Source organism: Kutzneria chonburiensis, assembly GCF_028622115.1.
GTDB classification, from domain to species: domain Bacteria; phylum Actinomycetota; class Actinomycetes; order Mycobacteriales; family Pseudonocardiaceae; genus Kutzneria; species Kutzneria chonburiensis.
On record NZ_CP097263.1, the window covers coordinates 5,020,332 to 5,075,049 of the forward strand.

58 protein-coding genes and 2 pseudogenes (2 of these 60 only partly in view) are annotated in these 54,718 nt (G+C 69.5%); 26 read left to right on the forward strand and 34 right to left on the reverse strand.

Annotated features, from left to right (window positions below; all coding sequences use genetic code 11):
- From M3Q35_RS22505 to M3Q35_RS22515, 3 genes are all read right to left on the reverse strand, one after another.
- Positions 1–488 carry the 5' portion of an NAD(P)-dependent oxidoreductase gene (locus M3Q35_RS22505; protein ID WP_273943960.1) on the reverse strand. The gene continues 178 nt to the left of window position 1, outside the view, so the window shows 488 of its 666 coding nt (coding positions 1–488); its start codon is at positions 486–488; the stop codon falls past the left edge of the window.
- A 65-nt stretch (positions 489–553) separates the two neighbouring features.
- Positions 554–1,024, reverse strand: coding sequence for an SRPBCC domain-containing protein (locus M3Q35_RS22510; RefSeq protein ID WP_273943962.1), 471 nt, complete (start codon positions 1,022–1,024; stop codon positions 554–556).
- Between the two features lie 3 nt (positions 1,025–1,027).
- Positions 1,028–1,351, reverse strand: a complete 324-nt coding sequence (locus tag M3Q35_RS22515; RefSeq protein WP_273943963.1) for an ArsR/SmtB family transcription factor — start codon at positions 1,349–1,351, stop codon at positions 1,028–1,030.
- A 202-nt stretch (positions 1,352–1,553) separates the two neighbouring features.
- Between M3Q35_RS22515 and M3Q35_RS22520 the strand changes: the two genes are divergently transcribed.
- A complete protein-coding gene (locus M3Q35_RS22520; RefSeq protein WP_273943964.1) occupies positions 1,554–1,913 on the forward strand; it encodes a YchJ family protein in 360 nt (119 codons plus the stop codon).
- On the opposite strand, the gene M3Q35_RS22525 is transcribed toward M3Q35_RS22520, so the two are convergent.
- Complete coding sequence (locus M3Q35_RS22525) at positions 1,910–3,637, reverse strand: lipoxygenase family protein (protein ID WP_273943965.1); 1,728 nt, start codon at positions 3,635–3,637, stop codon at positions 1,910–1,912. The genes M3Q35_RS22520 and M3Q35_RS22525 overlap by 4 nt on opposite strands.
- Positions 3,638–3,736: 99 nt before the next feature.
- Positions 3,737–5,356 carry a discoidin domain-containing protein gene (locus M3Q35_RS22530; RefSeq protein ID WP_273943966.1) on the reverse strand — a complete coding sequence of 540 codons (1,620 nt, stop codon included), beginning with the start codon at positions 5,354–5,356 and terminating at the stop codon, positions 3,737–3,739.
- A 301-nt stretch (positions 5,357–5,657) separates the two neighbouring features.
- Here M3Q35_RS22530 and M3Q35_RS22535 point away from each other — a divergent pair, with 301 nt between their 5' ends.
- The 4 genes from M3Q35_RS22535 (at position 5,658) to M3Q35_RS22550 (ending at position 12,409) form a co-directional block, all read left to right on the forward strand.
- On the forward strand, positions 5,658–5,993 hold the full coding sequence (locus M3Q35_RS22535) for an ArsR/SmtB family transcription factor (protein ID WP_273943968.1): 336 nt from the start codon (positions 5,658–5,660) through the stop codon (positions 5,991–5,993).
- Positions 5,994–6,037: 44 nt separating this feature from the next.
- Positions 6,038–6,883, forward strand: coding sequence for an SCO6745 family protein (locus tag M3Q35_RS22540; RefSeq protein WP_273943970.1), 846 nt, complete (start codon positions 6,038–6,040; stop codon positions 6,881–6,883).
- 94 nt (positions 6,884–6,977) lie between these two features.
- Positions 6,978–11,210: a GH92 family glycosyl hydrolase gene (locus tag M3Q35_RS22545; protein ID WP_273943971.1), complete on the forward strand. Its 4,233-nt coding sequence runs from the start codon at positions 6,978–6,980 to the stop codon at positions 11,208–11,210.
- An 86-nt stretch (positions 11,211–11,296) separates the two neighbouring features.
- Positions 11,297–12,409, forward strand: coding sequence for an acyl-CoA dehydrogenase family protein (locus M3Q35_RS22550; protein ID WP_273943972.1), 1,113 nt, complete (start codon positions 11,297–11,299; stop codon positions 12,407–12,409).
- Here the strand turns inward: M3Q35_RS22550 and M3Q35_RS22555 are convergent.
- Entirely contained in the window at positions 12,406–13,269 is an 864-nt protein-coding gene (locus tag M3Q35_RS22555) for a LysR family transcriptional regulator (protein WP_273943974.1), read from the reverse strand. The genes M3Q35_RS22550 and M3Q35_RS22555 overlap by 4 nt on opposite strands.
- Positions 13,270–13,493: 224 nt before the next feature.
- Here M3Q35_RS22555 and M3Q35_RS22560 point away from each other — a divergent pair.
- From M3Q35_RS22560 to M3Q35_RS22570, 3 genes and pseudogenes are all read left to right on the forward strand, one after another.
- Positions 13,494–13,580, forward strand: a pseudogene (locus M3Q35_RS22560) (tRNA(His) guanylyltransferase Thg1 family protein); the annotation flags it as partial.
- Between the two features lie 71 nt (positions 13,581–13,651).
- Positions 13,652–14,080 carry a hypothetical protein gene (locus M3Q35_RS22565; RefSeq protein ID WP_273943975.1) on the forward strand — a complete coding sequence of 143 codons (429 nt, stop codon included), beginning with the start codon at positions 13,652–13,654 and terminating at the stop codon, positions 14,078–14,080.
- A gap of 55 nt (positions 14,081–14,135) precedes the next feature.
- Positions 14,136–14,825: an SDR family oxidoreductase gene (locus M3Q35_RS22570; protein WP_273943978.1), complete on the forward strand. Its 690-nt coding sequence runs from the start codon at positions 14,136–14,138 to the stop codon at positions 14,823–14,825.
- Between the two features lie 66 nt (positions 14,826–14,891).
- Here the strand turns inward: M3Q35_RS22570 and M3Q35_RS22575 are convergent, their stop codons facing one another.
- From M3Q35_RS22575 to M3Q35_RS22600, 6 genes are all read right to left on the reverse strand, one after another.
- Entirely contained in the window at positions 14,892–17,216 is a 2,325-nt protein-coding gene (locus M3Q35_RS22575) for a polysaccharide lyase 8 family protein (RefSeq protein ID WP_273943979.1), read from the reverse strand.
- Positions 17,217–17,297: 81 nt separating this feature from the next.
- Entirely contained in the window at positions 17,298–17,792 is a 495-nt protein-coding gene (locus M3Q35_RS22580; protein WP_273943980.1) for a hypothetical protein, read from the reverse strand.
- The gene (locus M3Q35_RS22585; protein ID WP_273943981.1) at positions 17,789–19,108 is read right to left on the reverse strand and encodes a DUF58 domain-containing protein; all 1,320 of its coding nucleotides are present in this window, start codon (positions 19,106–19,108) and stop codon (positions 17,789–17,791) included. Before M3Q35_RS22585 ends, M3Q35_RS22580 begins: the two co-directional genes overlap by 4 nt.
- A complete protein-coding gene (locus M3Q35_RS22590; RefSeq protein ID WP_273943982.1) occupies positions 19,105–20,052 on the reverse strand; it encodes an AAA family ATPase in 948 nt (315 codons plus the stop codon). Before M3Q35_RS22590 ends, M3Q35_RS22585 begins: the two co-directional genes overlap by 4 nt.
- Positions 20,049–20,510 (reverse strand): hypothetical protein, encoded by a 462-nt coding sequence (locus M3Q35_RS22595; protein WP_273943983.1) that lies wholly within the window; start codon positions 20,508–20,510, stop codon positions 20,049–20,051. The genes M3Q35_RS22590 and M3Q35_RS22595 overlap by 4 nt, the downstream gene beginning before the upstream one ends.
- Positions 20,507–21,175 carry a DUF4129 domain-containing protein gene (locus tag M3Q35_RS22600; protein ID WP_273943984.1) on the reverse strand — a complete coding sequence of 223 codons (669 nt, stop codon included), beginning with the start codon at positions 21,173–21,175 and terminating at the stop codon, positions 20,507–20,509. Before M3Q35_RS22600 ends, M3Q35_RS22595 begins: the two co-directional genes overlap by 4 nt.
- A gap of 34 nt (positions 21,176–21,209) precedes the next feature.
- On the opposite strand from M3Q35_RS22600, the gene M3Q35_RS22605 reads away from it, so the two are divergent.
- On the forward strand, positions 21,210–21,575 hold the full coding sequence (locus tag M3Q35_RS22605) for a DUF2203 domain-containing protein (RefSeq protein ID WP_273943985.1): 366 nt from the start codon (positions 21,210–21,212) through the stop codon (positions 21,573–21,575).
- A gap of 25 nt (positions 21,576–21,600) precedes the next feature.
- Entirely contained in the window at positions 21,601–22,152 is a 552-nt protein-coding gene (locus M3Q35_RS22610; protein ID WP_273943987.1) for a TetR/AcrR family transcriptional regulator, read from the forward strand.
- 323 nt (positions 22,153–22,475) lie between these two features.
- Here the strand turns inward: M3Q35_RS22610 and M3Q35_RS22615 are convergent.
- From M3Q35_RS22615 to M3Q35_RS22625, 3 genes and pseudogenes are all read right to left on the reverse strand, one after another.
- A pseudogene (locus tag M3Q35_RS22615) lies at positions 22,476–22,688 on the reverse strand (ArsR/SmtB family transcription factor); the annotation flags it as partial.
- Positions 22,678–23,073: an SRPBCC domain-containing protein gene (locus M3Q35_RS22620; RefSeq protein ID WP_273943988.1), complete on the reverse strand. Its 396-nt coding sequence runs from the start codon at positions 23,071–23,073 to the stop codon at positions 22,678–22,680. The gene M3Q35_RS22620 and the pseudogene M3Q35_RS22615, both read right to left, overlap by 11 nt.
- A 79-nt stretch (positions 23,074–23,152) precedes the next feature.
- Entirely contained in the window at positions 23,153–24,304 is a 1,152-nt protein-coding gene (locus M3Q35_RS22625) for an FAD-dependent oxidoreductase (protein ID WP_273943989.1), read from the reverse strand.
- 109 nt (positions 24,305–24,413) lie between these two features.
- Between M3Q35_RS22625 and M3Q35_RS22630 the strand changes: the two genes are divergently transcribed.
- Complete coding sequence (locus M3Q35_RS22630; protein ID WP_273943990.1) at positions 24,414–24,995, forward strand: TetR/AcrR family transcriptional regulator; 582 nt, start codon at positions 24,414–24,416, stop codon at positions 24,993–24,995.
- 184 nt (positions 24,996–25,179) lie between these two features.
- Here M3Q35_RS22630 and M3Q35_RS22635 read toward each other — a convergent pair whose 3' ends face one another.
- Positions 25,180–26,733 (reverse strand): esterase-like activity of phytase family protein, encoded by a 1,554-nt coding sequence (locus M3Q35_RS22635; protein WP_273943991.1) that lies wholly within the window; start codon positions 26,731–26,733, stop codon positions 25,180–25,182.
- A 101-nt stretch (positions 26,734–26,834) separates the two neighbouring features.
- Here M3Q35_RS22635 and M3Q35_RS22640 point away from each other — a divergent pair, with 101 nt between their 5' ends.
- Positions 26,835–27,251 (forward strand): nitroreductase family deazaflavin-dependent oxidoreductase, encoded by a 417-nt coding sequence (locus tag M3Q35_RS22640; protein ID WP_273943993.1) that lies wholly within the window; start codon positions 26,835–26,837, stop codon positions 27,249–27,251.
- The gene (locus M3Q35_RS22645; RefSeq protein ID WP_273943994.1) at positions 27,248–27,655 is read left to right on the forward strand and encodes a VOC family protein; all 408 of its coding nucleotides are present in this window, start codon (positions 27,248–27,250) and stop codon (positions 27,653–27,655) included. The genes M3Q35_RS22640 and M3Q35_RS22645 overlap by 4 nt, the downstream gene beginning before the upstream one ends.
- Here M3Q35_RS22645 and M3Q35_RS22650 read toward each other — a convergent pair.
- Both M3Q35_RS22650 and M3Q35_RS22655 read right to left on the reverse strand, forming a co-directional pair.
- Positions 27,621–28,406, reverse strand: a complete 786-nt coding sequence (locus M3Q35_RS22650) for a PIG-L family deacetylase (RefSeq protein WP_273943995.1) — start codon at positions 28,404–28,406, stop codon at positions 27,621–27,623. The two genes, M3Q35_RS22645 and M3Q35_RS22650, sit on opposite strands and share 35 nt — an antisense overlap.
- 9 nt (positions 28,407–28,415) lie before the next feature.
- Positions 28,416–29,327: a proteasome assembly chaperone family protein gene (locus M3Q35_RS22655; RefSeq protein WP_273943997.1), complete on the reverse strand. Its 912-nt coding sequence runs from the start codon at positions 29,325–29,327 to the stop codon at positions 28,416–28,418.
- Between the two features lie 91 nt (positions 29,328–29,418).
- Here M3Q35_RS22655 and M3Q35_RS22660 point away from each other — a divergent pair, with 91 nt between their 5' ends.
- Positions 29,419–30,033, forward strand: a complete 615-nt coding sequence (locus tag M3Q35_RS22660; protein ID WP_273943998.1) for a PadR family transcriptional regulator — start codon at positions 29,419–29,421, stop codon at positions 30,031–30,033.
- 32 nt (positions 30,034–30,065) lie between these two features.
- Positions 30,066–31,598: an MFS transporter gene (locus tag M3Q35_RS22665; RefSeq protein ID WP_273944425.1), complete on the forward strand. Its 1,533-nt coding sequence runs from the start codon at positions 30,066–30,068 to the stop codon at positions 31,596–31,598.
- On the opposite strand, the gene M3Q35_RS22670 is transcribed toward M3Q35_RS22665, so the two are convergent.
- From M3Q35_RS22670 to M3Q35_RS22700, 7 genes are all read right to left on the reverse strand, one after another.
- Positions 31,576–31,830, reverse strand: a complete 255-nt coding sequence (locus M3Q35_RS22670) for a hypothetical protein (protein ID WP_273944000.1) — start codon at positions 31,828–31,830, stop codon at positions 31,576–31,578. The two genes, M3Q35_RS22665 and M3Q35_RS22670, sit on opposite strands and share 23 nt — an antisense overlap.
- 2 nt (positions 31,831–31,832) lie before the next feature.
- Positions 31,833–32,081: a DUF6247 family protein gene (locus M3Q35_RS22675; protein ID WP_420704768.1), complete on the reverse strand. Its 249-nt coding sequence runs from the start codon at positions 32,079–32,081 to the stop codon at positions 31,833–31,835.
- Between the two features lie 211 nt (positions 32,082–32,292).
- Complete coding sequence (locus M3Q35_RS22680; RefSeq protein WP_273944001.1) at positions 32,293–33,279, reverse strand: zinc-dependent alcohol dehydrogenase family protein; 987 nt, start codon at positions 33,277–33,279, stop codon at positions 32,293–32,295.
- The gene (locus tag M3Q35_RS22685) at positions 33,276–34,103 is read right to left on the reverse strand and encodes a carbohydrate ABC transporter permease (RefSeq protein WP_273944003.1); all 828 of its coding nucleotides are present in this window, start codon (positions 34,101–34,103) and stop codon (positions 33,276–33,278) included. The genes M3Q35_RS22680 and M3Q35_RS22685 overlap by 4 nt, the downstream gene beginning before the upstream one ends.
- Positions 34,100–35,047, reverse strand: a complete 948-nt coding sequence (locus M3Q35_RS22690) for a carbohydrate ABC transporter permease (protein ID WP_273944006.1) — start codon at positions 35,045–35,047, stop codon at positions 34,100–34,102. Before M3Q35_RS22690 ends, M3Q35_RS22685 begins: the two co-directional genes overlap by 4 nt.
- 1 nt (position 35,048) lies before the next feature.
- Positions 35,049–36,410, reverse strand: a complete 1,362-nt coding sequence (locus M3Q35_RS22695; RefSeq protein ID WP_273944007.1) for an ABC transporter substrate-binding protein — start codon at positions 36,408–36,410, stop codon at positions 35,049–35,051.
- A gap of 82 nt (positions 36,411–36,492) precedes the next feature.
- Positions 36,493–37,254 (reverse strand): DeoR/GlpR family DNA-binding transcription regulator, encoded by a 762-nt coding sequence (locus M3Q35_RS22700; RefSeq protein WP_273944008.1) that lies wholly within the window; start codon positions 37,252–37,254, stop codon positions 36,493–36,495.
- A 246-nt stretch (positions 37,255–37,500) separates the two neighbouring features.
- On the opposite strand from M3Q35_RS22700, the gene M3Q35_RS22705 reads away from it, so the two are divergent.
- The 4 genes from M3Q35_RS22705 (at position 37,501) to M3Q35_RS22720 (ending at position 41,293) form a co-directional block, all read left to right on the forward strand.
- Positions 37,501–38,619 (forward strand): glycoside hydrolase family 3 N-terminal domain-containing protein, encoded by a 1,119-nt coding sequence (locus tag M3Q35_RS22705; RefSeq protein WP_273944009.1) that lies wholly within the window; start codon positions 37,501–37,503, stop codon positions 38,617–38,619.
- Positions 38,620–38,846: 227 nt separating this feature from the next.
- Positions 38,847–39,419 (forward strand): RNA polymerase sigma factor, encoded by a 573-nt coding sequence (locus M3Q35_RS22710; RefSeq protein WP_273944010.1) that lies wholly within the window; start codon positions 38,847–38,849, stop codon positions 39,417–39,419.
- The gene (locus tag M3Q35_RS22715) at positions 39,412–40,629 is read left to right on the forward strand and encodes a hypothetical protein (RefSeq protein WP_273944011.1); all 1,218 of its coding nucleotides are present in this window, start codon (positions 39,412–39,414) and stop codon (positions 40,627–40,629) included. The genes M3Q35_RS22710 and M3Q35_RS22715 overlap by 8 nt, the downstream gene beginning before the upstream one ends.
- Before the next feature lie 10 nt (positions 40,630–40,639).
- On the forward strand, positions 40,640–41,293 hold the full coding sequence (locus M3Q35_RS22720; protein WP_273944014.1) for a histidine phosphatase family protein: 654 nt from the start codon (positions 40,640–40,642) through the stop codon (positions 41,291–41,293).
- Here M3Q35_RS22720 and M3Q35_RS22725 read toward each other — a convergent pair.
- Positions 41,282–41,665, reverse strand: coding sequence for a Na-translocating system protein MpsC family protein (locus tag M3Q35_RS22725; RefSeq protein WP_273944015.1), 384 nt, complete (start codon positions 41,663–41,665; stop codon positions 41,282–41,284). The genes M3Q35_RS22720 and M3Q35_RS22725 overlap by 12 nt on opposite strands.
- 228 nt (positions 41,666–41,893) lie before the next feature.
- On the opposite strand from M3Q35_RS22725, the gene M3Q35_RS22730 reads away from it, so the two are divergent.
- Together M3Q35_RS22730 and M3Q35_RS22735 are read left to right on the forward strand one after the other, a co-directional pair.
- Positions 41,894–42,427 (forward strand): cysteine dioxygenase, encoded by a 534-nt coding sequence (locus M3Q35_RS22730; RefSeq protein ID WP_273944016.1) that lies wholly within the window; start codon positions 41,894–41,896, stop codon positions 42,425–42,427.
- Entirely contained in the window at positions 42,424–42,822 is a 399-nt protein-coding gene (locus M3Q35_RS22735) for a rhodanese-like domain-containing protein (RefSeq protein ID WP_273944018.1), read from the forward strand. The genes M3Q35_RS22730 and M3Q35_RS22735 overlap by 4 nt, the downstream gene beginning before the upstream one ends.
- On the opposite strand, the gene M3Q35_RS22740 is transcribed toward M3Q35_RS22735, so the two are convergent.
- Complete coding sequence (locus M3Q35_RS22740; RefSeq protein WP_273944019.1) at positions 42,819–43,568, reverse strand: DUF1684 domain-containing protein; 750 nt, start codon at positions 43,566–43,568, stop codon at positions 42,819–42,821. The two genes, M3Q35_RS22735 and M3Q35_RS22740, sit on opposite strands and share 4 nt — an antisense overlap.
- A gap of 199 nt (positions 43,569–43,767) precedes the next feature.
- On the opposite strand from M3Q35_RS22740, the gene M3Q35_RS22745 reads away from it, so the two are divergent.
- Both M3Q35_RS22745 and M3Q35_RS22750 read left to right on the forward strand, forming a co-directional pair.
- Positions 43,768–44,268, forward strand: a complete 501-nt coding sequence (locus tag M3Q35_RS22745) for a winged helix-turn-helix domain-containing protein (protein WP_273944020.1) — start codon at positions 43,768–43,770, stop codon at positions 44,266–44,268.
- A 170-nt stretch (positions 44,269–44,438) separates the two neighbouring features.
- Entirely contained in the window at positions 44,439–46,118 is a 1,680-nt protein-coding gene (locus M3Q35_RS22750) for an APC family permease (RefSeq protein WP_273944021.1), read from the forward strand.
- A gap of 50 nt (positions 46,119–46,168) precedes the next feature.
- Here M3Q35_RS22750 and M3Q35_RS22755 read toward each other — a convergent pair whose 3' ends face one another.
- Positions 46,169–46,816 (reverse strand): LuxR C-terminal-related transcriptional regulator, encoded by a 648-nt coding sequence (locus tag M3Q35_RS22755; RefSeq protein ID WP_273944022.1) that lies wholly within the window; start codon positions 46,814–46,816, stop codon positions 46,169–46,171.
- Between the two features lie 15 nt (positions 46,817–46,831).
- Positions 46,832–48,199: a type VII secretion protein EccB gene (eccB, locus tag M3Q35_RS22760; protein WP_273944023.1), complete on the reverse strand. Its 1,368-nt coding sequence runs from the start codon at positions 48,197–48,199 to the stop codon at positions 46,832–46,834.
- A 165-nt stretch (positions 48,200–48,364) separates the two neighbouring features.
- Here eccB and M3Q35_RS22765 point away from each other — a divergent pair, with 165 nt between their 5' ends.
- From M3Q35_RS22765 to pip, 3 genes are read left to right on the forward strand one after another with little or no spacing between them, the layout of a single operon-like run.
- Positions 48,365–49,225 carry a type VII secretion protein EccE gene (locus M3Q35_RS22765; protein ID WP_273944025.1) on the forward strand — a complete coding sequence of 287 codons (861 nt, stop codon included), beginning with the start codon at positions 48,365–48,367 and terminating at the stop codon, positions 49,223–49,225.
- Entirely contained in the window at positions 49,222–49,443 is a 222-nt protein-coding gene (locus M3Q35_RS22770; protein ID WP_273944026.1) for a hypothetical protein, read from the forward strand. Before M3Q35_RS22765 ends, M3Q35_RS22770 begins: the two co-directional genes overlap by 4 nt.
- 8 nt (positions 49,444–49,451) lie before the next feature.
- Complete coding sequence (gene pip, locus M3Q35_RS22775) at positions 49,452–50,378, forward strand: prolyl aminopeptidase (RefSeq protein WP_273944027.1); 927 nt, start codon at positions 49,452–49,454, stop codon at positions 50,376–50,378.
- Here the strand turns inward: pip and M3Q35_RS22780 are convergent.
- From M3Q35_RS22780 to M3Q35_RS22800, 5 genes are all read right to left on the reverse strand, one after another.
- Positions 50,375–51,367, reverse strand: coding sequence for an IS481 family transposase (locus M3Q35_RS22780; RefSeq protein ID WP_273944029.1), 993 nt, complete (start codon positions 51,365–51,367; stop codon positions 50,375–50,377). The two genes, pip and M3Q35_RS22780, sit on opposite strands and share 4 nt — an antisense overlap.
- Positions 51,368–51,486: 119 nt before the next feature.
- Positions 51,487–52,848, reverse strand: a complete 1,362-nt coding sequence (gene eccD / locus M3Q35_RS22785) for a type VII secretion integral membrane protein EccD (protein WP_273944030.1) — start codon at positions 52,846–52,848, stop codon at positions 51,487–51,489.
- Positions 52,845–53,177 (reverse strand): YbaB/EbfC family nucleoid-associated protein, encoded by a 333-nt coding sequence (locus M3Q35_RS22790; RefSeq protein ID WP_273944031.1) that lies wholly within the window; start codon positions 53,175–53,177, stop codon positions 52,845–52,847. The genes eccD and M3Q35_RS22790 overlap by 4 nt, the downstream gene beginning before the upstream one ends.
- Positions 53,178–53,187: 10 nt before the next feature.
- Positions 53,188–53,658: an LpqN/LpqT family lipoprotein gene (locus M3Q35_RS22795; RefSeq protein WP_273944032.1), complete on the reverse strand. Its 471-nt coding sequence runs from the start codon at positions 53,656–53,658 to the stop codon at positions 53,188–53,190.
- A protein-coding gene (locus M3Q35_RS22800) for a bactofilin family protein (protein ID WP_273944033.1) crosses the window boundary here: on the reverse strand, positions 53,652–54,718 show its 3' portion. 352 nt of this gene lie beyond the right edge of the window; only the last 1,067 of its 1,419 coding nucleotides appear in the window; its start codon lies off the right edge, out of view — the gene reads right to left on this strand; the stop codon is at positions 53,652–53,654. Before M3Q35_RS22800 ends, M3Q35_RS22795 begins: the two co-directional genes overlap by 7 nt.

A 54,718-nucleotide genomic window follows, 5' to 3' on the forward strand; every position in this document is an offset into this window, starting at 1 on the left:
CAGTCGAGGCCGCTGGCCCGCAGCAGGTCCTCCATCACGGCCAGGTCCAGGTAGTGGTCGTAGAAGGCCCGCCGCACGAGCGGCGTGAGCACGTTGCGCATGATCACGCCCTCGCCGGCATCGTGCCGCGGCGGATGCGGCCGGTCCGGCGACGGCGTGGTCGACACCGGCGCGGCGCTCACCACGCTCAGCCGGCGCGCCCCGGTCGCCCGCATCGCCGCCAGTAGAGACCGGGTGCCGGCCGAGGTGATCCCGGCCAGCTTCGCGTTGCGGGGGCCGAGGCCGGACAGCACGGCGTCGGCCCCGTCGACCGCCTTCTCCAGGTCGGACGGATCCGCGTCGGACAGGTCGACCCGGACCGTGCGCACCTCCATCGACACCCTGCTCGGATCACGGACCACCGCCGTGACCTCGTGCCCCGCCGCCAGCGCCTGGTCGACCAGGCACCGCCCGATGCCGCCCGTCGCCGCCACCACCGTGATTCTCATTCGGCCCACCCCCGAAACGTTGTCTGTACCGCTATGACGAGTGGGCCGCCGAAAACCTGACAGGCTCAGCCACCCATCGGCGCGCCGGTCTCGACGAACGTCTTCAGGTCGCTGAGCAGGTACGGCCAGCCGCCACCGGCGTCCTGGACGTCGCCGCTGGTCATGGCGGCGGTCAGCGGCGCGTCGGTGGTCTCGTGGGTGACGGTCAGGCGGGTGGAGCCGTACTGCTCCTCCAGCTCCCAGGTGAGCGTGCCGGCGGCCTCGGCGGCGATCTCGGGACTGAAATTGGCGTGCCAGGTCTGGACCAGGCGGCGCGGCGGATCGCACTCGATCACCTCGCCGTCGATGACCACCTCGGGCGCGCCGTGGTCGAGCATCTCCTTGCTGGCCAGCGCCCGGAACGCGCCACCAACTCGGAGTTCGTACTCGCTGACGCAACGATAGGCGTACTTGTCGTTGAATTCCGGCTGGGTGATGGCGTCCCACACCTGCTGCGGCTTCGCGTTGATGAACACCCGGTTGACCTGCACGCTCATGGTTCACTCCTCGCTTTCGAGCTGGGCCTTCAGTTCGGTGAGCGCCGTGATGCGGGGCTCGGTGTACTTGTCGATCCAGCGGTCGTGGATGAGACGGATCGGGACGGGATTGAGGTGGTGATGCTTCTCCCGGCCGACCCGACGCGTGACGACGAGCCCGGCCTCCTCCAGCACCTTGAGGTGCTTGGCCACGCCGAACCGGCTCATCGCCAGCTCGCCTTCCAGCTCGGACTGGGTCTGCCCGTCACGGACGAACAGCAGGTCGAGCAGGAAGCGGCGAGTCGGGTCGGCGAGCGCCTTGAACACGCGGTCGTCGTCCTCGGTCACATGAACGAGAATAGGTGACCAAATGGTCACATGTCAACGCCCCCCACCCCCGCGAGTCCCGCTTACCGACACACCGAAATCCGTTCTCAGACACTTTCGAATGTCACATGCGCGTCATACTTGCCGCTCAGCGGCACATCCGGACCGCATGTGCCAGTCGGGTGGGCCGGGGCTGAGTGCATTGGCCGCACTGCCCGGGACAATGCCTCACATGATGTGTCCTTGTGGGCTCAACGCCCTCTACGACGACTGCTGCGGGCGCTTCCACCGGGGCGGCAACGCGCCGACGGCGGAGCTGCTGATGCGCTCCCGCTACGCGGCGTTCGTCGTGGGCGACAGCAAGTACCTGCTGCGCACGTGGCACAGCACGACGAAGCCCCGCCGACTCACGCTGGACGACACGGAGTGGACGGGGCTGTCGATCGTCGACCGCGACAAGGGCGGCCTGTTCGACAAGGAAGGCGTCGTGGAGTTCGACGCCTCCTATGTCGGCGGTGTCCTGCATGAACGCAGCCGCTTCGTGCGGGAGGACGGCAAGTGGGTGTACCTGAACCCGGTCTAGATATTGGTGCTGTTGGGGATCAGTGACGGCTGAAGGTAGGTGTAGGCCCGGGACCGACGGCGGTTGCGGGTCGTGATCTCGTCCTCCACGGCGGCCAGGTCGGCGCGGAAACGCTTGTGCGAGGCGGAAACGGCGCTGTCGGCGAAGTCGGAGCCGTAGTCGCCGAGCGTGCCGTGGTGCACCGACCCGAGGAAGGTCATCACGCAGAACTGCTGCACGGCGACGTCCAGCGGCGGCAGGTTGGCCAGCCAGTCGGCCTCGCCGTGCCCCAATCCCTTGGGCTCCTCGGTGTAGCCGGCCAGGGGGTTGGCCGGCAGGAACGCCATGTGGTCGGCCTGCGTGAAGTTCACCGCCGCGTGCTGCGGCCCGGCCGTCCAGATGACCATGGTCAGGATCTCGACGAGATCGTTGCGGTCCAGGATCTGCCCGGGCGTCGCCCCGAAGTCGCGCACCTGCCCGCCGTCGGCCGAGGCCACCTCGGCCGCCCAGGCCTGGAGCTCGAAGTCGCCGGCAACGTCCACATCGGACTTGTAGTAGCCGCCGACGAAGTCGCTGACCCAGCGGTAGATGGAGTTCCACACCAGCAGGCCGTCGTCCCGGTACGGGTGGTGCGGCAACGCCGAAACACTGTCCGTGCCGGCGGCGGCCAGTTTCGTCGGCAGGTAGTTGTCGCGGAACGACCGCTTGGCCCGCTGCTCGGCCAGCCACGGGTAGGTGCTCTTCAGGTCGGAGCCGATCAGGTACTCCACCGCCCGCCCGGGCTGGATCAGCAGCTCGACGGCCAGCTTGTTGATCGACATGGTGCCTTCGAAGTGCCGCCGCAGCAGCACCGCCACCGGGTGGTTGGCCGCGAGGTTGCGCACGGCCGCGATCAGCACCGGTTCACTCATCAGATGGGTGAAACCCAGGTGTGTCAACACTTCGTGGTACGTGTTGTGCGCGGCCAGCACGCAGTTGCGGGCCAGCTTCCACGAATAGCCGTCGGCCGGCGTGTAGATGTCCCGACCGGCCGGGTCCTGTCCACATTGGATCGCGAACGGCTTGAGCGGACCGCCGCCGCGCGGCACCACGAACGCGACCATCGGCGCGTACATGTACTTGGGCGACTGCGGATGGGTGCCATTGTCCAAAGCGGACATTGCCTCGTAGTCGATCCAGTACACCCGGCCGGCCGCGACGGCCTGGTCCAGGTCCTCACCCAGGTGGGCGGTGGTGAGCGGGAACTTGCCCGGCACGCGGTCCATCCGCACCAGCCGGGTCGGGTCCGGCCCGGCCACCATGACCTCGGCGAAGTACTCGTCCGACTCGAAGTCGGCGGTCGCCGGCGGCTGCTCGACGCGGGCGAACACGTCCTGGAATGCCTTGATCGTCTTGTCGGCGTGGTCGCCGGTGACGCCGCCGGGCAGCGGCATGAAGTACTCGACGATGCCGCCCATGTCGCCGGCCCGCACCATGGTGGCCAGCTTGTGCGGGGCCAGCGGCTGGAGGTCGTTGACGAAGTTCCACTTGCCCTGGCGCTTGAGCCGCAGCAGGTTCAGCCGCAGCTCCTCCTGCTTGGCCAGCGCCTTGAGCTGCCAGGCCGCGACCGGCTCGTGGTCGGCGCCGAGCGTGGAGGACACCGGGAACCCGAAGTCCATGGTGTAGCGGTACTCGTTCCGCACGGCGGCGAGCTGGTCGGCCCGCTCGCCGCGCGGATCGAACTGGGAGATGAGGTACTCGGGCAACGCGGTTACTCCTCGGCTGGCGCAGCGGCTACCCCCACCAAATCAGGGTAGCCGCGCGCATGCCGCCGAGCAGGGACCAACAGGCACCCAACTGTGCACTTAGGACCCGTAGACCTGCATCTCGTACAGAGAGTAGCCGTAGCTCGTGCCCCGGGCGACGCCGTTCATCCGCACGTACCGGCCGGATCCCGCCAATCCCGTGAGATCGTCGGTTCCGCCGTTGCCGGTGGTGGTGCTGTAGATCGTGGTCCAGTTGCTGCCGTCGTCGGAGGTCTGGATGGCGTACGACTTGCCGTACGCCGCCTCCCACGTCAGCTTGACCTCGGTCACGCTGTGGCCGGCGCCCAGGTCGACCTGGAGCCACTCCGAGTTCGAGCCTTCCTTGCTGGCCCACCGGGTCGAGGTCAGGTTGCCGTCGAACGCCTTGGCCGGCGCGTAGGTGCTGGACTCCACTGAGGACGAAGTCGCGGTCTTTCCCTGCGACAGCAACGTGCTCGTGCCGCCGCCGGTGCTCACCGTGAGGGCGAACGTCGCCGACTTGGTGTCCGAGCCGTTGGTGCCGACCACGGTGAACGTGCCGGACTTCGCGGTGTCCGACGCGGCCACGGTCATGGTGGAATTCCCGCTGCCGGAAACGGAAGCGGGGTTGAACGACACGGAAACGCCGGCCGGCACGCCGGTCGCCGACAGCGCCACGCTGCCCGTTCCCCCGGTGACCGCCACCGTGGCGGTCGTCGAGGCGCCGGGCTTGACCGTGGCCGACGCCGGGTTCACCGCGACGCTCAGGCCGGCCTGGCCGGCCGGGCTGAAGGTCCACTTGCTGACCGTGCCCGAGCAGCTGCCGGTGCCCAACGTGCCGCTGGCGTCACGGAAGCACTTCTTGCCGCTCTGGATGTCGTTGATGGTGCCGTCCGGGTTGATCGACAGCTGGCTGTTCGGCCCGCCGTCGCACTTGCCCAGCTTCACCGTGCTGCCGGAGATCGTCGCGCACAGGTTGTTGATGACCAGGAACGCGCCGTGGAAGGTGAAGGTCTGCTCGGCGGAACCGTTGCAGGCGGCCATCTTCAGCGTGGTGCCGGACGACGAGCTGTTGCCGGGGTCGTCGATGCACAGGCCGGTCGAGTTGTTCTTGTACGAGCCGACGGTGGTGTTCGGCTTGGCGCCGCCGTAGCAGGCGCCGGTGTTGATGTTGAAGATCGGCGTCGAGTCGTAGTCCTCGTTCGACGGCGGGTTGACCACCACCGGCTCGAGCGTCGGCGTGTTGTCGGAGTTGTAGTGGGTGAGGGCGTCTTCGCAGTCGATGGCGTCCATCGCGCTGCCGCCCTTGCCGCCCAGCCACAGGTCGATGTGGTGCAGCTTGGGGCCGCCGTTGGGGCCCTTGCCGTTCCAGTCGGCGCTGCACTCCTCGCAGCTGTCCTCCATGATGAAGTACTTGCGCACCCGCGGCACCCACACCTTGGTGCCGGCCTTGTACTCGCCGGTGTCGGTGGCGAAGGTGATCGGGTCGTCGTAGCTGCCGACACCGCCGGCGGTGTCGTGGATCTGCGGGTACGAGATGTCGCCACCCGGCGGGGTGTTGTCCCACCAGCCGTAGAAGGTCAGGAACGTCTGATCGGTCGTCGCCGCCGACGCCGTGGTGCTGCTCAGCAGCGCGGCCAGCGCGGACAGGGCAACGAGGATGGCAGTCGCCACGGACGTGGCGAGTCTGCGCCGACTCATGGTGCCTCCGGGGTCAGGGCGGACGCGGCGGCGGGGTGCAGGAAGATTCCGCCCGGCGGGCGGCTCCCGTCAATATTGTTAGGAAAGTTCTCTAACAATTTCCCCGACGTCACCCGTTCGGAGCAGCGCCCCCTTTCCCTACCTGAGTGGCTCAGTTGGCTTCAGCGCGCAAGTGAGCCACTCACGTAGGACGGCTGGGCCCACGTGAGTGGCTCAGTTGGCTTCAGGGGCCAACTGAGCCACTCAGGTGGAGCGAAGTATCGGTGTTGCGTTATATAAGCGGGCGGTGCAGGGTCGGGGGGTGCACGCGTTCGACGTCCTCGGCGACCCGGTCCGCCGCCGCATCCTGGAGCTGCTGGCCGACGGGGAGCTCAGCTCCGGCCAGCTCACCACGGTCATCCGGGAGGAGTTCGGCATCTCCCAGCCGGGGGTATCCCAGCATCTGAGGGTGTTGCGGGAGAACGGCTTCACCACGGTCCGGGCCGACGGCACGCGCCGCCTCTACGCCGTGGACCCGACGCCGCTGCGGGAGATCGACGGCTGGCTGGACCGCTACCGCCGGTTCTGGCGGCAGCCGCTGGACGCGCTGGCCACCGAGATCGCCCGGGGTAAACGGCAGAAACCTCCGATAGAGTGAGACCGACCGGTCGGTATGGACATCACACACGGAGGACCCATCCCATGACGCTGGGGCGCAGGGCGTGGCAGGCCATCGAGCCGCTGCACGGCTTCATCTACTTCGTGCCGGAGGCGCAGCAGCGCTTCGCGGCGCTGGGCCTGGAGGCCGGCGCCGGCTACTTCGCCTCCCGGTCGGCGGCGTTCGGGGAGGCCTCGGCCGAGACGGTCATCGCCACCTTCTACAACTTCAACCCGGAGTTCGTACGCCGCAGCATGGTGGGCGTATGGGAGAAGGTCACGCCGGACCAGGTGCTGACCGCCCGGCTGGAAGCGGCGGACGCCGCGCTGCGCCGGGGCCTGGGCGACTTGATCGATTCCGACGCCCTGGTCGAAACGGCGGCGCTGACCCGCAAGGCGGCCGAGGCGGCCTGCAAGCGACTGGAGGGCCGGCCGTTGTTCGCGGCGCACGCCACCCTGCCGTGGCCGACCGAGCCGCACCTCCAGCTGTTCCACGCCCAGACGCTGCTGCGGGAGTACCGCGGCGACGGCCACCTGGCCGCTCTGCTCACGGCCGAGCTGACCGGCATCGAGGCCCTGGTCGTGCACGCGGCGACGGGTTACCTGCCGGCCAAGGCGCTGCGCGGCTCGCGCCAGTGGAGCGAAGAGCAGTGGTCCGAGGCTGTCGCCGGGCTCCAGGAGCGCGGAATCGTGGCGCAGGGCGAGGAACTCGGGCTCACCGAGGAGGGCCGAACGATGCGCCAGCGCGTCGAGGACCTGACCGACCAACTGGCCGAGCCAGCCTACGCGGTGCTCGGCGAAGCCGGCGTGAATCGCCTTGCCGAGGTGGGCAAACCGTTGTCCGACGCGGTGATCGAGGCCGGTCTGCTGCCGTACCTCAAGAAGAAGTAACGGACGGACAGGAAACCGGACAGATTCTTGACATCGATGTCACACCCGGTTGAGCTGTCGCCCTGGCAACGGCGCTCCGGGAGGGTTCGACGTCATGAGACGACTGTGGTTACTGCTGCTCAGCACGGCATTGATAGCAGGGCTCACAGCAACTGTCCCAGCGGTGGCGTCCGCCGCGGGCGCCACCGATTTCTCCTCGTCTTTCGAGGCCGGCCAACCCCAGCCGAACTGGACCGACACCGTCGAAACGGACGCGTCGGGCACGCCGCGGGCCAGCGGTGTCAACGGGGCCGACGCGACGACCATTCCCGGCAACGTCGATGACAAGGTTGTCGACGTCCAGGCCAACGCGGAGAACGACGGCGCCGGCGAGGTCAAGGAGAACCTGGTCGACGGCAACGTCAACACCAAGTGGCTGACCTTCACCAGCACCGGCTGGGCCCAGTTCCAGCTGTCCGAGCCGATCGCGATCGTGCAGTACGCGCTGGCCTCGGCCAATGACGCGCCCGGCCGTGACCCGCAGAACTGGACACTGTCCGGCTCCCAGGACGGCAAGTCCTGGACGACGCTGGACACCCAGACCGGGCAGAGCTTCGAGAGCCGGCAGCAGACCAAGTCGTACCCGCTGGCCAACACCACCGCGTACCTGTACTACCGGCTGGACATCACGCAGAACCACGGCGACCCGATCGTGCAGCTGGCCGAGGTGCAGCTGATCGAGAAGGTCGGCGACACCCCGCCGGCGCCGACCATGCGCAGCTTCGCCGGCAAGGGTCCGACCGGCGGCTACAACTCCAAGGCCAACGTCGGCTTCACGGGCGTGCGCTCGTTCCGCTACGCCGGCAGCCACCTCGGCGACGGGCATGCCTACTCGTACAACAAGATCTTCGACGTCGACCTGGCCGTCGCCAAGGACACCCAGCTGTCGTACCAAATCTTCCCCGACCTGATCGGCGACGACGCCCAGTACACCAGCACGTACGCGGCGGTCGACCTGGCCTTCTCCGACGGCACCTACCTGAGCCGGCTCGGCGCGCTCGACCAGCACGGCTTCACGCTCTCGCCGCAGGGCCAGGGCGCGTCGAAGTCGTTGTACACCAACCAGTGGAACCACATCGCGTCGACGATCGGCACGGTCGCCGCCGGCAAGACGATCAAGCGCATCCTGATCGGCTACGACAAGCCGACCGGGCCGGGCGCGTTCGGCGGCTGGATCGACGACATCAGCATCGCCGGCAACCCGGCGCAGCCGAGCCACACGCACCTGAGCGACTACGTCAGCACGGTGCGCGGCACCAACGCCAGCGGCTCTTTCTCGCGTGGCAACAACTTCCCGGCCACCGCCGTGCCGCACGGCTTCAACTTCTGGACGCCGATGACCAACGGCGGCTCCCAGGACTGGATCTACCAGTACGCCAAGAACAACAACGCGCAGAACCTCACCCCGGTGCAGTCCTTCGCGGTCAGCCATGAGCCGAGCCCGTGGATGGGTGACCGGCAGACGTTCCAGGTGATGCCGGGCACCGCCGCCAGCGCCGACCGCGGCGGCCGCGCACTGTACTTCAGCCACAACGACGAGATCGCGCAGCCGGACTACTACTCGGTCAAGTTCCAGAACGGGATGCGCACCGAGATCACGCCGACCGACCACGCCGCGATGTTCCGGTTCACCTTCACCGGCGACCAGTCCGTCGTGGACTTCGACAACGTCAACAACAACGGCGGGCTGACCCTCGACCCGGCCGACGGTGTGGCCACCGGCTACTCCGACGTCCGAAGTGGACTGTCGACCGGCGCGACGCGGATGTTCGTGTACGCCACCTTCGACAAGCCGGTGACGGCGGGCGCGAAGATCACCGGCACCGGTCGGGACAACGTGACCGGCTACTTCCAGTTCGACACCGGCGCGGACAAGACCGTCACGATGCGCATCGCCACCTCGCTGATCTCCGTCGACCAGGCCAAGAAGAACCTGGAGCAGGAGATCTCGGGCAGCGACACGTTCGACGCGGTGCGGGCCCGGGCGCAGCAGGCGTGGGACAAGCAACTGGGCGTCATCACGGTCGACGGCGCCAGCCAGGACCAGCTGGTGACGCTGTACTCCAACCTGTACCGGCTTTTCCTGTACCCCAACGAGGCGTACGAGAACACCGGCACCACGGCCAGCCCCAAGTACCAGTACGCCAGCCCGGTGTCGCCGCTGGTCGGCGCGAACACGCCGACGCAGACCGGGGCCAAGATCTCCGACGGCACCATGTACGTGAACAACGGCTTCTGGGACACCGCCCGCACCACCTGGCCGGCCTACTCGCTGCTGACGCCGTCGATGGAAGGCAAGATGATCGACGGCTTCGTCAACCAGTACAAGGACGGCGGCTGGACCTCCCGCTGGTCCTCGCCCGGCTACGCCGACCTGATGACCGGCACCAGCTCGGACGTGGCCTTCGCGGACGCGTTCGTCAAGGGCATCAACAACTTCGACGTGCAGGCGGCCTACGACGCCGCGGTGAAGAACGCCACCGTCGCGCCGACCAGCTCCGGCGTCGGCCGCAAGGGGCTGGACACGTCCAACTTCCTCGGCTACACCTCGACCGCCACCGGCGAGGGCTTCTCGTGGGCGATGGAGGGCTACGTCAACGACTACGGCATCGCGCAGATGTCGAAGGCGTTGCTGGACAAGGCGAAGTCCAATGACCCGCGCCGGCAGGAGTACGCCGACAACTACACGTACTTCCTGAACCGGGCCCAGAACTACGTGAACCTGTTCGACCCGTCGGTGAACTTCTTCCAGGGCCGCAACCCCGACGGCAGCGAGCACACTCCGGCCGCGAGCTACGACCCGCGGGTGTGGGGCGGCGACTACACCGAGACCGACGGCTGGAACATGGCCTTCTCGGTGCCGCAGGACGGCCAGGGTCTGGCGAACCTGTACGGCGGCAAGGACAAGCTCGCGGCCAAGCTGGACACGTTCTTCAGCACTCCGGAGACGGCCAAGTTCACCGGCTCGTACGGTGGCGTGATCCACGAGATGCTGGAAGCGCGTGACGTGCGGATGGGCCAGTACGGCGGCAGCAACCAGCCGTCGCACGGGATTCTCTACATGTACGACTACGCCGGTCAGCCGTACAAGACGCAGGCGTACGTGCGGGAGGCGTTGTCGCGGCTGTACACCGGCAGCGAGAACGGCCAGGGCTACCCGGGCGACGAGGACAACGGCGAGATGTCCGCGTGGTACATCTTCGGCGCGCTGGGCTTCTACCCGCTGGCCATGGGCAGCGGCGACTACGCGATCGGCTCCCCGCTGTTCACCAAGGCGACCATCCACCTGGAGAACGGCAAGTCGCTGGTCGTCAACGCGCCCAAGAACAACGCCAAGAACGTGTACGTGCAGGGGCTGAAGGTCAACGGCAAGGCGTACGCCAAGACGTCGCTGCCCAGCAGCCTGCTGGCCGCCGGCGGCACGCTCGACTTCGACATGGGCCCCAACCCGTCGAAGTGGGGCACCGGCTCTGGCGACGCGCCGGTGTCGATCACCAAGGGCGACGCCGTGGCGCAGCCGTTGCACGACCTGACCGATCCCAAGCAGGGGGCGCTGTTCGACAACACGTCGAACACGCAGTCCACTGTGGACGGCGCGGTGTCGGTGCAGCCGTCCGACCCGAAGCAGCCGGTGCAGATGTACACGCTGACGTCGGGTTCGCAGGCCGCTGCCGCGCCTGCTTCGTGGGCACTGAAGGGTTCCTACGACGGCACCACGTGGACGACGATCGACCAGCGGTCCGGGGTCAAGTTCACGGATGCGAGGCAGACCAAGGCGTTCAGCGTCGGCAAGGCCGGCCGGTACAACTACTACCGGCTGGAGACCACCGGCACACTGTCCGAAGTGGAGCTTCTCGGCAAGCCGAACCCGGTGTGCGCCACCACGATCGACGGGACCGTGAACGGGCCGTTGACCGTCAAGGGCGTGACCTGCGTGACCGGCACGGTCAACGGGCCCGTCACCGTGTCGCCCGGCGCGTCGCTGTACGCCTTCGGCGGCGCCATCGGCGGTCCGGTGTCGGCTTCGGGTGCGGCGGCCGTCGTCCTGCTCGGCACGCACGTGTCGGGTCCGGTGAGCATCGTCGGCACCACCGGTGAGACCAGCATCGAGACCGCCCGTGTCGACGGTCCGGTGTCGCTCACCAACAACGCCGGCGCGGTGGTCACCGCGACTACTGTCGGTGGTCCGCTGGCCTGCACCGGGAACACCCCGGCGCCGGCCGACAACGGCCTCGCCGACACCGTCGGCGGCCCCGCCGCCGGGCAGTGCAGCACTCTGACCACCTGACGCTCTCCCACCCGAGCGGCGCTCACCTCTGACGAGGTGAGCGCCGTTCGTCGTTCCGGGCTGCCCCTTCGGGCACACTGGGTGACGTGGTGAACGATCTTGTTGCGCGCGCACGCGAACTGGCGCCGCTGTTGGCCGAGCAGGCAGCCGAGACCGAGCGGTCCGGTGACGTCGTGCATGCCGGCGCGTTGGCCGAGGCCGGGATGTTTTCCGTGTTCGCACCGGGTAAGCAGGTCGAGTTGGCGACCGCCGTCGAGGTGTTCGCCGCGCTCGGCCGTGGCTGCGGGTCCAGCGCGTGGGTGGCGATGATCCTGTCCGCCGGCTGCGCGCTGACGGCCTTGCTAGATGACGAAGTACGGGCCGAAGTATGGGGTGATAATCCGCTCACCGCGGTGGCCAGCGTGATGGCCCCGACCTCGACCGCCGAGCGGGTGCCCGGCGGGTGGCGGGTTTCCGGACAGTGGCGACCGGCTTCCGGGGTGCGGCACGCCCAGTGGGTGCTGCTCGGCGTGCCCGTCGGCGGTGGGCCCGTACAGGCGCTCGTGCCGACTCGGGAGACGCGGATCGTGCACACCTGGTCCGTGAGCGGGATGCAGGGCACCGCCAGCGACACCGTGGTCGCCGAAAACGTTTTCGTGCCCGAGCGGCGGATGCTCTCGTTGGCCCGGGCCACCGTGGCCGGCTACGCCGCCGAGCGGCCCGACGTGCCGTGGTCCAGCGTGCCGATCTGGGCGTTGTTGCCGATGATCGGCATCGGTCCCGTGCTGGGCATGGCCGACGCCGCCTTGGGCCACGCCATCGACCTGGTGCGGCGGCGTGGGCCGATCATCGGCACCGAGTACCGCCGGGCCGTCGACTCCCCCGCCGTCCAGGTCGCCGTCGCCCGCGCTTCCGGCCTCATCGACGGGGCTCGCCTGCACGTCGACCGCTCCGTCCGTGATCTCACCGCCGCCATGCACTCCCGCAGCGGTCCCGACGCCACCGTCTCCGCCCGTATCCGCATGGACGCCGACATCGTCTCCAAGAACGTGCGGCAGGCCGTCGCCCTCCTCCTCGACGTCACCGGCGCCGGCGCCTTCGCCTCCTCCGCTCCGCTCCAGCGGGTGTGGCGTGACCTCGAGGTCTCCTGCCGCCATCGGATCTTCGTCCCCGACAACGGCCGTGAAAGCTACGGCCGAGCCCTCCTCGGTCTCGGCTAGCTCCCGGCCGACATGGCCACAGCCGAGCCTTCCTCGGCCACTGCCACGGCGGCCCGCACGAATGCCGCCACCGCACGAGAGCGGGAACGCTCGGGCCAGGCCAAGACCACGTGCGTGAGCTGGCCGTCGAGGACCGGGACGGCCACCAGCTCCGACCGGAGGGTATGGCGCACCGACTCCGGCAGCACGGCGACCATCCGGCCGAGCACGATGAGCTGCATCAACTGGGCGGTGTCGCGGACCTCCGGGCCGTTGCCGCTCATCCCGGGCCAGCGGGGCAGGATCTCGTCGGCGAGGTCGGCCAGGTGCAGACTGCGCCGCCGGGCCAGGCGGTGCGTCCGGGGCAGGACGGCGACCGCGCGTTGGGTCAGCAGCTCCTCGGTGTCGAACCCACTCAGGTCGTCGTAAGGCGCATGTAGCAGCGCCACGTCCGCCCGGCCGTCCCGCAGGAAACCGGCCTGCTGCGCGATGCCGCAGATCTCCACGTCCACCGGCAGCGCGTCCGGATCTCCTTGGTACGCCTCGAGAATCCCGCCCAGCAGCCCTGCGTCACCGCCCGGCTTCATCACCACCACCAGCCGCCGCTCCACCTGGCCCGCCCGCTGCGCCCGCCGCACCGCCGCCTCCACCGCGTCCAGCGCCTTGCGGCCCTCGTGCAGCAGCACCTCCCCCGCCTCGGTCAGCCGCACACCACGGCTGTTCCGGATCAGCAGCTCCGCCCCGAGCCGCTGCTCCAGCTGCCGGATCGCCCGCGACAGCGGCGGCTGCGCCATGCCAAGCCGCGCCGCCGCCCGTCCGAAGTGCAGCTCCTCGGCCACCGCCACGAAGTACGCCAGCTCCCGCGTCCCCACCCGATCCATACCGCAAGGGTATCGCCGCCGCTTGTCAAATGAGGCCCCTCCGGAACGCCCCGCCCAATCCGCCCATACCGCCTGTTGTGATTGGATGGAAATCGGGGGGACCCCCGGCGGGTCCGCCCAGTACCGTGCCGCCCATGCGGGGCAAGGAGTTCGAGGCGCGGCAGCGCGAGCGGGAGTAGTTCCACGGCCTGACGGTGCCGCCGGGGGCGCACGCGATCGTGCGGGTGGACGGGCGAGGCTTCTCGAAGTTCACCGAGCAGCGGTTCGAGAAGCCGTTCGACGAACGCTTCTCGGCGCTGATGGTGGCGACCGCGGAGGCGATGCTCACCGAGTTCGGGGCCCGCTACGTCTACACGGAGAGCGACGAGATCTGGCCTCGGCGGTGTTCACGCAGCACGCGGGCGTGCCGGGGGTGTTCGACAGCCGGATCTGGCTGGGCAACACGAGCGGTGACGTGCTGGACTACTTCGCCTGGCGGCAGGCCGACGCGACGCGGTGCGCGCTCAACGGCTGGTGCTACTGGACGTTGCGCAACAACGGAAAGACGCGGCGCGAAGCCGATCAGGCGATCAGCGGGGCGTCGACGGCGCGGAAGAACGAGCTGCTGTACGGGTACGGCATCAACTTCAACGAGACGCCGGCCTGGCAGCGGCGCGGAGTCGGCCTGTGGCCCGAGGAGTTCGAGCGCGAAGGCCACGATCCCGTCCAGGGCAGAGCGGTCACGGCCATCCGCAGGCGGACGAGGATCGAGCGGGAGCTGCCGATGAAGGACGACTACCGGGCCCTGCTCAGCGATACCGTCAGGGTATAGCCGGGTATCGAACGGGTCCTGGCCCGTGCCGCCCCGACCTGGTGGACTCAGGGCCATGACCGACACCATCGCCCTGGTCACCGGGGCCAACAAGGGCATCGGCCGCGAGATCGTCGCGCAGCTGGCGGCCCGGGGCATGACCGTGCTGCTGGCCGGCCGCAACCCGGAACTGGTCGAGCCGGCCGCCGCGGACCTCGGTGTCCGCCCGGTCATCCTCGACGTCACCGACGACGCGAGCGTGGCCGCGGCGGCCAAGCTGGTCGAGGCCGAGCACGGCCGGCTGGACGTGCTGGTGAACAACGCCGGCATCACCGGCGGCCGTGGCAACGACGTGGCGTCCGTGCAGAAGGTGTACGACACCAACGTGTTCGGCGTGATGCGCATGACCGACGCCTTCGCCCCGCTGCTGCGGCGCTCCGCCCACCCCCGCATCGTCAACGTGTCCAGCACCGTCGGCTCGCTGGGATTCATGGGCTCGCCGGACAACCAGCTGCCGTTCCTGCTCGGCTACCCGACCTCGAAGACCGCGCTGAACGCCGTGACCATCCAGTACGCCCGGGAGCTCGGCAAGGAGGGCATCAAGGTCAACGCCGTCTGCCCGGGCTTCTGCGCCACCGACCTCAACAACTTCCGCGGCCACCGCACCCCGGCCCAGGGGGCGGAGATCGCGGTCGCCATGGCCACCATCGGCGACGACGGCCCCAACGGCGGCTTCTTCGACGAGAACGGCCCCGTCGCCTGGTGACGTGAACGGACCATTCCAAAACTCCGAGTTGAGGAATGGTCCGTTCCGAACTTCAAGGCTTGGCAACTACCAGCCGATGGTGAAGGTCTGCGTCGCACCCAAAGCGCCCGTCACGTCGACGGTGTGGGTACCGACGCCGGCGACCGTGACGGTGATCGACTTCTGCAGCTGGGTGGGGTCGGAGACGGCGAAGTGCCAGCCGCCCCAGCCCCGGGTCCACAACACCGAGGCCGGGGCGGAGACCGAGACCCGGCCGACCGTGCCGGCGGCCCAGAAGTTGGCGCCGACGACGTCCGAGTCGAGCTGAACCGCTTGCACCACGGCGGTGTTGGCCAGCACGCAGTACCGCCCGCGGGCCCCGGCGGTCTCCCACGGCGTCGCCCCGGGCAGCACGACGTAGGCGTAGGTCGCGCCGGTGGGGTTGGTCCCGTGGTCGATGACGATCTTCTGGAACCGCCGCGTGTACGGCACGGTCGTGCCGTGCGTGTTGGCCCCGGTGTCCACGCCGAACCAGCTGCCGGTGCGGTCTTCCCGTGACGTCACAACGGAAGCGTTGTCGAGCAGCACGTAGCCGGCGACGCCGTCCAGGTGCAGCCAGTGCTTCTCGGTACGCAGCTTGCGGGTGCCGTTCTCGCCGAGGCTGCGGTTCTCGATGGTGGTGCGCACGTGCGCGCCGCTGGCGTCGGTGATGCCGGCGCCGAGGCAGACCACGCCGTCCGGGGTGAAGAACCAGGACTTCTTGGCCGACAGGGTGCCGTCCTGGGAGATGAAGTCCAGGCCGAACGCACCGTGCCGGTCATCCCAACGCGAGCCGCCGACCCACGCGGTGGTGGTCACCGGAGTGGTGCCCAGCAGCGGCGGCGTGGCGCCGTCCTTCTCGGTGGTGCCGGGCAGCAGGGTGGCGTCCACGGTCGGCCAGTAGGCGTCGCTGTAGTTGCCCTGGTCGCCGGGCAGGAATGTATACAGCACACCGTCGCCGGTGTACCAGCCGTGCAGGTTCTGCCCGTTGATCGCCTCGTACCGGGTGATCCGGGTGGAGCCGACGCCCAGCGAGGCCGACCAGGTCGGCGTGACGTGCACCATCCGGTCCTGCTGCGGGAAGACCCGGAACGTGGACACGGTGTGCGCGGCGTCCCTTGTGGACAGTTCCTTGGCGAACTCGACCTCGGGCACGCCGACCATCTGGAGGCCGCCGGAGAACCGGACCAGGTTCTCCACCTTGAAGTACGGCGCCCACTGGCCTTCCTTGATCCACTTCATGGCCAGCGAGACCAGCTGCTTCTGCGTGGCACCGGTGGCGTGCCGGGCCAACAGCACCGTCGCGGCGGTGAGCTGGTGGCCGGCGTCGTAGGCGGTCTCGCCCTGCCGGGACAGCATGCGGCCACGAACCGGCTCCATCATTGCGCCGGAGGCCACGAACGGCGCATACACGTCAGCCACGGTGTCGTAGAACTTCTGCTTCACGTCGGCCGACAGCTGGGTCGCGGTGCCCTCGGTGACGTGGATGATGCCGGCGGCCGCGGTCAGCAGCACCAGGCCGTAGTGGCCGGGGTAGGGCACCACGCCGTGCTGGATGAACGAGCCGTCGGTGTGGTAGCCGTCGCCGGTGGTCACGCGGGCGACGAGGCTGGAGACGCCGGCGCCGACCTGGTCGGTCACGGCGGCCAGGGCGTTCACGATGCGCTGCGAGTCGCCGGAAAGCGCGCCGGCCACGATGCTGATCAGCGACTTGTCGGCCCGGTTGGCGCCGGTCTCGACCAGACCCGGTGTGTTGGTGCGGAAGTTGGGGTCGGCGTTGAAGCGCAGCACCGGCTTCAGGTAGCGCTGCACCGCGTCCGGCGCCAGGTGTTCCCGCATGCAGACCAGGGTCTGGATCACCCAGTACGGCACGCCGATCTCGTACGAGTACCAGTTGCCGATCTCGCCGACGGTCTCGTTGTACTCGGTGCGGTACAGCGTCTCGATCGCGGTGGCGATCCGCTCGGCCTGGCCGGCCTTGGCCGACAGCACCGAGCCGGGCGTCGCGAAGTCCACCGCGATGGTCCGCAGGCGGTACCACATCGTCGGGAAGTAGTTGCTGCCCGGACCGACCGGCAGATCGGTCCACAGCTGGTCGCCGGTGACCGTCATGGTCGAGTCGTACTGCACGGCCACTTCGTCGAGCGCCTTGACCGCGCCGGTTCTCTCCGCCGACGCGATGTTGCGTCCGACCTGGAGCTCGCGGTAGGCGGCGATGATCTTCTCCCCATCGCTCATCGGCACTGTGGAGACCGGGGCGGTGTCGGCGATGGCGACGCCGGAACCGAGGGCTCCGGACAGCGTGCCGACCGCCGCGGTGGAGACGCCCGCGGCGACGCCGTAGCGGAGCAGATTCCTGCGGTTGATCGACATCGCCGCCTCCATTTCACGTATGTGAACACGCTTCACATTCTCGAAATATGGCGGAGAAATTAGTGTGACCGGCAGCACCTGTCAACGGCGCGGCAGGGCCACCAGTGCGATGCCGGCGGCCGCGAGCAGGCCCGCCACCTCGACAATTGGGTCGATCCGACCCGCCGGCACTACCAATACGACGGCCACCAGGGCCAGCACCGAGACCTGGATCAGCAGATATCGGCGCAGCGGCCGTCGGAACGCCGACAGATGCAGCCGCGCGCCGACCGGCAGCACGCCGGCGATACCGGCCAACACATGACCCATATGCAGCAACGGAATCAGCAGCACGGCCTCGACGCTGAGCGTGCTGCCGTCCATGAACCCGGTGGCCACCGCGGCCCCGCCGATCAGCACGGTCATGCCCGGCGAGGCCGGCATCGCCACCGCGACGACGAGGATCACGCTGAACACGATCAGCAGCGAGGAGCCGAGTCCTTGCAGCTCAAGCACTCCCAGCACGGCCACGCCGACGACGGCGATCGCCGCCCGCAGCCACCACGCCGACAGACCCGGTCTGAGTTCCATGGTCATCGGCGCGTCCGGCGCAGCAGGTCGGCGATCGAGGCCCCGTCCGCCCACGAGGTCACGGCGACTCCGTGGTCCCTCAGTGCGGACAGCCGCGCGCTGTGCTCCAACCGCAGCAACCGCCGCACGGCCTCGCCCCAGCGATCGGTCCGGTCGGCGATCAGCTGCTGCGGCATCACATCCACGGCGAGCACCCGGTTGCCGCGCCTCGCCGCATGCACGGCCAACTGCACGATCGCGTCGTCCAGGAACGGCGACAGCACCACGACCACGGCCCCGTGCGGCACCTGGTGCTCGTTGAGCACCGGCGACGCCGACCAGCCTGCCGCCGCCGCGCACACCACGATCTGGTTGCGCAGCCGGAGAAGCTGCCGCCGGCCGACCCCGGGCTTCAGGCCCAGCTGCGGGCGGCCGAGATCGACCAGCCCGACCCGGTCGCCCAGCCGCAGATAGCTGGCGGCCAGCGAGACCGCGGCCCGCACGGACGTGTCCAGGCTGCCGCCGGGCCGAACCGTCGCGCCGACCAGAGAGGTCGACCAGTCGGCCAGCTCCGGCACCACATCGGTGCGAGTGTCCAGCGCCAGCACGATGTCCGCGTCGGCGGTCGCGTGTCGTTCGCGTACGTACAACTCGCCGTTGTTGCTGCGCAAGGAAACCCGCCAGTCGATGCCGCGCAGCCGGTCCCCCGGCTGGAACGGCCGGATGTCGCGCAGCTCGACGCCGTCGCCCGGACGCCGGGAACGGTGCGCGCCGACCAGGCCGGCCGGTCGCGGCGGCAGCGGGCCGACCGGCAGCTTGTCCAAGGGCGGCAACACGGTCCGGCTCATGTCGCTGCCGACCATGGGACCGTGCACGACCATCCCGTCCTGACCGGCCAGCAGGTGATCAACTCGTACGTCAACGCCCTCGCCCCACGCCGACCGGCGCAGCGGGGCCGACACGCGGCGGACCGTCGCCGGCAGCAGATGCACGCGACCGGGGCCGTCAACTCCCTTGGTGGGCAAGCGAATGGCCAGCAGCTCGGCGTTCTCCCCCGGCTCGATGTCCACGACAACCGATGGCGTGTCGGCGGTTTCGGCCGTGCGCGGCGGCGGCGTGACCTTGACCGTGGGCTCGCCGGCCGGCGCGGCCAGCCGGGCCAGCACGCCCGAGATCAGCAGCGGCGCGCCGATCAACACCAGCTCGACCTGGTGGAGGATCACGCCGACGATGATCAGGCCGGCGCCCAGCAGCACGGCCCGGCGCAGGGTCTCGGTGCCGTGCCAGGTCTCGTTGCGGCCGCCGAGCAGGGCCGACCGGATCCGCTCCGCCCGGTTGCTCATCGCGTGCTCGCCGGCCCCGGGACCTTGCCCAGCAGCTCCGTCACCACCTGCACGCCGGTCAGCCCCGAGGTCCACGTCTCCGGCCGCAGCACCAGCCGGTGGGCCAGCGCGGCGACCGCGCATTCCTTGACGTCCTCGGGAAGCACGTGATCGCGTCCGTCCACAACGGACAGTGCGCGAGCCACGAGGGTCAGCGCCAGCGAGCCGCGCGGCGAGGCGCCGACCTCGACCGCCGGGTGCGCCCGGGTGGCCGCGACGAGATCGACGCAGTAGCGCAGGATGTCCTCGTCGACGTCGACCTTTTCCACCTCTGCCTGGAGTTCCGCCAGCCCGGCGGCGTCGACCACCGGCGCGACCTCGGTCTCCTCACGCTGCCGGGCCAGCCGGCGGCGCAGCACCTCGATCTCCTCGTCGGCCGGCGGATAGCCCACGTCCAGCCGCAGCAGGAACCGGTCCAGCTGCGCCTCCGGCAGCGGGTAGGTGCCTTCGTACTCAACGGGATTCGCGGTCGCCAGCACGTGGAACGGCCGGGGCAGGGGAAAAGTGCGGCCCTCGACGGTGACCTGCTTCTCCTGCATGGCTTCCAGCAGCGCCGACTGCGTCTTCGGCGGCGTGCGGTTGATCTCGTCGGCCAGCAGCAGGCCGGCGAACACCGGGCCGTGGCGGAAGGTGAAGTCGCGCGTTGCCGGGTCGTAGAGGAAAGACCCGGTGACGTCGGCCGGCAGCATGTCCGGCGTGCACTGGAGGCGGCGGAACTCCAGGCCCAGCGCCTGGGCCAGGCTGCGGGCCAGCAGCGTCTTGCCCAGCCCCGGCACGTCCTCCAGCAGCACGTGGCCGCCGGCCAGGACCGCCGCCAGCGCGAGCCGCAGCGTGCGGCGGCCGCCGACGACGACTTCGCCGACGGCCTCGAGCACCGATTCGCTCGCGGCGGCCACAGAACTCACAGTTCCTCCAGGCGGGTCAGCAGTTCCGCGAACCGAACCGGGTTCGGCAGGGTCGCGGCGGGATCGGTGAGCAGCCGGTGCAGGTCGTTGCCGAGCAGCTCACGGGCGCGCGGGTCGGCCAGGTCGACGTCCTCATAGCCGGGGTGGCGGCGGATTCGGCCCAGGGCAAGGGTTCGCAGCCGCGGACGGACGCGGTTGGCGAAGCGGTGCTGGTCGCTCTCCGCGTCGGCAAGACGGGCGCCGAGCGAGCTCGCATGGGTGGCGATCGGGGCGGATCCGCCGGCCGGCAGCGGCTGCCAGCTCGGGTCGACCGGCGGCAGCAGGCGCGTGCCGAGGAAGGCCAGCGCCGCGACGACCACCGTGATCAGCAGCGCCCAGGGCATCAGCGGCACGCCGATGATCACGTACTGGACGATGAGCGCGAGCGCGGCGGTCACGCCGGTGACAAGCCAGGTCAACGGGCTGCCTCCAGGTCGGCGATGATCCGGTCGAGCGCATCACCGGCGGCGTCGGCGTCGGCGTCGGTCAGCACGCCCGCACACCCGAACCGGGCCCGGCCGTAGAGCCGGCGGAGCCGGTCCAGCGCCTCGGGGCTGACGTCGTGGCCGGCCAGCACCGAGCCGACGAACTCGGTCGGCGTCTCGTGCGGCTGGCGCTCCGTACCGGTCTCGGTGGCCGCTTCCTCCAAGCTCAGCCAGGCCGCGACCACGCGGTCCGACGGCGGCCCGCCCTCGCGTCGGCGCAGCTGGGCGAGCGCCCGCCGGCCGGCCACGACCATTGGACCGATGTCGCCGACGCCGCCCTCGGCGTACTTCTCGTTGCCGCGCGGCGCGACCAGCGAACGCACCCGGTGGTGGCGGCGGATCATGGAAAGCAGCGTGATCACCGCGGCCACGGCCAGCACCAGGCCGACGATGCCCAGCAGGAGGACCGCGTACGTGAGCGGGCTGACCCCCTGAATGGGTTGTTGGGGCTGGGTCGGCTGGGGTGGCGGCGGCGTGGTCTCGCCGAGCATGCCCAGATGCAGGGGTTGCAGCGTGATCGACGTCGCGCCGCGGGCCGCGACCACTGCGAGGAGCAGCAGCGCCGCCAACGCCAGCATCCGGGGCGCGACACGCGACATGCTCGCAGAATGCACCATCTGCCAGGCTTGCCGCATGGGATTGTTCACAGTCGATCAGGCTCGGGCCGAGTTGGCGCACCTCATGCCCGTCCTGGACGAGTTGGTCGCGCTGCGGGCCGACGCCGCCGAGCTGGCGTCGTCGCTGTCGCCCGGCGGGCGGCCGACCGCGCTGGGCGGCATGCCGGAGTGGAAGGCCGCGCAGGCCCGGCTGGACGAGCTGATGACGCTCGTGCAGGAGACCGGGGCCGAGCTGAAGGGTTTCGCCCCGTTGCTCATCGACTTCCCGGCCGACCTGGACGGGGTGCCGGTGCTGCTGTGCTGGCTGGAGGGCGACCAGGAGCTGGGCTGGTACCACCGCGACGACCTGGGCTTCGCCGGCCGCCGCCGGCTTGGCAATTGAACGTTCACTCAATTAGGCTGGCGGCATGGCGACCCGCGACCCCGAGGCCAAGCGGCAGGCGCTGCTCGACGCCGCGCTGACCGAGTTCGCCGCGCACGGCATCAGCGGCGCGCGGATGGACCAGGTGGCCAAGCGGGCCGGGTGCAGCGCCGGGCTCGCGTACACGTACTTCAAGGGCAAGGACGAGCTGTTCGACGCCGTGTACGAGCAGATCGTGCGGCTCACGGTCAGCGAGGTGCCGATCGACGCCGACGACCTGCCCGGCTACGCCGTGCGGCTCTACGACGCGCACCTGGCCAATCCCGAGGTCGGCCGGCTGATCAGCTGGTACCGGCTCGAACGCGGCGCGGCCGCGCTGGCCACTCCCCTGGCCGTCGAGTCCACCCAGGCCAAGGCCGACGCCATCCGCGCCGCCCAGGCCGCCGGCACCGTGTCGTCACGGTTCGACGCCTCGGCGTTGCTGTCCCTCGTGCTCCACACCGCCGCGTTGTGGACCACCAACGAGCCGTTGGCCCTCGACCACGACCGCATCCGCGCCACCATCGCCGAGGCCGTGCGCCTGCTCGTCACACCGTGAAACCCGATTGTGTTGGGGCTGACCGGTTTGTGAGCGGCAGTTCCCACCACCTTCGTCCGAAGTGGACGATGTAGCTGCGGCGCGTCCCACTCCTCGAAGACGTCCATCGCGGGGTCGATGGGCCGCCAGGCCGGGTCGACCGGCTCATCGACTCGCGGCGGCCAGCCGTCTTCGACGTCGAACACCAGGTGGCCGCAGCAGGGGCAGGGCCGGCGGGTGTCAGCCACCGGGGCCTCGGCCGCCCGCTTGAGGACGGCCAGGCGGCGGTCCCAGACCGAGGCGAGGCCGGCCAGGTAGCGGGAAGTGCCCTCGAGCGGGGCGGATTCGACCTGGTAGAGGACCTGACGGCCGTCGCGGCGGGAGCTGACCAGGTCGGCCTGCTCCAGGACGAGCAGGTGTTTCATCACGGCCTGCCGGGACACCGGCAGGCGCGCGCCGAGCGTGGTCGCGCTGGCCTGCCCGAGCTCGGCCAGCACGTCCAGCAGCTGGCGGCGGGTCGGGTCGGCCAGCGCGACGAGCACGTCGTCAACGCTCACATTCGGCCTTCGCCACGGCCAACTGCATGCCCCACCCCTTGATGTTGCCCTCCCGGTGCTCGGCGGACACAAAGCCGCTCTCGACGACCCGCAGCGTGGTCACGCCGTCGGTCTCCGACAGCCAGAACTCGACCAGCGTGGTCGCCCGCTCGTTGCCGTCGTCCAGCCAACGGTACGACAAGTAGCTGTGCGGCTCGGCCTTTTCCGTGCGGATCCGGAACGTCCCGTACCGGGGGTCGACCACCACGTCAACGTCGTCGCCCTCGCGGCTGCGGGTCTGCGCCCCGCGATCGCCGTCGCCGATCCACCAACCGCCCTGGCTGACCAGCTCCCACACCCGTTCGACCGGTGCGTTGATGGCGATTTCGCGCTCGATGTCGTCCACGTTCGCTCTCCTCCTCATGTGCTACCCCCAGGTTGCACCTCATGGCGAGAAAGTGCAACCCATGGGTTTCACCTGAGACTCAGACCACCGGATTCAGCATCCGGTCGTTGAAGAGCTTGCGCACGTCGTTGACGTCCACATCGGGCCCCTGGTCCATCAGCGCGGCGATCTCGACATCGGCACGGGCGGCGGCGACGGAGCGGGGCATCATGACGGCCTCATAGGCCCGAACGGCCTGGTCGAGGTCGTCATGGGCGACGATGGCGGCGGCCAGCTCGGAGCCGTCGAGCAGGGCGAGATTGGCGCCGATGCCGTGCGGCGGCAGCAGGTGGGCGGCGTCGCCGAGCAGGGTCGCGCCGGGCACATGAGTCCACGAGTGCGCGGGCAGCCGGTGGATGGGGCGGTTGATGAAACCGCCGTCGCTGCGGCGGACGAGGTCGAGCAGGCCATCGTGCCACCCGTCAAACCGGTTCAACAGGTGTGCGCGGACAGCGTCCGTGTCGGTCATGTCGACGCCGGCGATGGCCGGCCACTCGAGCGGGATGTCCTCCAGGATGGCGTAGACCACGACGTGTCCACCGCTGTTGCGCTGGGTGCAGATCATCGCGCCGCCGGCACCGGCCATCATGCTGCCGAGGCCGATCAACTCGGCCAACTCCGGGTGCCGGGTGTCGATGTCGTCGAGATGGGTCTCGACCATGCACTCGCCGGTGTACACCGGCAGGACGTCGGACACGGCCGGCCGCACGCGCGACCAGGCGCCGTCGGCACCGACCACGAGGTCGAAGACTTCCGTTGTGCCGTCGCCGAAAGCCACGCGGGCTTCACCGTCCACAGTGGTCACGTCAACCAGCGGCCGTCCCCAGTGGACGGTCTCGGGCGCGAGGGAGTCGAGCAGCAGCTCGCGAAGCTGGCCGCGGTCGATCTCGGGGGCGTAGTACTCGTCGTCGGCTTCCTCGTGGTTGAGGATCGCCGCGGTGAGCGGATCCAGCATGCGCATCTCTTGCGCCTCAGGCCGGGCCACCGCGCGGAACTCGTCGTACAGGCCGATGGCGCGCAGCGCGGCCTGGCCGGTGGGGGCGTGCAGGTCGAGCATGCCGCCCTGCCAACGGGCGGTCTCGGACGCCTCCCGCTCGTACACGGTCACGGGAACGCCGTGAATTTGCAGGCCACGGGCACAGGCCAGGCCGGCGACGCCGGCGCCGATCACGGCGATGCGGGGAGTGTTCATGGGAGGGCTCCTTCGAGGTCGGGGTTCTCCTCCAGAAAAGCACACCCGATAAGAAAGTGCAACGACTCAACTTTTTGAGCGTTACACCTTTGTCCGGTAGGCTGCGGGCATGGACGAACCCGTCGGGCGGCGCGAGCGCAAGAAGGCCCAGACCCGCAAGGCGCTGGCCGACGCCGCGCTGGCCCTGTTCGTCGCGCACGGCTACGACAACGTGGGCGTCAAGCACGTGGCCGACGCGGCCGACGTCTCGGTGACCACGCTGTTCAAGTACTTCCCCAGCAAGGAGGCCCTGGTCTTCGACCAGGACGAGGACATCGAGGCGGCGCTGGTGGCCGCCGTGGGCGACCGCGGCGGCCGGTCCATCCCGCAGGCCCTGCGCGAGCACCTGACCGAGCGGGCCGCCGAGAAGCCCGAGCACGTCCAGGGCATGGCCGACTTCCGACGTCTGGTCGAGCAGACCCCGGCCCTGCGCGAGTACGTCAGCCGGATGTGGCTGCGCCACGAAACCGCCCTGGCGCAAGCGATTGCCGCCGAGACCGGCGCCCCCGACGACGACATCCGCTGCGCCGCGCTGGCCCGGTTCGCGTTGGAAGCCGTGCAGCTGGCCCACCGCTACCCGGACGAGGGCCAGGCCCTCGAACCCGTCTTCGACCTGCTGGAACGCGGCTGGACGGCGACCAGCGCCGACTGATCACCGCGCGCCGCTGGCCGATGTCGATCGCCCCGCCCCACGTGAGTGGCTCATTTGCGCCCCCAGCCCACCTGAGTGGCCCACTTGGCTCCCCCAGCCCCACGTGAGTGGCTCACTTGGCTCCAGGCACCAACTGAGCCACTCACGTGGGGTCAAAACGCCAAGTGAGCCACTCAGGTGGGGGCTAGCGAACGACGATCGTGACGGTGACGGTCTTCACCTCGGCCGGCAGCTTCTGGGTGTCGACGGCCAGGAACTCGCCGTCGTCCTGGACGCCGGACGGCGTGATCTTCGCGTGCAGCTGGAACGGCGGGGCGGTGGTGGTCACGCCGTCGATGCCGAAGTCGCTGTCGTTGCTGACCACGATGGTGCGGCCGTGGTCCGGTGTGGCAACGCCCTCGATCTTGTCGTGGCCGAAGAAGCCGCCGGTCGGGTCGAGCCCGGTGACCAGGCCGCCGAGGTCGACGTACAGCGACTTGGCCACCGGCGTGATGCCGACCTTGGCCAGGTCGGCCGTGGCGGTCTTGGTGTCGTCGGTGCCGACATAGGCGTCGATGGTCGCGTTGCTCGGGCCGACCAGCAGCCCGCCCTTGGCCGCGTCGTAGCCGACGGCCTTCGGGCCAACGTCGGTCGCGCCGGTGAGATCGATCTTGAACAGCTTCTTGTACGCGTTCGGCTCGACCTTGCCGTCCCGCTCGTCGACCAGGAACGTGGTGGCGGACAACGCGGTGATCTCGCTGACCGCGCCGCTGTTCGTCTTGGGGTCGTCCAGCAGGTACAGGTACTCGTGGGTGGCGTGCGTGCGCAGGTCGTAGGTGACGATGCGCAACGTGGTGACATTGCTCGGCTTCTTGGTCAGATCCGGCTGCTGGAGCGCGGACTGCATGATGCCGACCAGGGTTCGGCCGTCCGGCGTGACGGCCAGGCCCTCCATGCCCTTGTTCGGCACGCGGTTGGCCAGCTCGGCCGGCAGCGAGCCGTCGAACGGCGAAAGCCGTTGCAGCGCACGGCCGTTGCGGTCGAAGTGGGTGATGAACGGGCCGTACTCGTCGGACACCCAGAAGGTGCCGTCGGGCAGTGCGACCAGGCCTTCCGAGTCGTAGCCGTACTGGTCGGCCGGCAGGGGGTTGCCGTTCAGGTCGACGATCTTCTCACCGGTGTTGGCGGCCGTGTTGACCCGACCCGAGTAGGGCGTGCCGTCCTTGGCGCGCAACGGGATCGTCCGTTCCAGCACGGCTTTCCCGTTGACAAGGCGGAACTTGCCGATCGCCGGGTCGAAGGACGGCAGCGGCTCGACCTTCTGCCCGTTCGGGCCGTCCACGTTCGGACCGCGGTCGGTGACGCCGTAGTACTCGTCGCAGCTGCCTGGGACCAGGGCCAGCGACGAGCCGTAGCCGCCGCCGGTGATCGGCACGCCGCCGATCACGCCTAACGGCGCGACGTGCGTGGTGTACAGCCGCACTGCGTCGGTTTCGTTGTAGGTGAAGGAATCCGTGCCGGTGAAGCCGGCGGCCGGGGTGTAGCGCAGCGTGCCGTCCTGGTTACGCGTGACAGTGCCGTGGGACGGTGCGGTGTGCGACACGATGGTCTGTCTGGCGTTCACGGTCACCGGCTGGCCGCGGTGTGTGCGGTAGCCGGGGTCGGGGCTGGCGTCCGCGACACCCGTGGCCAGCAGGCCCGAAGCAATCAGGCACAGCGCGACTGCGCCGGCGGTGGCTTTGATCCGGTTGCGATTCACCGCAGGAGTGTCGTCACGTGAGGTGGACGCCACTCGACCGGCGGGCGACGCGCCGGTGAACAAACTCGGCCGATGCGGCGGTCACGCGGTAGACAACAGGAATGTCGGAACAGCAGGAGTTCAACCGGTCGGTGATCGAGGAGTTCCGGGCCAACGCGGGCCGGGTCGGCGGCCGGCTCGAGGGCGTCGACCTCGTGCTCGTCACCCACACCGGCGCGCGGACCGGCCGCGCGCTGACCACGCCGCTCGGTCACGTCGTCGACGGCGACGACCTGGTGATCGTCGCCGCCAACCGGGGCAGCGCCACCCATCCGTCCTGGTACCACAACGTGGTCGCCAACCCCGATGTCACCGTCGAGGTCGGATCCACCACATATCCGGCAAAAGCCGTCGTCGCCACCGGGGACGAGCGGGCCCGGCTGTGGGAGAAGGTCGCCGCGCTGAAGCCGTTCCTGCTCGACTTCCAGAAGCAGGCCGGTCCCCGCGCCATCCCTCTCGTCGTGCTCCGCCGCGCGTGATCGGCCGTCTGCACCACGTCGAGCTCTGGGTCCCCGACCTCGCCCGTGCCATCCGCAGTTGGGGCTGGCTGCTGGGCGAGCTCGGCTACCAGCAGTTCCAGGACTGGCCCGCCGGCCGCAGCTGGCGACTCGGCGAGACCTACCTCGTCGTCGAGCAGTCCCCCGCCCTGACCGCTCCCGACCACGATCGCCGGCGGCCTGGCTTGAACCACTTGGCCTTCCATGCCGGCAGCCGCGTCGACGAACTCGCCGCCGCCGCGCCGAAGCACGGTTGGACCCTGTTGTTCCCCGATCGCCACCCGTACGCCGGCGGCCCCGACCACTACGCCGCCTACCTGGCCGACGAGGACGGTTTCGAGGTGGAGCTGGTCAGTCCAGGCCGGCCAGCAGATCCGTCTCGGTGATGCCCGGGCCGTGGCCCTCGCGGATGAACCACTCGGTGCCGAAGGCCGCGGCGAAGTGTTTCTCCGGCATGGACAGGAACCAGGACTCCTCGGGGATCTGGCTCACGTGCGCGCGCATGGCCTCCCGTTTGGCGTCGGTGTAGGCGCTGACGTCGACGCGGGCGGTGAGCTCGGCGGCGGGCTTGCCGAACTCGGCGCCCTCGAAGTCGGGGATCTCGGCGCCGGTCTCCTCGGCGTAGCGGCGCCACCGCTCGTACGCCTCGTCGCGGTTGGAGGTGTGCTGGTAGACCCGAGGCGTACCGGCGATTTCGGCGGCGCGCCGGCCGACGCGGTGCACCTGGATGTGGTCGGGATGCCCGTAGCCGCCGTTGTCGTCGTCGAAGGTGATGACGTCGGCCTGCTCCTCGACGAGGATCGCCGCCAGCTTCTGGGCGGCCTCCTCGATGGAAGCGTTCCAGAAGGCGCCGGGGGCGGAGTTCTGCTCCCAGCCCATCATCCCGGAGTCGTGGTAGCCGAGGAACTCCAGCCGCTTCACGCCGAGAATGTCGGCGGCGGCACGGGTTTCGGCGGCGCGGCGCTGCACCAGAGTCTCACCCTCGGCCAGCAGGCCCTCGGGGATCTCGCCGAGCTCACCGCCGGTCGCGACGACGAGCACCACCCGGTGCCCCTCGTCGGCGGCCTTGCGCATCACGCCGCCCACGGTGATCGACTCGTCGTCGGGGTGGGCCTGGAAGGTCACGAAGGTGGCCATCTCGATCTCTCAGTCGTTGGGGCTCTGCTGCTCGGCCAGGAACTGCTCGAACTGGTCGCCCAGCTCGTCGGCGGTCGGCATCTGCTCGAGCACGTCGCTGAGCAGGCTCGGCTTGCCGGCGGCCTCGGCGAAGGTGTCGTACTGCCGCTCCAGCGCACGAACGACGTCCGACACCTCGGCCGACTCGCTGACCTGGCGGTCGATCTCGATGGCGGCACGGCGGGCCGACTCACGCAGCGAGTCGTCCGGCAGGGCCAGCCCGGTCGCCTTGACGACGGCGTCCAGCAGCGTGACGGCGGCGGTCGGGTAGGCGGTCTGTGCCAGGTAGTGCGGCACGTGCGCGGCGAAGCCGACGGCGTCGCGGCTGGCCTCGCCGAGACGGAACTCCAGCAGGGCGGCGATGCTGGCCGGCACCTGGAGCGTGTTGGGCATCTGGTGGTGGTCGCCGATCAGCTCGGGCCGCGTGCCGTGCCCGGTCACGCCGAGGGCTCGCGTGTGCGGGGCGCCCATCGGGATGCCGTGGAAGCTGGCGACCAGCCGCACGCCCCAGCGGTCCATCAGCGCCTTGACGGCCGCGATGAACAGCTCCCACTCGTGGTCCGGCTCGGGGCCGGACAGGATCAGGAACGGCGTGCCGGCGGTGTCGTGCAGCAGCTGCACCTCCAGCTTGGGAGCGTCGTAGCTCTCCCAGCGGTCGGTGCTGTACGTCATGATCGGCCGCCGCGACCGGTAGTCGATCAGGCGGTCGACGTCGAAGGTCGCGATCACCCGGTGCTCGAACCGCTCCAACAGGTGCTCGACGACCAGCTTGCCGGCGCTGCCCGCGTCCACGAAGCCGTCGAAGCTCACCAGGAGCACCGATCCGTCCAGGTCGGGCGTGTCCGAGTCGACCTCGACCAGGTCCTCCGGATCCCGTGCCACCGCTACCTCCCACACCAGCCGTACAGAGCTCTTCATTCTGCAACGCGTCAGCCGTTCGGATTCATCCCGGCCGGTCAGCTATAGTCAACGCTTGAACAATCAAAGCCAGGTCACCCGAGAGGACGATGTGAAGCTCACCCCGCTGGCCATGGCGGTGCTGGAGCTCCTGCTGGAGCAGCCCATGCACCCGTACGAGATGGCCCAGGTGATGCGCGCCCGCCACGTCGAGGCCCGGGCCAACGTGAAGCCCGGCTCGCTCTACCACGCCGTCGAACGGCTGGAGACGCACGGATTCATCGAGGTCGTGGACACGCAGCGGGAAGGCCGCCGGCCGGAGCGGACCGTGTACGGGGTGACCGAGGCCGGGCGGGACGCGTTCATCGCGCGGGCCAAGGCGATGGTCGGCAGCATCGCGCCGGAGTACCCGGAGTTCGCCGTCGGCCTGTCCGCGCTCAACGAGCTCGACCGCGAGGACGCGTTGGCCGAGCTGCGCACCCGCGCGCTGAAACTCCAGGCCGAGGCGGCCGCCGAACAGGTCATCGTGGACAGCCTGATCGCCAAGCCGCTGCCGGCCCTGTACTGGCTGGACCTCCGGTTCACCGCCGCCCGGCGGGAGTTCGAGCTGGCCTGGACCAACCAGCTGATCGAGGACATCATCACCGGCCGGGTCGACTGGGTGCCGGCCGAATGCGAGGACGAGGCGTGAGCGAGCTGCGACCGGTCAACCCGTGGGGCGCGATGGCCGCGCTCTGCACCGGCTTCTTCATGATCCTGCTGGACGCGACCATCGTGTCCATCGCCATCCCGGCCATGCTGCGCGGCTTGAACGCCAGCCTGAACGCCGTGGTCTGGGTGACGAGCATCTACCTGCTCACCTATGCCGTGCCGATGCTGTTCACCAGCCGGCTCGGCGACCGGTTCGGACCCAAACGGGTCTTCATGGCCGGGCTCGTGCTGTTCACCGCCGCGTCCTTGTGGTGCGGGTTGGCCGGTGACGTCGGCACGCTGATCACCGCTCGTGGCGTGCAGGGTCTCGGCGCCGCCCTGATGACGCCGCAGACGTTGGCGTTCATCAGCTTCCTGTTCCCGCCGGCCCGGCGCGGGGCCGCCATGGGCGTGTGGGGCGGCATTGCCGGGTTGGCCACCGTGGCCGGGCCGCTGCTCGGCGGTGTGCTGGTGGACAACTTCGGCTGGCAGTGGATCTTCTACGTCAACGTGCCGATCGGCGCGATCGCCGTCGCCATGACCGTGCTGCTGGTCCCCGACTGGCGGCCCAATGCCGCCCACTCGTTCGACGTGCCCGGCATCCTGTTGTCCGGCCTGGGTTTGCTGCTCGTCGTGTTCGGGTTGCAGAACGGCCAGCAGTACAACTGGGGCGAGGTCTGGGGCGGCGTCACCGTCTTCGAGATCATCGCCGCCGGCGTGCTGCTACTGGTGGTCTTCGGCTTCTGGCAGCGCTTCAACCGCCGTGAACCCCTGCTGCCCCTTCGGGTCTTCGGCAACCGCAACTTCTCCGGCGGCACGCTGGCGTCGGTGACGGTCGGTTTCACCATGACCGGCATGTTCTTCCCGATCGTGATCTACCTCCAGACCGTGCTCGGCCTCACTCCCCTGCACGCCGGTCTGCTCACCGCCCCCATGTCCCTGTTGTCCGGCGTCGTCGCCCCGTTCTCCGGCCGGTTGTCCGACAAGGTCAGCGCCAAGTACCTGCTCGTGTTCGGCCTCGTCACCCTGGCCGGCGGCCTCGCGTGGATCTCCTTGCAGGTGACGCCTTCGACCCCGCCGCTGGCCCTCATCCCCGCGCTTCTGTTGTGCGGCTTGGGTATCGGCTTCATCTTCTCGCCCATGAGCACCATCACGATGGGTTCCGTGCCGCGCGAGCTCACCGGTTCCGCTTCCGGTATCTACAACACCGCCCGCCAGGTCGGCGGCGTGCTCGGCTCCGCCGCCGTCGGCGTGTTGCTCCAGGCCCGTATCACCGCTTCGCTGGCCGCTTCCACCGCCGGCCTGTCTCCACAGATCCAGGCCGGGCTGTCCAGCGCCGCCAACGTCGAGGGTGGCGCACCGCCCGACCTCGCCGGTGTGCCGGATTCCGTACGTCAGCAGGTCACCGACGCCATCCACAGTGGACTCACCACCGCCGCCAGCCAGACCCTGTGGCTCCCTGCGACTTTCCTGCTCCTCGGCGCCGTGGCCGCCTTCGCCATGAACACCAGCCGCCGCGAGCATCGGGCTCCGGAACCAACCGTCAGCCCCACCACTGGACCATGATCACGCGCACCTCGCGGTCACGCTCAATAATCAGGTAAACGACCTGACCGGCCGCGCCCGGGCCGAAATACCAACGCCGCATCGCGCCGGTCGGGTTGTTGCCGTTTTGCGGTGTACCACGCCAAGGGGTCAGCTCAAGAACAGCAAAGACTTCAGCGAGCGCCAAGCCCGCCTCGCGCGGGAGCGCGTCGATCTGTTCCTGGGCCTCGGGATCGATATCGAGGCTGTACATATCTAGCTGTCGAACCTCGCCCGGATCCTGGCCAGCATCTCTTCGCCCGAGATGCTGCCCTCCGGCGCCTTCCCGGTGGCGAGAATCTGCTCGGCCTTGGCCATCAGACGGTAGTGGCTACCCGGGTCCTTGAGCTCGGCATAGGCAATATGCCGCCACTTGAGGAGCATCTCCTCGATATCGGTCAAGCTGTGAGTGCGCTTCGCCTGCTCAATCACGAAGTCCCACTCGCGGTCGAACTCATAGCACATCTGGTTCGACAGGCAGGCACGGATCGCGCCCGGCTCCGCGGGGGCGGAACCGGGTCCGGCTCTGGCTCGTAGGACATGGGCAGTGCCATGCCAATCACGGTAGCAGCCAGGGCCCTGACCACAAGTGGGTACACGCCGTAACCAAAAATCTCACCGAGGGTGACCGGTGTGCGCTCGATCGAGGGGATCAAGCGCACACCGGTCGGGACCGTTACGGCAGGACCTGGATCTTGCGGCCCTTGCCGGCCTTGAACTGCTCAAGGGCGGCGGCGTAGTCGTCGAGGGGCAGCCGGTCGCTGATGAAGATCTCCGGGTCCAGGACACCGCCGGCGAAGAGGTCGGCGGCACGTTCGTAGCTGTGCAGCACGGCCATCGAACCGGTGATGGTGATCTCCTGGTTGTAGATCTTGTACGGGTCGATCTCAACCCTGGCGGCGTAGTCGGCCACGCCGAACTGGAGGAAAGTGCCGCCCTTGGCCACGCGGGAAAGGCCGTCCTGGATGGCCCGGGCGTTGCCGGTGGCGTCGATGACGACGTCCCAACCGCCACGGTCGAGCTCATCGGCGCTGGTGGCAACCCCGGTGCAGCCGAGCTGACGGGCGGTGGCCAGACGCTCCTCGTTGAGGTCGACGACCTCGATGGAGGCGGCGCCGGTGAGCTTGCCGAGCTCCAACATCATCAGGCCCATGGTGCCGGAGCCGTAGATGAGCACGGACTGCGCCAGCTGGGAACGAAGAACGTCGTAACCCCGGACGGCGCAGGACAACGGCTCGATCAGGGCGGCGTCCTCGGTCCGTACGTGATCGGGCAGCTTGACGCAGTTGGCCACGGGGGCGACGGCGTACTCGGCGGCCCCGCCGGCGGTGGAGACGCCGATGCCGCCCCACCGCTCGCACAGGTTGTTGCGGCCCGACCGGCAGTACCGGCACTCGAAGCAGTACAGCGACGGATCGACGGCAACCCGGTCCCCGACAACGACTTCGGTGACGTCCGCGCCCACCTCGGCGACCACGCCGGCGAACTCGTGGCCGGGGATCACGGGCAGCGTCGGCGCGAACTCGCCCTGCAGGATGTGCAGGTCGGTGCCGCACAGCCCACAGGCCGACACGTCCACCACGACCTGCCGGCGCAGCGGCGTCGGATCGTCCACAGTGGTCACTTCCACCTGGCCGACCCCGCTGATCACGGCTGCCTTCACTTCACTGCTCCCAACGACAGGCCCTGGACCAGCTTGTCCTGGGCGGCGAAACCCGCGGCCAGCACCGGCAGTGAGATCACCGTCGCGGCCGCGCACACCTTGGCCAGGAACAACCCCTGGCTGGTGACGAAACTGGTGAGGAACACGGGCGCGGTCCCGGCGACCACGCCGGTCAGCACCCGGGCGAACAACAGCTCGTTCCAACTGAAGATGAAGCAGATCAACGAGGTCGCGGCGATGCCGGGCATGGCGACCGGCGCGACCACCCGGCGCAGCGTGGTGACCAGCCCGGCGCCGTCCAGCGCGGCGGCCTCCAGCATCTCGGTCGGCACCTCGGCCAGGAACGACCGCATCAGCCACACCGCGATCGGCAGGTTCATCGACGTGTACAGGATGGTCAGGAACGAGATGTTGTCCAGCAGCCCGGAGAACTGGGCGAACAGGTAGATCGGCAGCGTGCCGGCCACCACCGGCAGCATCTTGGTGGACAGGAAGAAGAACAGCACGTCCGACCATTTGCGCACGGGCTTGATCGACAGCGCGTACGCGGCGGGAATGGCCAACAGCAGCACGATGACCGTCGACCCGATGCTGGCGCTGGCCGAGTTGATCAGCGGCGGCCACGGGCTGGCCCCGCTGCCGGCGCCGAAGAACTCCTCGTAGCCGCTCAGGGTCAGCGGCGCCAGCAGGGACGGCGGATTGGTCGCGGCGTCGGACTCGCTGTGGAAGGACGTCAGCACCATCCACAACACCGGCAGCGCGAACAGGATCCCGGCCAGCCAGGCGAAAAGTCCCCACGGCCGCCACATCTTGCGGGACGTCATGACTTCACCTCGTTGCGCAGCAAGGACGACACCACGCGCAGGGCGAAGGTGGCGATGACGATGGAGGCGATCACCACGATCACGCCGGCCGCCGACGCCTGCCCGTAGTCGTGGGCCTGGAAGAAGGTCTGGTAGATGGTGTACGGCAGGTTGGCCGTGCCGAGGCCGCCGGAGGTGATGGTGAACACCGCGTCGAAGTTCTGCACGATGTAGATCGATCCCAGCAGCCCGCCCAGCTCCAGGTACTGCCGCAGGTGCGGCAGCGTCAGGTAGCGGAAGACCTGCCACGGCGTGGCCCCGTCCATCCGTGCCGCCTCGACGGCGTCGGACGGCCGGCTTTGCAGCCCCGCCAACAGGATCAGCATCATGAACGGCGTCCACTGCCACACCAGCGCCGCCTCGACGGCGATCTTGGGCATGGTCGAGATCCAGTCCGGCTGCGGCGGCGTGACACCGCCGAACAGCCCCCAGATCCACGACAGGGCGCCGTTGAGCAGCCCGTACTCGGGGTTGTAGAGCACGTGCTTCCACAGCAGCGCGGCGGCCACCGGCACCACCAGGAACGGCGCGATCAGCATCGTCCGCACGAACCCGCGGCCGCGGAACTTCTGGTCCAGCAACAAGGCCAGGCCGAGTCCCAGCAGCAGGCTGACGATGACGACCGACACCGTCAGGATCACCGTGGTCACCACCGACGAGCGCAGCCCGCTGTCGGTGGCGACCGCGATGTAGTTGCCCAGACCGGCGAACCCGCGGTTGCTCGGATCCAGCGCGTTCCAGCGCAGGAAGGAGATGAGCAGGGTCGCGACGAACGGCAGCTGGGTGATGATGATCGTGAACACCAGGGCGGGCAGCAGCGGCGCCCGGCGGGCCCACTCGGCGGCCCGCCTCGGCCCACGGTTCACCACGGGGACCAGCGGTCGGTCCAGGGTCTGGGTGGCCATGTCACTTGCCCTGGTACTTGGTGGCGACCTGTTCGGCCAGCGCCTGCGACGCGGTCAGGGCGGCGTCCACCGTGGTCGATCCGGCGATGGCCGAGCTGATCTGCTGCGACACCTTGGTGCCGAGATCGGTGAACTCGGGGATGTCGACGAACTGGATGCCAAGCGTCGGCCGCGGCTGCACGCCCGGGTTCTTCGGGTCGGCGGTGCTGATCGCGTTCTTGGTCTGCTCGGCGAACGCGCCGGCCGTCTTGACGTAGTCCGGGTTCTCGTACGTCGAGGCCCGCTTGCCGGCCGGCACCCGCGACCAGCCCAGCTGCTTGCCGACCAGGTTCTCGTAATCCTTGCTGGAGGCCCAGGAGATGAACTTCCAGGCGTTGTCCTGGTTCTTGGACGCCTTCTGCACGCCCCAGGCCCAGGTGTAGAGCCAGCCGGAGGACTTGGTCTTCATCACCGGCGCCGGCACGTAGCCGAGCTTGCCGGCGACCGGGGAGTCCTTGGCCTCCAGCGAACCCGCGGCCGAGGTGGCGTCGTACCACATGGCCACCTTGCCCTGCTCCAGGTTGTTCAGGCACTCGGAGAAGCCGGCCTGCGGCGCGCCGGACTCACCGTGCGCCTTGACCAGGTCCACGTAGAACTGGGTGGCCTGCTTGAATTCCGGGCTGGTCAGCTGGGCCTGCCAGTCCTTGGTGAACCAGGTGCCGCCGAAGGTGTTGACCACGGTGTCGAGCGGGGCCATCACCTCGCCCCAGCCCGGCTGCCCGCGCAGGCAGATGCCCTTCATGCCGGCCTGCGCCCCGTCCACCTGCGCGGCCAGGTCGGCGACCTGCTGCCACGTCGGGTTCGGCGGCATGGTCAGACCCTTGGCCTGGAAGACATCCTTGCGGTACATGAGGAACGAGGACTCGCCGTAGAACGGCTCGCCGTAGACCTTGCCGTCGTCGGCGGTCAGCGAGACCCGCATCGGCTCCAGGATGTCGTTCTGGTCGAACGCGGTGTCCTTGGCGATGTGGTCGTCCAGCGGCGCGAGCCAGCCGTTCTTGGCGTAGAACGGGATCTCGTAGTTGCTGATGGTGGCCACGTCGTACTGGCCGGCCTGGCTGGAGAAGTCCTGGCTGATCTTGTCACGGACGTCGTTCTCCGGCAGCACGGTGAAGTTGACCGTGATACCGGTCTGCTTGGTGAAGTTGTCGGCCGTGAGCTTCTGCAGGTCGACCATCTGCGGGTTGTTCACCATCAGCACGTTGATCGAGTTGCCGCCGCTCGCACCGCCACCGCCCGCGCCGCTGCACGCGGTCATGGCCGCGGCCACCAGCACCGCACCCATCGCCGCAACGCCGGCACGGCGTGCTCCGATTCGCGCCATTCCAGACATCTCCTCGTTTTTCTCCACTACCGCATGGGCATTCGGACAGCCCCCATGGCCCGGTGGCGCGCACCGGGAGTACTCAGACGCGGACGACCCGCGGCCCGAGCACCGCGTACCGCTGACCGTCCGCTGTGGACAGTCCGGTGTCGGTGACGATGGCCTCGAAGTCCGCGATGTCGGCGAACCGGCTGAAGCTGGACACGCCGAACTTCGTGTGCACACCGGCGAACACGCGCCGCCGGGACACCGCCACCGCCTTGGCCTTGACCGCCCCGACCGCCGGGTCGGGCGTGGTCAGGCCGTGCTCGCGGGAGATCCCGTTGGCCCCGATGTAGGCCAGGTCGATCACCATCTCGCCCAGCATGCGCAGCACCCAGTGGTCCACCGTGGCCAAGGTGTGCCCGCGCAGCCGCCCGCCCAGCAGCAGCACGGTGACGCTGGGCGTGCCGGACAGCGCCGCGGCCGCCGGCAGGGACGCCGTCACGACCGTGAGCGGACGGTCGGTCGGCAGCGACTCGGCCACCAGCTGCGGCGTGAAGCCCTCGTCGATGAACACGGTTTCCGCGTCGCCCAGCCGGTCGGCGGCGGCGCGGGCGATGCGCCGCTTCTCCGGCAGGTGCGAAGTCGCGCGGTAGGCGATGCCGGTCTCGTAGCCCGCGGTCTCCACCGGCACCGCGCCGCCGTGTGTGCGGCGCACGAGCCCGTGCTGGTCGAGCAGTTTGAGGTCGCGGCGGACCGTCTCCGGCGCGACGGCCAGCTCGGCCGCCACATCGCCCACTTCGACCCGGCCGTTGGCCCGCGCGCGGGCCAGGATCCGGCGCTGGCGCTCGTCGGCCTGCATCTGATCCCACCTCCACAACGCTGTGTTGACTCGGGCATTGGTCGGCCCGTTCGGGCAGGAATCAGGTTTAACACCGTCGTCACGGTGTGGCCAGCGCCACAGCAGGCCCGGGGGTGCCCGGTTTTCGCCCGTTTGAGGGGCCCTCAGCGGCCAACCTGCCGGTCAACGGCCCGTGTCCTGCCCGTTTCACGGTGTGACTGTGCCCGTTCGCTGCTCGTATTCACCGGATGCGGTTAACTGGTGGCCATGGGCAGCATCTCGGACCTGGTTCGCTGGGCGATCGTCGCGACCGTGGCCGGACCGCTGGCGCTGGTCGGCACGCCGGCCCCGCTGGCCACCAACAGCCCGCTGCCGCCGGGGCTGTCCATCGACCAGCTGGCCGGGCAGCGGGTCATCTACTCGTACCCGGGCGCGACGCCGCCGCAGACGCTGCTGGACCGGATCCGCCAGGGCCGGGTCGGCGGCGTGATCTTCTTCGGCGAGAACATCAAGTCCAGCAGCCAGATCGCCGGCGTGGTCAGCCAGCTGCGGCAGGCCGCCGCGCAGAGCCCGGTGCACCAGCCGCTGCTGCTGATGACCGACCAGGAGGGCGGCCTGGTCCGACGGCTGCCCGGCGCGCCGACCATGTCGGAGAAGGCGATCGGGCAGGCCCCCGACGCGCAGGCCCAGGCGGCCAACGCCGGCACCGGGGCCGGGCAGAACCTGGCCGGCGTCGGCATGAACTTCAATCTCGCGCCGGTGCTGGACGTCTACCGCACGCCCGGCGACTTCGCCGACTCGGCCCAGCGCTCCTACAGCCAGGATCCGGCCAAGGTGAACACCCTCGGGCAGGCGTTCGTCACCGCCCAGCAGCAGACCGGCGTCGCCGCCACCGTGAAGCACTTTCCCGGGCTCGGCTCGGCCAGCACCAACGAGAACACCGACGAGCGGCCGGTCACGCTGACCGCCTCGGCCGACACGTTGCGCACCGTGGACGAGGCGGCGTATCCAGGCTCGATCGCCGCCGGGGCCAAGTCGGTGATGCTGTCCTGGGCGATCTATCCGGCGCTCGACCCGAAGCTGCCGGCCGGGCTGTCCCCCACGATCATCAACCAGGAGCTGCGCGGCCGGCTCGGCTTCAAGGGCGTCACCATCACCGACGCGCTGGAGGCCGGCTCCCTGGCCGCGTTCGGCACCACCGGCCAGCGCGCCGTCACGGCGGCCGGCGCGGGCATGGACCTCATCCTGTGCTCCGGCCGTGACGTCAGCCAGGGCGACCAGGCCGCCGCCGCCATCTCGGCCGCCGTCACGTCCAACACGCTCGACCACAGCGCCTTCGACGCCTCCGTGAACCGCGTGTTGGACACCCGCGGCACTCTCCACTGAGTTTTTGGCGCCGCCTCCGGCGTCGCGGCTCGGCCCCTCGTGACCGGTGCCTCGCCCTTGCCGGATTTCGACCGCCGCATCGGCGCAGGTGGTGAGACACGTCGCTAGCGGCGGCCGAAATCCGCCAACCGGGCGAAGCACCGGCGGGGCCTCGCGGGCGGCGAACACCAATTCCCCCAAAATCCCCTGCAACACTTCAGCCGCTGCGACCACAAAGGGGAGTGGAGATGCTGGCCGACCCCGAGTCGGCACCTGACGCGCAGCTCTGGGGGGCGATCGCGCATGACGACCATGCGGCGTTCACCACGCTGTTCGAACGGCATGCCCAGGCGGTGTGGAACTACGCGTACCGGCTGACCGGGTCCTGGTCGACGGCCGAGGACGTGCTGTCGACGACGTTCCTCACCGCGTGGCGGCGCCGGGCCGAAGTGGTGCTGATCCGGGAGAGCGCGCTGCCGTGGCTGTACACGGTGGCGGCCAACCTCGTGCGCAACGACCACCGCCGGCGCAGCCGGTTCCTGCGGCTGGTGCCGAAGCTGGCGGTGCCCGACGAGACTCGGGACCACGCCGAGGAGTTGGCCGAAAATGACCACACCCGGCACCGGCTGCGCGAGGTGCTGACGGCGGTCGACATGCTGCCGGCGTCGGAGCGCGAGGCGGTGCAGCTGTGCATGGTGGGCCGGATGAGCACGGCCGACGCGGCCGCGTTGCTCGGGATCACCGAGGTCAGCGTTCGTTCCCGCCTGTCGAGGGCACGCGCCCGGCTGCGCGGATTGACCGAGGAGAACTTCGATGACTGACCCGTTCGACCTGCCGGAGCGGGAGCTGCCCGAGCACGTCCGACGGGACGCGCTGCGCCGGATTATGACCGAAATCGACCACGAGCCGCCGCGCCGCAAGTCCGGCCTGGTCCCGCTGCTGATCGCCGCGTCCGTGGTGATCCTGATGGCCGGCGCGACGATCGTGACCACGGCGGTGCTGGGCAACAAGGACCACAAGGTCAGCACGGCCGGCCCGCACTCCACGATCACGACGGCCCCGTCGGGCAGCGCCGAGAACGGCTTCGGCCTCTACAGCGCACAGCGCGACTGGGGCACCGGCGCGGAGATGGAGCGCTGCTGGAGCGCCGACCACAAGCCGGATACCTGGACGCCAATGCTGCGGGTCGAGCGAAACAACCTGGTCGCGCTCCTCTACCGCGTGGCCAACGACCTGGTGTTCTGCCAGCTCACGGCAAAGACGATCACGGTGAAGTCGGTGCCGTACCCAGCCCCGCCGCCCAGCGGGACGCCGGCGCGGGTCATGTTCATCACGACCGAGGGCACCTACGCCGGCGTGACCGCGCCGGGCATCGACAACCTGACGATCAGGACGACCAGTGGCCTGATCCCGGAGCCGTCGGCCATCGGCAACGGCGTGTTCATCCTGCCCAACAGCTACAAGCGGACCGACACCCTCACGCTGCGCGGCTTCACCGTGCCGGACTACGGCATGCAGGCGGCTGACCTCCCGCAGCCGCTGCCACCGAGCCAGCGCAGCAGCGACCCGCGCGGCGACCGGACCTCGGTCGCGGGCCAACGGCTGGGCAATTGTCTGTCCACGGTGAACCCGCCCATCGCCGACGCCGACTGGTTCGCGCCGGGTGCGTCCATCGTGACCGATGACCAGCAGTGGGCCCAGCTGGGCGTGCTGGGCGATGCCCTGGTGTGGTGCAGTTCCGTGGCCGACGACCCGCACGTGTACCTCGCGCTGCCGCCGAGCACGCACTCGGTGCAGTGGCTGAACGGCAACAAGCGCGGCTTCGCGGCGGTCACCCCGACACTGATCGGCATCGCCAGCAACCCGGACGTGGCGACCGTCACGCTCAGCCAGCCCGGAACAGCGGACATCACCGCGAATGTCGACCACGGAACGTTCATCGTGCCGGGACCGGGCGGGCAGCCGCTGTCCGGCTCGAAGCTCACCGTCAAGAAGGCCAACGGCGACGTGATCGAGCAGTTCACGATCTAGGCTCGGCCGGGTGACCACCGAGTACCGACAGTTCCGGTTCCAGCGGCCGCCCGGCTCCACCGAGCTGGTGCTCATCCGGCACGGCGAGTCGGCGCCGGCCCGGTTCGACCGGCCCTACCCGTACCGGGACGGGCACGGCGATCCGGAGCTGGCGCCGCAAGGCCGTGTGCAGGCCGAGAAGCTCGCGGACCGGTTCGCCGACCAGCATTTCGACGCGATCTACGTGACGACGCTGCGGCGCACCGCGCAGACCGCCGCGCCGCTGGCTTCCAGGCTCGGCATCACCCCGCGGGTCGAGCCCGACCTGCGGGAAGTGCATCTCGGGGAGTGGGAAGGCGGCCTGCTGCGCAAGGCCGTGGCCGAGGGCCACCCGCTCGTCACGGAGATGAACGTCAAACAGCGCTGGGACGTGATCCCCGGCGCCGAATCCACCGAGCAGCTGGCCGAGCGGGTCGGGGCCGGCATCCGCCGCATCGCCGCCGCCCACCCCGATCAGCGGGTCGCGGTGGTGGTGCACGGCGGCGTGATCGGGCAGGTGCTGGCCATGGCCAGCGGCGCGCGGCCGTTCACGTTCATCGGCGCGGACAACGCGTCGGTGTCGGTGCTCGTGGTGGCCGGCGAGCAGTGGATCCTGCGGGGGTTTAACGATGTGTCACACCTGTGATGGCGGATCCGCGTCGAAGTCGCCAAGATCGGAGAAGACGAACACGCGCACGGCATAGCCGGTGGTGGGATGCACCTGGGCCAGGTAGGCCGACACCGGACTGCCGACGATTTCCTCGACGGCGTCGAGGAACTCCTGCCGTGTCGCCTCGTGCAGCGCTTCGTGGTGACGCAGCACGGCGTCGGAGTAGCCACGCTCGTGCAGCACGACGTCGGCCACCGTGAGGCTGTCGATGGACAACACGACGAGGCTGATCGGGTCGTCGTCGGAAACGGACACCTTGACGTTGCGGGGACCTCGCCCGTAGAAGGAGCGTTCGAGACTGGTGACCTTCTCGGCGACCGCGTTGCGCTGGGCCCTGGTGATGCGCACCGGTGGCTTTCCTCTCGGCGGGCCGGCGGGTTACCCTCGGCCGGTTGACGAACAACCCGGTTCCGACAACAACATAGTGGTTACCGAGCCCTGTCGCAGCGGAACAGCAGTTCCGAGGCGGTGCGTGCCCGGGCGAGATACCTCCCGTGCTGGCGTGGCGCGAAGGTCCGGGCACCACCGGACAGGCGCGCGGCGACACCGCGGGATGCCGAGCGAAAGGCTTGTCTCGTGGTAGTTCAGACTCATCCCGCCCAGCTGCGGGACCTGGTGGACGACTACGTCGCGCGTCGCGACGAGTGGTCGCCGCACGTCCGCTTCGATCTCACGGAGCGGTACTTCCAACGCCTGCACCGTGACGACGACGTCGAGGTGTGGCTCATCTGCTGGGATCTCGGTCAGGACACGCTGCTGCACGACCACGGGGGCAGCGTCGGCGCCTTCGCGGTGGCCGGCGGCCAGCTGATCGAGGACTACGGCCTGATTCCTGGGGCAGACACCACGCAGGAGGGTCTGCGGACCCGCCGCCACCGGGCGGGCGACTCCGTCGGTTTCGGCCGGACCTACCTGCACAACCTGGTCAACGTCGGCATGGAGCCGGCCATTTCGATCCACGCCTACTCCAAGCCGTTGACGTCGATGAACTTCTACTGCTGGCTGCCGACCGGCATCCACCACCTGCGCGAAGTGCAGTGCGACACGCCGGAGCCGGACACCACCGCGCTCGAGCTCACCGCGGCCCGGATGCGTGAGGCTGTCCGATGACCGACATGGTCACCGGGCTGCTGGAGACCGCGCGCGAGCACATCACGCGGTACAGCCCGGCGCAGGCAGCCGAGGCGATGCGGGCCGGCGCGGTGCTGGTCGACCTGCGGCCGACCGAATACCGCTGGCGGTTCGGGGAGATCCCCGGTGCCGTCGCGGTGTCCCGGCACGTGCTGGAGTGGCGGATGGACGTGAGCAGTCCGCACCGCCTCAAGGAACTCCGGGCCGGCGACGTCGAGCAGGAGATCATCCTGCTCTGCAACGAGGGCTACACCTCCAGCCTCGCCGCCTACCAGCTGCGCAGCCAGCTCGGGCTGCGCAACGTCAACGACGTGGACGGCGGCTTCGCGGCGTGGCGCGACGCCGGCCATCCCATCGTGGGCCGGCTGGGCTAACGCACTCGACGCTCCCCGGCGGTGACGGGCACCGTGATCTCGTTGCCGGCCGGGGGCATCGGGCAGATGCCGTAGTCGGTGAACGCGGACGGGAAGTTCCTGGCCTGGTTGAAATCCAGCGTCACGTGGCCGTCCACCGGCAGCGGCGCGTCGAGCTGCCGCCACGGCGCGGTGGTGTCGTTGTTGGTGGGGTCGTGGAACACCAGGCTGATCGTGTCGCCGCCGGCGGTCGCGATCAGCCGCTGTTGCGTGCCGTTGACGGTGAAGCGGACCTCGCCGACCTCGAACAGCACCTCGTGGATACCGGGCTGCGCGGAGTCCACCTCGTGCCGCTTGGCCGGGTGTCGCGGCGTGAACTCGGCTTCCACCAGCCATTCCGGCGCGTAGTCGAAGACCGAGGGACCGTCATACCTTTTTAGCGCCGGCCCTTCCGGGTCGCGCAGCCGGATGCCGGGACGGCCGTCGCGGATCAGCGTCTCCACGTGAATGCCGCCGTAAGTCACGAACTCCGCCGCATCGCCCTTGACCTCACGGACACCGTCCAGCGGCCGGCCGTCGTGGCGCAATCCCTCGGACACCGAGGCTTTCACGCGGATCACGCCGTGCTCGGCGCTCCACTCGCCCGGCACGCCGGGGAACCGGGTCGGCCTCGGATCCAACCAGTGCAGCCCGACCAGGCTCAACCACCCGTACGGCTCACGCAGGTCGCGTTCGCGCCCGGCCAGCCACTCCTGCCATCCGCTCATGTTCGACATAACACCGCAAAGCCGCCAGACCCGTCCACATCCTGGAGCGCCGTTGACAGTGACCTCGGGCACTGGTCCGATGGCCTCATGGATCTGACCAGGCGCCTGCACGTGGACCTCGCCCGCGTGACCGCGCAGGGCTGTGTGGCACCGATCTAGCCACCCCCGGTCCATCACCCCCTTTTGCGAGGAAACCGCCATGCCGTACCAGTTTTCTGCCCCGCTGACGGTCAGTTCCAGCCAGGCCGCCGAGGTCACCGTGGTCGTTCGGGTCAGTACGAACAACGACCAGGCGCCGCTGGTGGCCGCCCGCGTCGTCGACGCCGTGCGTACCGCGGTCGACGTGCCCGGCACCACGTTGACCGTGTCCGTGCCCGCCCCGCGCGCCGCCGAACCCGGCACTGACCTGCGAATTCAGCCTGCGGCGCGGCGGGTTTGGCAACGCGGGGACGCCGTCGAGCTGACCCGGATGGAGTTCGACCTGTTGCTGCACCTGGCCCGCCGCCCCGGCCATGTGCACCTGCGCACCGTGCTGCTGTCCGAATTGTGGGGCCTGCCAGTGGGAGTCGAGACCAGGACCCTTGACGTGCACGTTCGCCGGCTGCGCCGCAAGCTCGGCCCGGCCGCCGAGCTGATCACTACCGTCCGTGGCGTGGGCTATCGGATGGACGGAGCCGAACGGGTGATCATCGAGGAGTGAACCGCCCGATATGTCGGGCTGGAACCTCAAATGTTCCTCAAATCCAGGCCCATAGCCAGATCGTGACCGGAAGACCGGTTCACATCGGGCCGGCTTTACGCCATGCTCCGCCACACCCGAACGGGTGGTGCAGGTCACGTCCATAGTGGACCAGAGGGCAGGGGTGAGCGATGGCTTCGCCGTCAAACGTCGCTTCGTCACCGGGTGGATCCGGGCATTTCAAGAGAACCGTCGGCTTCTACGGCCTGATGTTCATCTCGCTCGGCTCGATCATCGGATCGGGCTGGCTGCTGGGCGCGCTCAACGCCGCCAAGGTCGCCGGCCCGGCCTCACTCATCTCGTGGGTGTTGGCAGCAGCGATGTTGGCAGTGCTGGCCCTGATCCACGCGGAGCTGGGCGCGGCCTACCCGGTCGCCGGCGGCACCGCCCGGTTCCCGCTGTTCGCCTTCGGCGGTTTTGCCGGCTTCATCGCCGGCTGGTCGGCGTGGTTGCAGGCAGTGGCGATCGCCCCGATCGAGGTCGAGGCCGCTCTTCAGTACTCGGACAGCATTCCGTGGGTGAAAGACCATCTCGCCCTGTTGCACGTCGGCGGCGATCTGGATGGCACCCTCAGCACGAGCGGGTTCATCTGGGCCACCGTGCTGATGATCATTTTCACCGTGGTCAACATCGTCGGCGTCAAGCTGCTGTCCGAGAGCAACACGGTTGCCGTGCTGTGGAAGACCGCCGTCCCGCTGCTCACCGTGTTCGTGCTGCTGCCGCTGAGCTTCCACGGCTCCAACTTCACCGCCGGCGGCGGTTTCATGCCGTTCGGCCTGCACGGCGTTTTCGCCGCGCTGCCGGTGGGCGTGGTGTTCGCCTTGCAGGGCTTCGAGCAGTGCATCCAGTTGGCCGCCGAGGCCGCGAACCCCAAGCGTGACCTGTCCCGCGCGGTGCTCGTGGCCATGGGAATCGGCGCGCTGGTCTACATCCTGCTCGAGGTCGCCTTCGTCGGCAGCCTCGACCCGTCCGCGCTGGTACACGGCTGGTCCAACCCGATGGACAAGGGCGCCTTCGGCCCGTACGCGGCACTGGCCATCGCGGCCGGCGCCAGCTGGCTGGCCTGGGTGCTCTACATCGACGCGGTGATCTCACCGGCCGGCACCGGTCTCATCTACGTCGGCACCTCGGCCCGGCTGACCTACGCACTGGGCCGTGACAAGCAGATTCCGGGCGTGTTCGGCAAGCTGAGCATTCGCGGTGTGCCGGTGTGGTCGATCGTGCTCGCGTTCGTCATCGGCGAGGCGTCGTTCGCGCCGTTCCCCAGCTGGCAGAAGCTCGTCGGCATCGTCACCTCGGCCACCGCCGTGATGTACGCCTTCGCCCCGGTGTCGCTGACCGCGCTGCGCAAGCGCGATCCGGACCGCCCCCGGCCGTACCAGACGCCGATGCCGGCGGTGCTCGCGCCGCTGGGCTTCGTCTGTGCCAACCTGATCATCTACTGGAGCGGCTGGGACACCATCTACAAGATCGCCGGCGCGATCGCCATCGGCCTGGTCATCTTCTTCGTCACCAGGGCCTTCCAGCCGGCCGAGCAGCGCCGTCCGCTGCACCTGAAGTCCGCGCAGTGGGTCATCCCCTGGATCGTCGGGCTCGGCGTGCTCGGTTGGCTGGGCCGCTACAGCAGCGACGGCGGCCCCGATCCGAGCAACATCCTGCCGGACGGCATCGACGTGCTGGCAATCGTGGCGTTCAGCCTGGTGATCTTCTACTGGGCGGTGAACTGCGCGCTCAGCAGCGAGAAGGTCGCCGACGCGGTCAAGCAGGAGGAAGAAGAGCTCCAGCAGCAGCCGGAGATCACCACGGCCTGAAACCCCTGTCACGACAACGGCCCCGGACCTGCGTCCGGGGCCGTTGCCCTTCAGTCGGCGCGGTGGGCGATGCCCTCCTCGATGGCCAGCCGGGTCAGCTCGGGTCGCCGCCGCCGGCCGGTCTTGTCCCTGATCCGGTCCAAATAGGACCGTACCGTTCGGACGGTGATGTTCATCGCCTCGGCGATGTCCTGGTCCCGTTCGCCGGCGGCCAACAGCGAGAGCACCTGCCGCTCCCGGTCGGAGAGCACGAGTTTGGGCCCGCTGTGCCGTTCCCGGGACGAGTTGAGCACGAACGAGGCCAGCGTCGGCGACACGTAGCTGTTGCCGATGGCGATTTCCCTTACCGCACGCAGGATTTCGTCGCCGTCGGAATCCTTGGACAGGTAGCCGCGCGCCCCGGCGGCAATAGCGCCCAGCACCTCGGCCTGCCCGGCGTGGGCCGACACCACGAGCACTTTGTGGCCCATACCGACGACTTCCAGCACGGCCGCCGCGTCCTGCACGCCCCGTAGCTTCAGGTCCAGCACCACGACGCTGTCCCGTCGCTGCCGGCCGGCGGCGAAGCGGCCCACCGAGTCGGCGACCACGCCCAGCTCGATGTCCGGCGCGTCGGCCAGCACCCGGGCCACCGCGGCGCGGTAGAGCGGATGATCCTCGATCACACCGACGACGATCGGCTCCTGGTCGGCCCCCATCAGTACCCCATCCCCTCAGTTCACCGGTGCCGGCTTCGTTGCCGCGCCCCGGTCCAGCGCCGCGCCCTTGGGCAGCAGCGCGAGCAGGCTGGTGTCCACGGTCGGCGCCTGGACATTGCCGTAGCCCAGCGCCTTCACGGCATCGGCGTCCGCCACCGGATACTTGCTGCCGGTGTCCGTGATCAGGTACACGGCGTTCGACCGGTCCTTCACCAGAGCACCCGATCCCGGTGGCACGTAGACGTTCTGGCCGCCGCGGGCGTCGGTCCGGTCGACGGCGATCGGGTGCGCGTCGGCCGGCAGCGGCACGTCCCGACTGACCGTGACCTTGGACCCGTTGGCACACAACGTGATCGTCGCCGGAACAGTGGCGACCACGGACGGGATCCTGACCGGATAGCCGCCGGCGTTCTCGTCCACGGCGGAGGATTCGGCCCGTGGCGCGGAGTTCACGTCGGCCGTGGACACCTGGACGGTACGGGTCCCGGTGTTGGCCGGGTTGCCCGCGATCAGCTTGGCCTCGGTCTGCGTCACGGCTTGCACGGAATCCTTGCGCACCAGGTAGAAACCGCCATTGTCGGCTTGCAGGACCTGCCCGACCTTCGTACCGTTGCCACCGATGCTCGGCCCCGCGCCGCCGCTACCGTCCACTTTGACCAGACCGAGTCCCTGCCCCGCCGACACGGTGTCCAGCCAGGCATCGGCGACCGGAATGAACGGCATGCCGTCGTAGCCAAGGGCGGTGATCGCCGCCGCATTGGGCAGCGCGTAGCGGCGGCCGGCGCTGATCAGGTAGCGGTCGCCGGAATGCGCTTGCACGAGCAGGCCCTGGCCGTTCGGCTGCGGCGTGCCGCCGTTGACCGGGCCGAGAATCACCGTCGACACCGCCTCCACGCCGGCCGGTCGGTCCGCCGACGCACTCGTGCAGGTCGTGAACGCGCCGCCCAGCAAGCGATCCGCCGCCGGCAGCGAGTCCGGCGCTCCGGGGATGCCATAGGCCGGGCCGCGAGACACGCTCGCCAGCGTCGCCGCCGGCACCGTCACCGTCTTGTCCCCGTTGCCGCCGGCCAGCAGCCGGGCCGAGGCGAAGTTCAGCACCGGGTGCAGCAGCTTGTCCTGGCCCAGCACGAAACGTGCGCCCGTCTCCTGTTCGACGATGACCTGGCCACCCTGCCGCCAATCGGCGTCACCGGTCGGGTTGATCACCCCGAGCACGCCGAACACCGCCGTGACCAGCAGCGCCGCACCGGCCCCGATCGCCACGCCCAGCACCAGGCGGCGGCTCGGCGAGACCGGGTGGTTCGCGTCGGCCGCCACCAGCGCCGACACCAGCCTGCGCCGCAGGAACTGGTAGGCCTGGATCTGGTCCCGCTGCGTCCACACCACGTGCCCCCAAGCCCGTGCCCCCTGTAAAAACACCTTGCCCGGTAAGAAATCCCTCTGTACGGGGCGACCCGAGCATACCTATGCTGCCTGCGGCGCCCGGGACAAGTTCGGGGATTTTCGGGCAGCTTTGCCGGAAACGAGGGCAAGGAGCGTCGCAGCCTCATGACGTTGGCAGACACGAGCACGCGGCACCGGTCACGGTGGCTGCGTCCGGTGACCGCGGGCCAGATCGCCGTGTGGCAGATCGCCGTGCTGGCTGTGCTGTTGACCGTGAATCCGTTCGGCGTGACCGGAATCGCCGTAGCCGCGGCCGCCGTCCTGGTGGTGGTCGCCACTTCTGTGCGGCGCGGCGGGCTTTGCCTGTACCAGTGGTTCGGTGTTCGGCTCACGTATCTCCGTCGGGCCAAGCCTTCCCCGTCGGCCGACCCCATCGAGGCCGTCCTGCCCGGCATTCGATTCGTTCGACACGTCGACCGCGCCGGCAATCGTGTCGGGCTGGCCTCCATCGGCGCCGACCGCGTCGCCGTCGTCCGCCTGCCGTCCGGCGTTCGCCCCGAGTTCGACGTGCTCGTGACCGCTCTTCGCGATGCCCAGCAGCGCAGCGACATTCCTCTCGCCGGCGCTCAGCTCGTCGTGTGGGCCGTTCCCGGGCCCACATCCGTCGAGCCCATGCGCATCCATTGGCTCGCCTTGCGGTATCGGCCTTCCGTCGCCCCCGGCGCCGCCCTCGCTCGCGGCGGCGGCTCCACCGGCTCCGACCGCGCCGCCGCGTCCGCCGCCCTTGGTCTGGTCGGACGCCTCGCCGAGGCCGGCCAGGCCGCCGCTGTGTTGGACGAGCCCGAGCTCCGTCAGGACCTCCTCGTCGCCCTCGGCGCCGACCCCCGTGCCTTCGCCGGCAGCACCCCCGGCGCCCGCCCCGTCGTCACCGTCGCCGAGTCCTGGCGCTCGTGGTCCATCGGCCGCCTCACCCAGGCCTCTTTCTCCCCGGTCCCCGCGTCGCCACCGAGATCCTCGGCTCGATGATTCCCGGCACCGAGTTCACGTGCACGTCTTTGCTGCTCCGGCGCACCCCTCGCGGCACCACCGAGAGCTCCGTGTCCCTGCGCCTCGGCTACCTGGCCAAACACGCCCAGCAGCGCCCCGAGGCCATGGTCAGGCGCCTCGCCGCCGACCTCTACCCCACCACCGGCCGGCAATCCGCTGGCCTGCACCGGTCGCTCCCGTTAGCCTTTCCTGACTAAGGGGGCACATGGCTGAGCCGTACGCGCACGGAATGCTGGATGTCGGGGACGGCAACCAGATGTACTGGGAGATCTGCGGCAATCCGGACGGCAAACCGCTGGTGCTGCTGCACGGCGGTCCCGGCCAGGGCTGCATGCCGGGCATGCGGGACACCTACGACCTGGAGCGCTACCGCGTCGTGCTGTACGACCAGCGTGGCTGCGGGCGTAGCACGCCCAGCGCGGCGGATCCGTCGACCGACATGTCGGTCAACACCACTGCCCACCTGATCGCCGATCTGGAACTGCTGCGCGAGTACCTCGGCATCGACCGCTGGCTGGTCCGCGGCGCCTCGTGGGGGTGCACGCTGGCGCTGGCCTACGCGCAGCGGTACCCGCACCGGGTATCGGCGATCGTGCTGTCCGCGATCATGACCTGCCGCCGTGAGGAGATCGAATGGCTCTACGGCGGCGCGTCCCGATTCTTTCCGGAGGAGTACGAGCGGTTCGCGGGCGGTGAACCCGACGTCGATCATCTGCTGGCCGACTACGCCCGGCGGTTGGCCAGCCCGGACCGCGAAGTGCAGGCCCAGGCGGCGATGGCCTGGGGGCGCTGGGAAGACGTCACGCTGTCGCTGGAGCCCAACGCCAGGCCCGGCGCGTTCAGCGGCCCGGTCGACGACGATCTGCTGGCCATCACGCGGATCTGCGCACACTACTTCGCCAACAACGCCTGGCTCGACGACGGCGAACTGATCCGCAACGCGGGCACACTGGCCGGCATTCCCGGCGCGCTGACGCACGGTCGGCTGGACCTGAGCTGCCCGGTGACGACGGCCTACGAGCTGGCCGCCGCCTGGCCCGGCGCGGACCTGTTCATCTGCGACCAGTCCGGGCACCGGGGCAGCCCGGCCAAGGGCGACTTCCTGCGCGCCGCCGTGGCCCGGCTGGCCTAGATGTTCTGACCCGTGAGGTTGGGAACGCGGCTGGCTGGGGGTAGGCCCTTGAGCGCGGTGTGGCCGCGGTGGTGATTGTAGGTGTGTAGCCACTGCGGCAGGGCCTGGCGGCGTTCGGTCTCGGACCGGTAGGGGCGGGCGTAGGCCCATTCGTCGAGCAGGGTGCGGTTGAACCGTTCCACTTTGCCGTTGGTCTGGGGCCGGTAGGGGCGGGTGCGTTTGTGGGTGATGTCTGCGGCGGCCAGGGTGTCGCGCCAGAGTCGTGAGCGGTAGCAGGACCCGTTGTCAGTGAGTACCCGTTTGACGGTGATTCCGTTGGTGTGGAAGAAGGTCTGCGCCCTCTGCCAGAACGCGGCGGCGGTTTCCTTGGTCTCGTCGGGCAGGATCTCGGTGTAGGCCAGACGGGAGTGATCATCGATCGCGTTGTGCAGGAATCCGTAGCCCAGCAAGGGGTTGCGGTAGGCGCTGCGGGTCGCGGTGGCGGTGCGTTGGCTGTTGCGGCCGCCGATCTGACGGCCGTGCACCCGGTGACCGCCGCCGTCGGGGATGTTGCCCAGCTTTTTGATGTCGACGTGGATCAGGTCGCCGGGAGCGTCGCGTTCGTAGCGGCGGATGGGTTGCGCGGTGGCGCGGTCCAGATGCGTCAGGCGAGCCAGGCCGTAGCGACGCAGCACCCGGTGCACCGTAGCCGGGTTCAGGCCGAGCAGGTAGGCGATGCGGGCCGGTCCCCAGCGGCGTAGTACGCGGACCTTGATGATGCGGCGTTCGGTGCGGGTAGGGGTACGGCCAGGGCTGGTGCGAGGACGGGAGGACCGGTCGACCATGCCAGCGGCACCGAGTTGGCGGTAGCGCCGCGCCCAGCGTTGAGCGGTGCTGACCGAGACCTGGAACCGGTCGGCCGCTGGTCGCAGTGGCCAACCGTCGTCCACGACGCAGCGGGCCAGCCGCAGCCTGCCCAGCTCGGTCAAGGGTGCGTTACGGTGGGGCATGAGGGCCTCCGGGAGCTCGGTGTAGACGTCGCAATCCACACCGAACCTGGAGGCCTTCCCTCATTTCAAGATCATCGGTTCACGTGTCTGCCCGTTCGCAACCTCCCAAGGCAGTACACCTAGAGCACGCCGCGAACGACCTCGTAGACGTTCAACACGGCGCCGACCAGCGGCACGATGGCGATGAGACCGAGGAACTCGGCGATGTCCATCATCCGCGACCAGTACGGCGATCGCCGGCTACGGCGGACGCGGGTGGCGTGGGCGAGGCAGAGGATGGCGGCGATCACCAACACGCCGACGGCGATGAGCGTGCCGTGCTGCCACGTGATGAGCCACGCACCGAGGCGGGCGAGCATGGCCAGGCCGGCGAGGAGCAGCACGAGGCGTTGGGCGGTGCCGGCGTAAGAACGGGACCGGAGCAGCCATACGACACCCAACACGCCGGAAAGGGCGGCGGGCCAAGGGGAATCCTCGCCCAGTAGAGCGAAGACACCGCCGACGCCGGCGAGGGCGAAAGCGGCGAGCAGGCCGGTGAGGATGCGCTCGGCGTTGGCGGTCTGGTCCAGGACATCGGGCCCGAGGGTGGGTTCCTCCTCGGCCCGGAACGAGTCGATGTCGGCCGGCACGCGGGGCAGCGGCAGTTTTCCCAGGCGCAGAGCCAACATCGGGGCCAAAGCGGCCAAAGCGGTGACGGTGGCGGTCAATACGGCGGCCGGACCGGCAACGCCGACACCGGCCAGCAGGACGATGGCCGACGTGATGGTCCCGGCCGCGGCGGCCACGGCCAGTCCGCCGAACCACGGCAGGCGATCCGACAGCAAAACGGCCGCCAGAACACCGTATCCGGTCAAAGCGGCCAAGCCGGCCGCCAACGACGCGACGCCCAAGGACACCGCGAAAGGCGGCACGGCAGTCAATCCGGCCAACAAAGCGGCACCCACACCAGCGGCGGCACACGCGACGCCGGAGCCGGAATCGCCGTAGGCACGGGTCAAAGCGCCGCCGCTGAACAGCAGGACCAGGGCATACCCGCCACAGGCGGCGGGAGCGTACCAGGTGCCGGACAGGCCGGCGGCCAACAAGACGGCAGCGCCGAGCAACGCGACAACGGCCGCCAGCTGGGCCGATCGCCGGGCGATCTGCCCGGCCCACGCGCCGGTCTTGGTGCCGGCGACGCTGGCGATGGCGTCGACGACGTCGTCGAACAGCAGCGGCACGACCTGCCGTTCACGCGGGCTGAGGTGCAGCACTTCCCCGTCACGGAGTCCGATCGCGGCGACGGTGACGCCTGGCGGGAAAGGAGAATCGCCGAGCCGGGACAGCACCCAGCCCGGATTGTCCGGCGACGCCTGGCCTTCGGCCCCGGACAGGCGCACCAGCTGCGGCACCAGCTCGGCGAGCGTGCTCTGCACCGGCAGCGCGACGTCCACACGCGCCCGGGGAGTGACCACGGTGATCCGGCGCGTCGTGGAGATCATGACGTGAACCGCTCCATCCGGCCGGCGGCCTCGATCACCGGCGCGAACCGGGCGCTGGTCGCCTCGGCCATCTTGCGCAGCCCGTCGTTGACCGCCTCCAGCACCATGTCCCCGAGGTCACGCGCGTTGTAGCGACGCATCGCCTCCGGGTCGATGTCGATCGCGGTGAACTGCCCGCTGCCCCGCAGCGACACGGTCACCTCGTTGCCGCGCGAATACCCCTTGACCTCCATGGCCTCGACGCCACGCTGGATGCGCTGCACCTGCTCCTGCTGCTCCCGTACCTGATCGAGCAGGCCCTGCACGTCGACACCGGTCTCCAGATCCATGATCCGCCTCTCACTCGTCGTCCGCGCGCAGGTGGAAACTGCCCACCACCCGCTGGAAGTCCGGCACCGCCCGCTCGGCCTGCGACGGCGTGCACGTGCCGGCCAGCTCCACCACCACGTGCCCGTCGTTGTCCGGCAACGGAACCGACAGGTGCACCTGGTACTGCGCCAGCCGCTGGCCGCCGACCAGCAGGTCGATCACCTGGGCCACGCCGGGAGCGGGATCCTCGCCCACGTCCTGTCGGCTGCGCACCACGAGCTCATCGGCCACTTCGGACAGTCGCGCGACGGCGGCGTCCACGGCGGCGTGCAGGTCCACAGTGGACTGGGGCTCGCCCACACCGACGGTGATATTGGGCGTGAACTCCCCTTCGGGCGTAGGCAGCACGATGACCAGGGCCGCGCCCGGAGCGCCCGATTCGGCCGGGTCGACGGGAACCCAGCCGTCCGGCACGTCCAACGCCAAAGGCAGCTCTACCATGTCAACGCCCTCGCCGCCTGCGCCGCTGTGTTGCTCACGGATTCGTACGCCTCATGACCGTAGTGCGAAGCGGTTTCCCACACCTTGGGCAGGTCGACGTCGATGTTCGCACCCAGGCTGGCCCCGACGCCCAGCGCCGCGCCGACCTTGAAGTTGACCTTGAGATGCCCGTTGTCCATTGTGGCCTGACCGTCGAACTGGGCGCCGATGCCGGCCTCCAGCTCGCCTTTCGCACCCACGCCGATGCCGGCCACGTCGACCCCGGCCGAGCCACTGATCTTGGCCCCGGCAAAGGCATCCAGGTGCGCCGCGACGCCGTGCGAGCTGCCGTCGAGGTGGCCGGCCACCTGCCCGCCGACGTACGCGCCGACGTCACCCTTGGCGGTGACGACGCCGTCGGTCAGCGCTCCACTGGCGCCGATGTCGGCCAGGGTGCCCTGAACCTTGCCGTCCAGCCGGAACTCGCCGCCGTGCACGAGCGCCGCCGCGTCCCACGTGGCCCGCGGGCCGAGGTAGGCGTGCGCCTCGTCGACGTTGTCGCCGACCTTGGCGCCCCAGCTCTCGTCGCCGAGCACGCCCTCGCCCTTGAGTAGCGTGATGTCCGTGCTGTGCCAGATCTTCTGGCCGGTGGTGGCGTGCTCCGGCAGCTCGGCGTCGCCGAACGGAGTCTCGTCCTTCTTCGGCGCACGGGTGCCCGAGAATCCGTCATCGGTGAGCTTGTACCAGCCGGAGTTGGAAAACCACGACGGCACCGACCGCGGTCGCCTGCGCCCGTCCAGGATCTCGTCTCCGATCCAGGACAGTGGACCCTTCTTCAGCTGCGTCAGGTCGACCTTGAGCTTGCCTGGTCCTTCGTCTTCGGCTTTCTCGGCCGGCTCAGCGGTTTCCGGCTTCAACCCGTACAACCGGGTCAGCGCGTCGGCCAACCGCTGCCGCAACGCGGTCGCCGACTTCACCGCCGAGTCGCCCAACTGCTGGGCCGCGTTGAGGAACGCCTGCTCCGAGCCGGCCGCCGCGGTCCGCGCCTCGTCGCACAACACCCTGGCGTACTGGAGGAACT

Coding starts and splice junctions, on each gene's coding strand:
- M3Q35_RS22795 (WP_273944032.1), bottom strand. CDS start 53,658: ATGGTAGAGCTGCCTTTGGCGTTGGACGTGCCGGACGGCTGGGTTCCC.
- M3Q35_RS22675 (WP_420704768.1), bottom strand. CDS start 32,081: ATGTGCTATGAGTTCGACCGCGAGTGGGACTTCGTGATTGAGCAGGCG.
- M3Q35_RS22665 (WP_273944425.1), top strand. CDS start 30,066: ATGGCCGCGCTCTGCACCGGCTTCTTCATGATCCTGCTGGACGCGACC.
- M3Q35_RS22700 (WP_273944008.1), bottom strand. CDS start 37,254: ATGCAGGCCGACGAGCGCCAGCGCCGGATCCTGGCCCGCGCGCGGGCC.
- M3Q35_RS22750 (WP_273944021.1), top strand. CDS start 44,439: ATGGCTTCGCCGTCAAACGTCGCTTCGTCACCGGGTGGATCCGGGCAT.
- M3Q35_RS22765 (WP_273944025.1), top strand. CDS start 48,365: ATGACGTTGGCAGACACGAGCACGCGGCACCGGTCACGGTGGCTGCGT.
- pip (WP_273944027.1), top strand. CDS start 49,452: ATGGCTGAGCCGTACGCGCACGGAATGCTGGATGTCGGGGACGGCAAC.
- M3Q35_RS22625 (WP_273943989.1), bottom strand. CDS start 24,304: ATGAACACTCCCCGCATCGCCGTGATCGGCGCCGGCGTCGCCGGCCTG.
- M3Q35_RS22690 (WP_273944006.1), bottom strand. CDS start 35,047: ATGGCCACCCAGACCCTGGACCGACCGCTGGTCCCCGTGGTGAACCGT.
- M3Q35_RS22755 (WP_273944022.1), bottom strand. CDS start 46,816: ATGGGGGCCGACCAGGAGCCGATCGTCGTCGGTGTGATCGAGGATCAT.
- M3Q35_RS22735 (WP_273944018.1), top strand. CDS start 42,424: ATGACCGACATGGTCACCGGGCTGCTGGAGACCGCGCGCGAGCACATC.
- M3Q35_RS22685 (WP_273944003.1), bottom strand. CDS start 34,103: ATGACGTCCCGCAAGATGTGGCGGCCGTGGGGACTTTTCGCCTGGCTG.
- M3Q35_RS22630 (WP_273943990.1), top strand. CDS start 24,414: ATGGACGAACCCGTCGGGCGGCGCGAGCGCAAGAAGGCCCAGACCCGC.
- eccD (WP_273944030.1), bottom strand. CDS start 52,848: ATGATCTCCACGACGCGCCGGATCACCGTGGTCACTCCCCGGGCGCGT.
- M3Q35_RS22745 (WP_273944020.1), top strand. CDS start 43,768: ATGCCGTACCAGTTTTCTGCCCCGCTGACGGTCAGTTCCAGCCAGGCC.
- M3Q35_RS22695 (WP_273944007.1), bottom strand. CDS start 36,410: ATGGCGCGAATCGGAGCACGCCGTGCCGGCGTTGCGGCGATGGGTGCG.
- M3Q35_RS22605 (WP_273943985.1), top strand. CDS start 21,210: ATGGGATTGTTCACAGTCGATCAGGCTCGGGCCGAGTTGGCGCACCTC.
- M3Q35_RS22530 (WP_273943966.1), bottom strand. CDS start 5,356: ATGAGTCGGCGCAGACTCGCCACGTCCGTGGCGACTGCCATCCTCGTT.
- M3Q35_RS22580 (WP_273943980.1), bottom strand. CDS start 17,792: ATGACCATGGAACTCAGACCGGGTCTGTCGGCGTGGTGGCTGCGGGCG.
- M3Q35_RS22510 (WP_273943962.1), bottom strand. CDS start 1,024: ATGAGCGTGCAGGTCAACCGGGTGTTCATCAACGCGAAGCCGCAGCAG.
- M3Q35_RS22715 (WP_273944011.1), top strand. CDS start 39,412: ATGACTGACCCGTTCGACCTGCCGGAGCGGGAGCTGCCCGAGCACGTC.
- M3Q35_RS22610 (WP_273943987.1), top strand. CDS start 21,601: ATGGCGACCCGCGACCCCGAGGCCAAGCGGCAGGCGCTGCTCGACGCC.
- M3Q35_RS22780 (WP_273944029.1), bottom strand. CDS start 51,367: ATGCCCCACCGTAACGCACCCTTGACCGAGCTGGGCAGGCTGCGGCTG.
- M3Q35_RS22670 (WP_273944000.1), bottom strand. CDS start 31,830: ATGTACAGCCTCGATATCGATCCCGAGGCCCAGGAACAGATCGACGCG.
- M3Q35_RS22520 (WP_273943964.1), top strand. CDS start 1,554: ATGCCTCACATGATGTGTCCTTGTGGGCTCAACGCCCTCTACGACGAC.
- M3Q35_RS22545 (WP_273943971.1), top strand. CDS start 6,978: ATGAGACGACTGTGGTTACTGCTGCTCAGCACGGCATTGATAGCAGGG.
- M3Q35_RS22790 (WP_273944031.1), bottom strand. CDS start 53,177: ATGGATCTGGAGACCGGTGTCGACGTGCAGGGCCTGCTCGATCAGGTA.
- M3Q35_RS22710 (WP_273944010.1), top strand. CDS start 38,847: ATGCTGGCCGACCCCGAGTCGGCACCTGACGCGCAGCTCTGGGGGGCG.
- M3Q35_RS22740 (WP_273944019.1), bottom strand. CDS start 43,568: ATGAGCGGATGGCAGGAGTGGCTGGCCGGGCGCGAACGCGACCTGCGT.
- M3Q35_RS22575 (WP_273943979.1), bottom strand. CDS start 17,216: ATGTCGATCAACCGCAGGAATCTGCTCCGCTACGGCGTCGCCGCGGGC.
- M3Q35_RS22705 (WP_273944009.1), top strand. CDS start 37,501: ATGGGCAGCATCTCGGACCTGGTTCGCTGGGCGATCGTCGCGACCGTG.
- M3Q35_RS22640 (WP_273943993.1), top strand. CDS start 26,835: ATGTCGGAACAGCAGGAGTTCAACCGGTCGGTGATCGAGGAGTTCCGG.
- M3Q35_RS22585 (WP_273943981.1), bottom strand. CDS start 19,108: ATGAGCAACCGGGCGGAGCGGATCCGGTCGGCCCTGCTCGGCGGCCGC.
- M3Q35_RS22770 (WP_273944026.1), top strand. CDS start 49,222: ATGATTCCCGGCACCGAGTTCACGTGCACGTCTTTGCTGCTCCGGCGC.
- M3Q35_RS22600 (WP_273943984.1), bottom strand. CDS start 21,175: ATGTCGCGTGTCGCGCCCCGGATGCTGGCGTTGGCGGCGCTGCTGCTC.
- M3Q35_RS22650 (WP_273943995.1), bottom strand. CDS start 28,406: ATGGCCACCTTCGTGACCTTCCAGGCCCACCCCGACGACGAGTCGATC.
- M3Q35_RS22570 (WP_273943978.1), top strand. CDS start 14,136: ATGACCGACACCATCGCCCTGGTCACCGGGGCCAACAAGGGCATCGGC.
- M3Q35_RS22555 (WP_273943974.1), bottom strand. CDS start 13,269: ATGGATCGGGTGGGGACGCGGGAGCTGGCGTACTTCGTGGCGGTGGCC.
- M3Q35_RS22540 (WP_273943970.1), top strand. CDS start 6,038: ATGACGCTGGGGCGCAGGGCGTGGCAGGCCATCGAGCCGCTGCACGGC.